Annotated in this window: 54 protein-coding genes (1 of these 54 running past the window's edge); 33 read left to right on the top strand and 21 right to left on the bottom strand. The window is 69.5% G+C overall.

All coding sequences use genetic code 11. The annotated features are described in order from the left end of the window. Positions 1-64: 64 nt before the first annotated feature. Together argF and BLO63_RS07610 are read right to left on the bottom strand one after the other, a co-directional pair. Positions 65-1,003 (bottom strand): ornithine carbamoyltransferase, encoded by a 939-nt coding sequence (gene argF, locus BLO63_RS07615; protein ID WP_091438449.1) that lies wholly within the window; start codon positions 1,001-1,003, stop codon positions 65-67. Continuing rightward, positions 1,000-2,208: an aspartate aminotransferase family protein gene (locus BLO63_RS07610; RefSeq protein WP_091438443.1), complete on the bottom strand. Its 1,209-nt coding sequence runs from the start codon at positions 2,206-2,208 to the stop codon at positions 1,000-1,002. The genes argF and BLO63_RS07610 overlap by 4 nt, the downstream gene beginning before the upstream one ends. A gap of 640 nt (positions 2,209-2,848) precedes the next feature. On the opposite strand from BLO63_RS07610, the gene BLO63_RS07605 reads away from it, so the two are divergent. Both BLO63_RS07605 and BLO63_RS07600 read left to right on the top strand, forming a co-directional pair. Then, complete coding sequence (locus BLO63_RS07605; RefSeq protein WP_091438440.1) at positions 2,849-3,352, top strand: GcrA family cell cycle regulator; 504 nt, start codon at positions 2,849-2,851, stop codon at positions 3,350-3,352. A gap of 100 nt (positions 3,353-3,452) precedes the next feature. Next, complete coding sequence (locus tag BLO63_RS07600) at positions 3,453-4,217, top strand: M48 family metallopeptidase (RefSeq protein WP_091438437.1); 765 nt, start codon at positions 3,453-3,455, stop codon at positions 4,215-4,217. Positions 4,218-4,277: 60 nt separating this feature from the next. On the opposite strand, the gene BLO63_RS07595 is transcribed toward BLO63_RS07600, so the two are convergent. The 6 genes from BLO63_RS07595 to BLO63_RS07570 form a co-directional block, all read right to left on the bottom strand. Next, entirely contained in the window at positions 4,278-6,536 is a 2,259-nt protein-coding gene (locus BLO63_RS07595) for a transglycosylase domain-containing protein (protein WP_244517719.1), read from the bottom strand. Between the two features lie 98 nt (positions 6,537-6,634). Next, on the bottom strand, positions 6,635-9,427 hold the full coding sequence (locus BLO63_RS07590) for a [protein-PII] uridylyltransferase (RefSeq protein ID WP_091438431.1): 2,793 nt from the start codon (positions 9,425-9,427) through the stop codon (positions 6,635-6,637). A gap of 259 nt (positions 9,428-9,686) precedes the next feature. Beyond that, positions 9,687-10,298: a PRC-barrel domain-containing protein gene (locus BLO63_RS07585; RefSeq protein WP_091438427.1), complete on the bottom strand. Its 612-nt coding sequence runs from the start codon at positions 10,296-10,298 to the stop codon at positions 9,687-9,689. 135 nt (positions 10,299-10,433) lie between these two features. Further along, positions 10,434-10,910, bottom strand: coding sequence for a hypothetical protein (locus tag BLO63_RS07580; RefSeq protein WP_091438425.1), 477 nt, complete (start codon positions 10,908-10,910; stop codon positions 10,434-10,436). Between the two features lie 248 nt (positions 10,911-11,158). Continuing rightward, on the bottom strand, positions 11,159-12,484 hold the full coding sequence (locus BLO63_RS07575; RefSeq protein ID WP_091438422.1) for a sensor histidine kinase: 1,326 nt from the start codon (positions 12,482-12,484) through the stop codon (positions 11,159-11,161). A 10-nt stretch (positions 12,485-12,494) separates the two neighbouring features. Continuing rightward, the gene (locus tag BLO63_RS07570) at positions 12,495-13,298 is read right to left on the bottom strand and encodes a response regulator (RefSeq protein ID WP_091438420.1); all 804 of its coding nucleotides are present in this window, start codon (positions 13,296-13,298) and stop codon (positions 12,495-12,497) included. A gap of 201 nt (positions 13,299-13,499) precedes the next feature. Here BLO63_RS07570 and BLO63_RS07565 point away from each other — a divergent pair, with 201 nt between their 5' ends. Further along, complete coding sequence (locus BLO63_RS07565; RefSeq protein ID WP_091438416.1) at positions 13,500-13,733, top strand: NepR family anti-sigma factor; 234 nt, start codon at positions 13,500-13,502, stop codon at positions 13,731-13,733. Further along, on the top strand, positions 13,730-14,281 hold the full coding sequence (locus tag BLO63_RS07560; RefSeq protein WP_244517717.1) for a sigma-70 family RNA polymerase sigma factor: 552 nt from the start codon (positions 13,730-13,732) through the stop codon (positions 14,279-14,281). The genes BLO63_RS07565 and BLO63_RS07560 overlap by 4 nt, the downstream gene beginning before the upstream one ends. Before the next feature lie 142 nt (positions 14,282-14,423). On the opposite strand, the gene BLO63_RS07555 is transcribed toward BLO63_RS07560, so the two are convergent. The 3 genes from BLO63_RS07555 to BLO63_RS07545 form a co-directional block, all read right to left on the bottom strand. Then, on the bottom strand, positions 14,424-14,597 hold the full coding sequence (locus BLO63_RS07555) for a DUF1328 domain-containing protein (RefSeq protein ID WP_018389091.1): 174 nt from the start codon (positions 14,595-14,597) through the stop codon (positions 14,424-14,426). Between the two features lie 86 nt (positions 14,598-14,683). After that, positions 14,684-15,586 (bottom strand): LysR family transcriptional regulator, encoded by a 903-nt coding sequence (locus tag BLO63_RS07550; protein ID WP_091438413.1) that lies wholly within the window; start codon positions 15,584-15,586, stop codon positions 14,684-14,686. 94 nt (positions 15,587-15,680) lie between these two features. Next, positions 15,681-16,889, bottom strand: a complete 1,209-nt coding sequence (locus tag BLO63_RS07545) for a DNA recombination protein RmuC (protein ID WP_091438410.1) — start codon at positions 16,887-16,889, stop codon at positions 15,681-15,683. A gap of 110 nt (positions 16,890-16,999) precedes the next feature. Here BLO63_RS07545 and def point away from each other — a divergent pair, with 110 nt between their 5' ends. From def to BLO63_RS07530, 3 genes are read left to right on the top strand one after another with little or no spacing between them, the layout of a single operon-like run. Next, a complete protein-coding gene (def, locus tag BLO63_RS07540) occupies positions 17,000-17,554 on the top strand; it encodes a peptide deformylase (RefSeq protein ID WP_091438823.1) in 555 nt (184 codons plus the stop codon). A 48-nt stretch (positions 17,555-17,602) separates the two neighbouring features. After that, entirely contained in the window at positions 17,603-18,520 is a 918-nt protein-coding gene (gene fmt, locus BLO63_RS07535; protein ID WP_091438407.1) for a methionyl-tRNA formyltransferase, read from the top strand. After that, positions 18,517-18,966 carry a GNAT family N-acetyltransferase gene (locus tag BLO63_RS07530; protein ID WP_091438404.1) on the top strand — a complete coding sequence of 150 codons (450 nt, stop codon included), beginning with the start codon at positions 18,517-18,519 and terminating at the stop codon, positions 18,964-18,966. Before fmt ends, BLO63_RS07530 begins: the two co-directional genes overlap by 4 nt. A 123-nt stretch (positions 18,967-19,089) precedes the next feature. Here BLO63_RS07530 and BLO63_RS07525 read toward each other — a convergent pair whose 3' ends face one another. Next, on the bottom strand, positions 19,090-19,725 hold the full coding sequence (locus BLO63_RS07525) for a peroxiredoxin (protein ID WP_091438401.1): 636 nt from the start codon (positions 19,723-19,725) through the stop codon (positions 19,090-19,092). 230 nt (positions 19,726-19,955) lie between these two features. Between BLO63_RS07525 and BLO63_RS07520 the strand changes: the two genes are divergently transcribed. Further along, entirely contained in the window at positions 19,956-20,213 is a 258-nt protein-coding gene (locus BLO63_RS07520; protein ID WP_018389098.1) for a YMGG-like glycine zipper-containing protein, read from the top strand. Between the two features lie 61 nt (positions 20,214-20,274). Here the strand turns inward: BLO63_RS07520 and BLO63_RS07515 are convergent, their stop codons facing one another. Further along, positions 20,275-20,901, bottom strand: a complete 627-nt coding sequence (locus tag BLO63_RS07515; protein ID WP_091438397.1) for a S24 family peptidase — start codon at positions 20,899-20,901, stop codon at positions 20,275-20,277. Between the two features lie 162 nt (positions 20,902-21,063). On the opposite strand from BLO63_RS07515, the gene BLO63_RS07510 reads away from it, so the two are divergent. From BLO63_RS07510 to BLO63_RS07500, 3 genes are read left to right on the top strand one after another with little or no spacing between them, the layout of a single operon-like run. After that, positions 21,064-22,512 (top strand): pyridoxal phosphate-dependent decarboxylase family protein, encoded by a 1,449-nt coding sequence (locus BLO63_RS07510; RefSeq protein ID WP_091438821.1) that lies wholly within the window; start codon positions 21,064-21,066, stop codon positions 22,510-22,512. Positions 22,513-22,547: 35 nt separating this feature from the next. After that, a complete protein-coding gene (locus BLO63_RS07505; protein ID WP_091438392.1) occupies positions 22,548-22,910 on the top strand; it encodes a DUF952 domain-containing protein in 363 nt (120 codons plus the stop codon). 4 nt (positions 22,911-22,914) lie between these two features. Further along, positions 22,915-24,000, top strand: coding sequence for a quinone-dependent dihydroorotate dehydrogenase (locus BLO63_RS07500; protein WP_091438388.1), 1,086 nt, complete (start codon positions 22,915-22,917; stop codon positions 23,998-24,000). Here the strand turns inward: BLO63_RS07500 and BLO63_RS07495 are convergent. The 4 genes from BLO63_RS07495 to BLO63_RS07480 are packed head-to-tail and all read right to left on the bottom strand — an operon-like array spanning position 23,997 to position 28,472. Continuing rightward, positions 23,997-25,322 (bottom strand): MATE family efflux transporter, encoded by a 1,326-nt coding sequence (locus BLO63_RS07495; RefSeq protein ID WP_091438383.1) that lies wholly within the window; start codon positions 25,320-25,322, stop codon positions 23,997-23,999. The two genes, BLO63_RS07500 and BLO63_RS07495, sit on opposite strands and share 4 nt — an antisense overlap. A gap of 4 nt (positions 25,323-25,326) precedes the next feature. Continuing rightward, on the bottom strand, positions 25,327-25,596 hold the full coding sequence (locus BLO63_RS07490; protein ID WP_091438379.1) for a DUF6460 domain-containing protein: 270 nt from the start codon (positions 25,594-25,596) through the stop codon (positions 25,327-25,329). 3 nt (positions 25,597-25,599) lie between these two features. Further along, positions 25,600-27,411 (bottom strand): cisplatin damage response ATP-dependent DNA ligase, encoded by a 1,812-nt coding sequence (locus BLO63_RS07485; protein ID WP_091438376.1) that lies wholly within the window; start codon positions 27,409-27,411, stop codon positions 25,600-25,602. Continuing rightward, positions 27,408-28,472 carry a ligase-associated DNA damage response exonuclease gene (locus BLO63_RS07480; RefSeq protein WP_091438373.1) on the bottom strand — a complete coding sequence of 355 codons (1,065 nt, stop codon included), beginning with the start codon at positions 28,470-28,472 and terminating at the stop codon, positions 27,408-27,410. The genes BLO63_RS07485 and BLO63_RS07480 overlap by 4 nt, the downstream gene beginning before the upstream one ends. A 51-nt stretch (positions 28,473-28,523) precedes the next feature. On the opposite strand from BLO63_RS07480, the gene BLO63_RS07475 reads away from it, so the two are divergent. The 5 genes from BLO63_RS07475 (at position 28,524) to pdeM (ending at position 33,955) form a co-directional block, all read left to right on the top strand. Beyond that, complete coding sequence (locus BLO63_RS07475; RefSeq protein WP_091438372.1) at positions 28,524-29,450, top strand: class I SAM-dependent methyltransferase; 927 nt, start codon at positions 28,524-28,526, stop codon at positions 29,448-29,450. Between the two features lie 115 nt (positions 29,451-29,565). Next, a complete protein-coding gene (locus BLO63_RS07470; protein ID WP_091438369.1) occupies positions 29,566-30,204 on the top strand; it encodes a DUF4339 domain-containing protein in 639 nt (212 codons plus the stop codon). Continuing rightward, on the top strand, positions 30,201-30,668 hold the full coding sequence (locus tag BLO63_RS07465) for a hypothetical protein (RefSeq protein WP_091438366.1): 468 nt from the start codon (positions 30,201-30,203) through the stop codon (positions 30,666-30,668). The genes BLO63_RS07470 and BLO63_RS07465 overlap by 4 nt, the downstream gene beginning before the upstream one ends. A 73-nt stretch (positions 30,669-30,741) precedes the next feature. Further along, a complete protein-coding gene (locus tag BLO63_RS07460; RefSeq protein ID WP_091438364.1) occupies positions 30,742-33,267 on the top strand; it encodes a ligase-associated DNA damage response DEXH box helicase in 2,526 nt (841 codons plus the stop codon). Continuing rightward, complete coding sequence (gene pdeM / locus BLO63_RS07455) at positions 33,233-33,955, top strand: ligase-associated DNA damage response endonuclease PdeM (protein ID WP_091438361.1); 723 nt, start codon at positions 33,233-33,235, stop codon at positions 33,953-33,955. Before BLO63_RS07460 ends, pdeM begins: the two co-directional genes overlap by 35 nt. Before the next feature lie 85 nt (positions 33,956-34,040). Here the strand turns inward: pdeM and BLO63_RS07450 are convergent, their stop codons facing one another. Next, positions 34,041-36,386 carry a hypothetical protein gene (locus BLO63_RS07450; protein WP_244517716.1) on the bottom strand — a complete coding sequence of 782 codons (2,346 nt, stop codon included), beginning with the start codon at positions 36,384-36,386 and terminating at the stop codon, positions 34,041-34,043. Between the two features lie 431 nt (positions 36,387-36,817). Between BLO63_RS07450 and BLO63_RS07445 the strand changes: the two genes are divergently transcribed. From BLO63_RS07445 to BLO63_RS07435, 3 genes are all read left to right on the top strand, one after another. Next, on the top strand, positions 36,818-37,249 hold the full coding sequence (locus tag BLO63_RS07445) for a MerR family transcriptional regulator (RefSeq protein WP_091438356.1): 432 nt from the start codon (positions 36,818-36,820) through the stop codon (positions 37,247-37,249). Between the two features lie 153 nt (positions 37,250-37,402). Then, positions 37,403-38,017, top strand: a complete 615-nt coding sequence (locus BLO63_RS07440; protein WP_091438352.1) for a 2-hydroxychromene-2-carboxylate isomerase — start codon at positions 37,403-37,405, stop codon at positions 38,015-38,017. 25 nt (positions 38,018-38,042) lie between these two features. Further along, positions 38,043-38,606 (top strand): hypothetical protein, encoded by a 564-nt coding sequence (locus tag BLO63_RS07435; RefSeq protein WP_091438349.1) that lies wholly within the window; start codon positions 38,043-38,045, stop codon positions 38,604-38,606. A gap of 105 nt (positions 38,607-38,711) precedes the next feature. Here BLO63_RS07435 and BLO63_RS07430 read toward each other — a convergent pair whose 3' ends face one another. Further along, positions 38,712-39,707: an alpha/beta hydrolase gene (locus BLO63_RS07430; protein ID WP_091438346.1), complete on the bottom strand. Its 996-nt coding sequence runs from the start codon at positions 39,705-39,707 to the stop codon at positions 38,712-38,714. 119 nt (positions 39,708-39,826) lie between these two features. On the opposite strand from BLO63_RS07430, the gene BLO63_RS07425 reads away from it, so the two are divergent. The 3 genes from BLO63_RS07425 (at position 39,827) to BLO63_RS07415 (ending at position 41,514) form a co-directional block, all read left to right on the top strand. After that, positions 39,827-40,291, top strand: coding sequence for a secondary thiamine-phosphate synthase enzyme YjbQ (locus BLO63_RS07425; RefSeq protein ID WP_091438342.1), 465 nt, complete (start codon positions 39,827-39,829; stop codon positions 40,289-40,291). A 145-nt stretch (positions 40,292-40,436) separates the two neighbouring features. Beyond that, entirely contained in the window at positions 40,437-41,108 is a 672-nt protein-coding gene (locus tag BLO63_RS07420; RefSeq protein ID WP_018389118.1) for a response regulator transcription factor, read from the top strand. 190 nt (positions 41,109-41,298) lie between these two features. Continuing rightward, positions 41,299-41,514, top strand: coding sequence for a hypothetical protein (locus BLO63_RS07415; protein WP_091438340.1), 216 nt, complete (start codon positions 41,299-41,301; stop codon positions 41,512-41,514). A gap of 234 nt (positions 41,515-41,748) precedes the next feature. Here BLO63_RS07415 and BLO63_RS07410 read toward each other — a convergent pair whose 3' ends face one another. Then, entirely contained in the window at positions 41,749-45,288 is a 3,540-nt protein-coding gene (locus BLO63_RS07410) for a PAS domain-containing hybrid sensor histidine kinase/response regulator (protein ID WP_091438337.1), read from the bottom strand. A 152-nt stretch (positions 45,289-45,440) separates the two neighbouring features. Here BLO63_RS07410 and mscL point away from each other — a divergent pair, with 152 nt between their 5' ends. The 10 genes from mscL (at position 45,441) to BLO63_RS07360 (ending at position 53,810) form a co-directional block, all read left to right on the top strand. Further along, entirely contained in the window at positions 45,441-45,881 is a 441-nt protein-coding gene (mscL, locus tag BLO63_RS07405) for a large conductance mechanosensitive channel protein MscL (protein WP_091438334.1), read from the top strand. Positions 45,882-45,964: 83 nt separating this feature from the next. Continuing rightward, entirely contained in the window at positions 45,965-46,540 is a 576-nt protein-coding gene (gene rfbC, locus BLO63_RS07400) for a dTDP-4-dehydrorhamnose 3,5-epimerase (RefSeq protein ID WP_091438332.1), read from the top strand. A gap of 4 nt (positions 46,541-46,544) precedes the next feature. Then, positions 46,545-47,609 carry a dTDP-glucose 4,6-dehydratase gene (gene rfbB, locus BLO63_RS07395; protein ID WP_091438328.1) on the top strand — a complete coding sequence of 355 codons (1,065 nt, stop codon included), beginning with the start codon at positions 46,545-46,547 and terminating at the stop codon, positions 47,607-47,609. Continuing rightward, positions 47,606-48,493, top strand: a complete 888-nt coding sequence (gene rfbD, locus BLO63_RS07390; RefSeq protein ID WP_091438325.1) for a dTDP-4-dehydrorhamnose reductase — start codon at positions 47,606-47,608, stop codon at positions 48,491-48,493. The genes rfbB and rfbD overlap by 4 nt, the downstream gene beginning before the upstream one ends. Positions 48,494-48,515: 22 nt before the next feature. Next, entirely contained in the window at positions 48,516-49,388 is an 873-nt protein-coding gene (gene rfbA, locus BLO63_RS07385) for a glucose-1-phosphate thymidylyltransferase RfbA (protein WP_091438321.1), read from the top strand. Between the two features lie 106 nt (positions 49,389-49,494). Then, entirely contained in the window at positions 49,495-50,709 is a 1,215-nt protein-coding gene (locus BLO63_RS07380; protein WP_091438318.1) for a pyridoxal phosphate-dependent aminotransferase, read from the top strand. A gap of 78 nt (positions 50,710-50,787) precedes the next feature. Then, a complete protein-coding gene (locus BLO63_RS07375; protein ID WP_091438315.1) occupies positions 50,788-51,939 on the top strand; it encodes a sensor histidine kinase in 1,152 nt (383 codons plus the stop codon). 12 nt (positions 51,940-51,951) lie between these two features. Next, positions 51,952-52,569, top strand: coding sequence for a response regulator transcription factor (locus BLO63_RS07370; RefSeq protein ID WP_091438312.1), 618 nt, complete (start codon positions 51,952-51,954; stop codon positions 52,567-52,569). Positions 52,570-52,680: 111 nt separating this feature from the next. After that, entirely contained in the window at positions 52,681-53,028 is a 348-nt protein-coding gene (locus BLO63_RS07365) for a response regulator (protein WP_244517714.1), read from the top strand. Between the two features lie 140 nt (positions 53,029-53,168). After that, on the top strand, positions 53,169-53,810 hold the full coding sequence (locus BLO63_RS07360) for a Crp/Fnr family transcriptional regulator (protein ID WP_091438307.1): 642 nt from the start codon (positions 53,169-53,171) through the stop codon (positions 53,808-53,810). A gap of 200 nt (positions 53,811-54,010) precedes the next feature. On the opposite strand, the gene hemN is transcribed toward BLO63_RS07360, so the two are convergent. After that, on the bottom strand, positions 54,011-55,333 hold the full coding sequence (gene hemN / locus BLO63_RS07355) for an oxygen-independent coproporphyrinogen III oxidase (protein ID WP_091438305.1): 1,323 nt from the start codon (positions 55,331-55,333) through the stop codon (positions 54,011-54,013). A gap of 119 nt (positions 55,334-55,452) precedes the next feature. Between hemN and BLO63_RS07350 the strand changes: the two genes are divergently transcribed. Next, positions 55,453-55,470: the 5' end (the start) of an AbrB family transcriptional regulator gene (locus BLO63_RS07350; protein ID WP_091438303.1), read on the top strand. It continues 1,092 nt past the right edge of the window; the window shows 18 of its 1,110 coding nt (coding positions 1-18); it begins with the start codon at positions 55,453-55,455; its stop codon lies off the right edge, out of view.

The following is a 55,470-nucleotide window of genomic DNA, read 5'->3' as shown; positions in this document are numbered from 1 at the left end:
CGGCTTCAGGATGGAAAGCGATCCCGGCTCGAAACTGCGCTTCGGCCGGGATGACGGCCCGAAGCTATGCCACCGCGCCTTCCAGGCACCAGGCGAGGATGCCCTTCTGCGCGTGCAGCCGGTTCTCCGCCTCGTCGAACACCACCGATTGCGGGCCGTCCATCACCTCGTCGGTGACTTCCTCGCCGCGATGGGCCGGCAGGCAGTGCATGAACAGCGCGTCCTTGGCGGCCCGGCGCATCAGCGCGCCATTGACCTGATAGGGCTTGAGCAGATTGTGCCGGCGCTCGGCCTCGGCATCGCCCATCGACACCCAGGTGTCGGTGACGACGCAGTCCGCGCCCTCCACTGCCGCCTCGGCGGCGTGGCCGAAGCTCACCTTGGCGCCGGTCTCGCGCACCCAGTTCACCAGCGCCGGGCGCGGGGAAAGCTCCGGCGGGGTGGCGACGTTCAGCGCGAAGTCGAAGCGCTGGGCGGCGTGCACCCAGGACACGAGCACATTGTTGGCGTCGCCGGTCCACGCGACGGTGCGACCCGTGATCGGCCCGCGATGCTCCTCGAAGGTCAGCACGTCCGCCATCACCTGGCAGGGATGGGAGTCGCGCGTCAGGCCGTTGATGACGGGCACGGTGGCGTGCTCCGCCAGCTCGGCCAGCGCGGCGTGGTCGAGGATGCGGATCATGATCGCGTCGACATAGCGCGAGAGCACGCGGGCGGTGTCGGCGATGGTCTCGCCGCGCCCGAGCTGCATCTCGGCGCCGGTCAGCATGATGGTGTCGCCGCCGAGCTGGCGCATGGCGACATCGAAGGAAATGCGCGTGCGGGTGGAGGGCTGGTCGAACACCATCGCCAGAACTTTGCCGGCGAAGGGCTTTTCCAGCGCCACTTCGCGGCGGCGGCTCTTGAGGTCTTTCGACAGCTCCATCAGCGCGCGCAGCTCGCCGGCCGGCAGCTGGTCGAGATCGAGGAAATGCTTCACGGCGCCCGGGTTCATCGCGTTCATGCGGCCGCTCCCTTTGCGGTGTCGGCCTTCAGGCCCTGCTCGATCCGCGCGCAGGCGGCGTCGAGCTTCTCGAATGCGGCGTCGATCTCGGCCTCGCCGATGGTCAGCGGCGGCAGCAGGCGCACGACATTATCTGCCGCCGACGGGGCGAGCATGCCCTCGGCCCGCATGGCGGCGATGAGCTCGGTGTTCGGCACCACGGTGCGCAGGCCGAGCAGCAGGCCCTCGCCGCGCACCTCGGCGATCACTGCCGGGTGGCGGTCCTTCAGCTCGGCCAGGCGCTGGCGCAGCCTGGTGGAGGTGGCGAGCACCTGGTCCATGAAGCCATCGGCCAGCACCACGTCGAGCACCGCATTGGCGACGCTCATCGCCAGCGGGTTGCCGCCATAGGTCGAGCCATGGGTGCCGGCCGTCATGCCCTTGGCCGCCTCCTGGGTGGCGAGGCAGGCGCCGACCGGGAAACCGCCGCCAATGCCCTTGGCCACCGCCATGATATCGGGCGTGATGCCGGCCCATTCATGGGCGAAGAACTTGCCGGTGCGCCCGACGCCGCACTGCACCTCGTCGAGGATCAGCAGCAGCCCGTTCTCGTCGCACAGCGCGCGCAGTTCGCGCAGGAAGCCCCAGGAGGCGGAACGCACGCCGCCCTCGCCCTGCACCGGCTCGATGAGGATGGCGCCGGTCTCGGGGCCGATCGCCGCCTTCACCGCCTCGATGTCGCCGAACGGCACCTGGTCGAAGCCGGGCATGGCCGGGCCGAAGCCCTCCAGATATTTCGCGTTGCCGCCGGCGGCGATGGTGGCCAGCGTGCGGCCGTGGAAGGCACCCTCGAAGGTGATGATGCGGGCGCGCTCGGGCCGGCCATTGGCGGAATGGTACTTGCGCGCCATCTTGATCGCGCATTCCAGCGCTTCCGCGCCGGAATTGGTGAAGAACATGGTGTCGGCGAAGGTCGCTGCGACAAGGCGGGCGGCCAGACGCTCGCCGCCTTCGATGCGGAAGAGATTGGACAGGTGCCAGAGCTTACCGGCCTGCTCGGTCAGCGCCGCGACGAGATGGGGATGGGCATGGCCGAGCACATTCACCGCGATGCCGGCGGTGAAATCGAGATAGCGCTCGCCGTCCCTGGTGAACAGCCAGGCGCCTTCGCCCCGCTCGAAGACGAGGTCGACACGATTATAGGTCGGCAGGATGGGGGTGATCACCGCGCCCCTCCCTCTCTCAAGCTTGAGGCGCCCCCGATCGGTCTGCGCCTGCCCCAAAACGAAACGTGCCGCCCTTGCGGGGGCGGCACCCGATGGCGGCAATTCTAGCGATTGCAGGCCTGTGGTCAATATTGGGCCGGCAGGGCGGGGCGCGAATTGCCGCTGGGCCGGATGGGCGTGCGGCAGGGGCGGTCCTGCCGAGGAAGCGGGGTGCGGATGGATCGGCCCGGCGCCGATCCGCCTTTGGTCGGGAACGCTGCGCCGGCCTTGTCGCGGCACCGGCGAGGGGCCACACTCCCGGCTAACAAGCGGCGAGAGACGGCGCGGTTCCCCGGTCTCGGATGCGCCGGCCGGCGCAGTGGTACCCGGTGGCGCGGCGCCCTGTCCAGCCAAGTGCTTGATGCGACTCCGCTTCACAGGGGAGTGTTGCAACGCGGACTCTAGCTGGGGAAAACGATCGTTTCGGCCCTGAACCTACTCGCTCCGAGTCCGCGCATATTGTAGCCTCCCCCCAGTGAGATACGACATCTCGTGCGGCGGCAATTCCCTGGTGGCGTTTGCGGGCGTTGGGTTCGGCAAGTTGGACTTGCCGGAGGGGTGAGGGATTCCGCCTCCCGGTCGGCACGAAGGAGGCCATGCGATGAACTGGACGGACGAGCGCGTCGAGCTGCTCAAGAAACTCTGGTCGGAAGGGCTCTCGGCGAGCCAGATCGCGGCAGAGCTTGGCGGCGTCACCCGGAACGCGGTCATCGGCAAGGTGCATCGGCTTGGCCTTTCCGGCCGCGCCAAGGCTGCCGCGTCGCCGGCGCCCCGCCCGCGCAAGCCGCGTCCCGCCACCAGCGCCCAGGTCATGCGGCCGATGGTGCAGGGCAACACCGCGCTGGCGCCGGTTGTCGAGGCCGTTGTGGAGCCCGAGCCCGAGGTCGCTTCCGACCCGGTCGCCAAGGTGATCCCGATGGGCGAGCGCTGCACCATTCTCGACCTGACCGAGTTCACCTGCCGCTGGCCGGTGGGCGATCCCGGCAAGGGCGATTTCCATTATTGCGGCAGCCGCTCCAAGACCGGGCTGCCCTATTGCGCCTATCACGCCCGCATCGCCTACCAGCCGGTGCAGGACCGCAACCGGCGGCGCCTGGCGCGCTGAGGCGCGCCCGCATCGCCTGATGGGCGGGTGAAGGACGGGCTGGCGCCTGCGTGCCAGACGGTGCCATAATTGGGACCAACTTTCCCGGCCCGGTCGCCGCATGCTGTTCCGTGCCCTGCAATCCTCCCGACGCAAGATACCGGCCGCGCCTGAGCCCGGCCATTTCACGCTGCGGCTGACGGCCGAGGAGGTCGTAGTGCAGCTGCGCCGCAACCCGCGCGCCCGGCGCTACACGCTGCGGGTCCGCGCGGCGACGCGCGACGTGGTGCTGACCGTTCCGGCGCGTGGCACGCTGCCCGAGGCGCTGGACTTCGCCCGTCGCCATGCCGGCTGGGTGGAGGTGCGCCTCGCCCGCCTGCCCGAGCGCGTGGCCTTCGCCCCCGGCGCGCTCCTGCCGCTGCGCGGCACTCCGCACCGCATCATTCATCGACCCGGCGCGCGCGGCACGGTGTGGACCGGCAGCGAGGACGGGGAGGCGGCGCTCTTTGTCGCCGGCGACGGCGCGCATGTGGCCCGGCGGGTGGGCGATTTCCTCAAGCGGGAGGCGCGGCGCGATCTGGTGGAGGCGGCGCAGCGCCATGCAAGCGCGCTCGGCGTCAGCCTCGCCCGCGTCACCCTGCGCGACACGGCGAGCCGCTGGGGTTCCTGCTCCGGCGCCGGGGCGCTGTCCTTCTCCTGGCGGCTGATCCTCGCCCCGCCCTCGGTGCTGGATTATCTCGCCGCCCATGAGGTGGCGCACCGGCGCGAGATGAACCACGGGCCCCGCTTCTGGGCGACGGTGGACGCGCTGTTCCCCGAACGTCACGCCGCCGAGGCCTGGCTCAAGACGCACGGCGCCGGGCTGCACCGCTACGGCGCGGAATAGTCCGGCCGACGATCCCGGCTCTCGCTGCGCGCGGCCGGGATGACGGGAAAGGGGCCAGCCTCAGCCGTTGCCGAACAGCTTGTCGAGCAGCCAGTTGTCGAGGCTCGGGCGCGGGGCGGCGGGAGCGCGCTGCGGGCCGCCGGTGACGACCGGCTCCTCCGGCACCACACCCGGCGGCAGCTGGCCGCCGGCGACGGGGGCGGCACTGTCGGTGCCGGGCAGGGCGACGACGGGCTGGCCCGCATGCGCCGCCTTCATCACCTGGCTCCAGATGTCCACCGGCAGGCCGGAGCCGCCGGCCTTCCTGGTCGGCGAGGAATCGTCATTGCCGAGCCAGACGCTGGTGACGAAGCGGCCGGTATAGCCGACGAACCAGGCGTCGCGGTAATCCTGGCTGGTGCCGGTCTTGCCGGCCGCCGGCCAGCCCGGCAGATCGGCGCGGCGGGCGGTGCCGGTGACGAGCACCTCCTGCATCATCCGGTTCATCATCGCCACATGCGGCGGCGCCATCACCATGCCGCGCCCGGCCTCGGCATAGGCGTAGAGGATGGTGCCGCTCTTGTCGCGCACCCGCTCGATGATGTGCGGGGTGACGCCGACGCCGCCATTGGCGAAGGGCGCATAGGCGCTCGCCATCTCCAGCACCGAGACTTCCGAGGTGCCGAGGGCGATGGAGGCGTTGGCCTCCAGCTTGGAATTGATGCCGAGGCGATGGGCGGTCTTCGCCACCTCGTCCGGCCCCACTTCCATCGCCAGCCGCACGGAGACGGTGTTGAGCGAGAGCGCCAGCGCGGTCTTGAGGTCCACCGCGCCGCGATATTCCCGGGAGAAGTTCTCCGGCTTCCAGCCCTTGAGCTGGATCGGCGCGTCGGCGCGCACGGTCTCGGGCGTCAGGCCGCGCTCCATGGCGGTGAGATAGACAAAGGGCTTGAACGACGAGCCGGGCTGCCGGCGCGCGGTGACGGCGCGGTTGTACTGGCTCTCCTCATAGGAGCGCCCGCCGACCAGCGCCCGCACCCCGCCGCCGGTGTCCATCACCACAAGCGCGCCCTGCTCGACGCCGAGCTTCTTGCCGGACTTGGCCAGCGCGTCCTTCAGCGCCTTGTCGGCGGCGCTCTGCAGGGCGGGGTCGAGCGTGGTCTGCACCACCAGGTCCTGCGTCACCGGGCCGACCAGCGTCTTCACCTGCTCCAGCACCCAGTCGGCGACATAGCCATAGGAATCCGGCCCCTGCGCCTTGGCGACGGTGGCGGGGCGGGCCAGCGCCGTCTGGCGCATTTCCGGGGTGATGAAGCCGGCTTCCTGCATCGCGCCCAGCACCACTTCGGCCCGGGCCTGCGCGCCCTCAAGGTTGCGGGTGGGGGCGAGCGCCGAGGGCGATTTCACCAGCCCGGCCAGCATGGCGGCCTGCGAGAGCGTGACCTGCCGCGCCGACACGCCGAAATAACGCTGCGCCGCCGCCTCCACCCCATAGGCGCCGGCGCCGAAATAGACGCGGTTCATATAGAGTTCGAGGATCTCGTTCTTGGAGTATTTGGCCTCCAGCCAGATGGAGAGGATCAGCTCCTGCACCTTGCGCGAGAGGGTGCGCTCCTGGGTGAGGAACAGGTTCTTGGCCAGCTGCTGGGTCAGGGTCGAGCCGCCCTCGCGCAGCCGCCCCTGCGTCAGGTTGACGACGACGGCGCGGGCGAGACCCAGCGGGTCGAGGCCGAAATGCGAATAGAAGCGGCGGTCCTCGATGGCGACGAACGCCTGCGGCAGATAGGGCGGCAGCGCCCGCAGCGGCACATTGGTGCCGCCCATCTCGCCGCGCGTGGCGATCGCCTGCCCGTCCGCGCCCTGGATGATGACGGTGGGCGGGCGGTCGGGAATGGCCAAATTCTGGATCGGCGGCAGCTGGCTCGCCTCATAGAAGACGAGACCGACAACGCCGATGGCCGCCCATAGGCCGAGCACCACGCCCCAATAGACCAGCCGGCCGATGAGGCCGCGCCTGGGCGGGCGGCGGCGCCCGCCGCCACGGCCGGTGCCGCGAGGGCGCTCATCGTCCTGTCGGCGGCTGCGGCCCTTCCTCGCCACGCGTGGCTCGTCCTCCCAATCGGCTTCCTCGGCCTCTTCCCATTCGTCATGGCGGCGGCGGTTGACGCGCGGCGGCGGCAGCGCTTTCGGAGGCGCCTTGCGGTTGCGGGCGCGCTCACGCTCCAGCGGCGCGGTGGGAATCGTCGGGCGGTCGTCGGCATTCAGGCGCAGGTCGCCGTCGAAGCCGGGCGTGCCCAGCACCGGCTCGCGCCTCTCCCTGTTGCCGCGTCGTCCGAACATGACCCTCCGCCCCTGCGGGCACCTGATGTTGAGCCGGTAAACGAACTCTAAATCAGGGCTTTTAAGCGGGGGTTAAGGGGCCATTTCGGGAAGGGGCCTCACGCCGCATTGGCCTCGTCGTCGGCGTCGAGCACCTGGAGCAAAGCGCGGCGGATGGCGGAGTGGCGGGCGGCGCCCATGATCTTCGCCCCCATCAGGTCGGTGACGTAGAACACGTCCACCGCCCGCTCGCCGAAGGTGGCGATATGGGCGGAGGCGATGTTGAGGTTGAGCCGCGAGAGGGTCTGGGTCAGCCCGTAGAGCAGGCCAGGCCGGTCGAGGCCGGATACCTCGATCACGGTGTGGCGGTTCGACCAGGAATTGTTGAGCGTGACCTCGGGCTCCACGGTGAAGGCGCGCGGGCGCTTCGGGATGCGGCGGGCCACCACCTCGGGCAGCTTGATCTCGCCGGCCAGCGCCTTCTCGATCGCGCCGGCGATGCGGTCGGCGCGGCGCACCTCATCCTCGTCCTGCTCGAAGGCGCGGGTGAGCGAGATGGTGTCGAGCGCCCGCCCGTCCGTGGTGGTGCTGATCTGCGCGTCGACGATGTGCGCCCCGGCGCTGGCGCAGGCGCCGGCGATCACCGCCAGCAGCTTGGGATGGTCGGGGGCGAACACGGTCAGCTCGGTGATGCCGCGCTCAGGGTCGGTCTTGGCCCGGGTGGCCAGCGCCTTGCCCTGTTCCTCGGTGTCGCGGATGAAGCGCGCATGCTCCATCTGGTGCACGCGGTCGGTCTGCAGCCAGTAGGTCGGGTAGTGGCGGCCCATATAGGCGTCGAGCGCGGCGGCGTCCCAGCCGGTGAGGGCGGTGCGCAGCTCGGCCTGGGCGCGGGCGACGCGCTGGTTGCGGTTGCTCTCGGAGAAGCCGCCGGTGATGACCGGCTCGGTCTCGTGATAGAGCGTGCGCAGCAGCTGCGACTTCCAGTTGTTCCACACCCCCGGCCCGACGGCGCGGATGTCGGCGGTGGTGAGGATGAGCAGCAGCTTCATCCGCTCCAGATTCTGCACCACGGCGGCGAAGTTCTCGATCGTCTTGCGGTCGGAGAGATCGCGCGACTGGGCGATGGTCGACATGGTGAGGTGCTGCTCGATCAGCCAGGCCACGGTGTCGGTGTCGACCGGGCTGAGGCCGAAGCGCGGGCACAGGCGGCGGGCGACGCGGGCGCCGGCGATGGAATGGTCCTCCGGCCGGCCCTTGGCGATGTCGTGCAGCAGCACCGCGATATAGAGCAGCTGGCGGTTCTTGATCGTCGGCATCAGCTCGTTGGCGAGGCCGTAATCGGGCCGGTCGCCGCGCTCGATGCGCGAGAGCGCGCCGATGGAGCGGATGAGATGCTCGTCCACCGTGTAGGAATGGTACATGTTGAACTGCATCATCGCGACGATGCGGCCGAATTCCGGGATGAAGCGGCCGAGCACGCCGGTCTCGTTCATCCGCCGCAGCACGATCTCCGGCGTCTCCTTCGAGCACAGGATCTCGACGAACAGCCGGTTGGCCTCCGGGCTCTCGCGCAGATTGTGGTCGATGAGCTTGAGCGAGCGGGTGGCGAGGCGCATCGCGTCCGGGTGGAAGTTCAGCCCGTGCTTGCCGGCGAGATGGAAGATGCGGATGAGGTTCAGCGGATCGCGGCCGAAGGCGCTGGCATCGGCGACGTTGATCCGGTCATTGTCGACGATGAAATCGGCGCTTTCCTTCAGCGTGCGCCGGCCCGAGCGGCGCAGCCGGGCGATCATCCGGTCAAGCCGCGGCACCGGCTTGTCGTGGCGTTCCTCCAGCGCGGCCGAGACGATGGCGGTGAGATCGCCGACATCCTTGGCCACCAGGAAATAGTGCTTCATGAAGCGCTCGACATCCTTCAGCCCGGGATGGGCGAGATAGCCGAGGCGCTCGGCCATTTCGCGCTGCAGGTCGAAGGACAGGCGCTCTTCCGCCTTGCCGGCGAGAAAGTGCAGGTGGCAGCGCACCGACCAGAGGAAATTCTCGCAGCGGCGGAAGATCTTGGCTTCTTCAGGCGTGAACACGCCCTTGGCCACCAATTCGCGCGTCTCATGCACGCGGTAGACATATTTGGCGATCCAGAACAGCGTGTGCAGGTCGCGCAGGCCGCCCTTGCCGTCCTTCACATTGGGCTCGACCACATAGCGCGACTGGCCGGCGCGCTTGAGCCGCTCCTCGCGCTCGTTCAGCTTGGCGGCGACGAATTCGACCGCCGTGCCCTGCACCACGTCCCTGTCGAAGCGCTCGACCAGCTCGTCGAACAGCTTGCGCTCGCCGATCAGCAGCCGGGCCTCCAGCAGCGAGGTGCGGATGGTCATATCGCCGCGCGCCTGGCGGATGCACTCATCGACCGAGCGGGTGGCGTGGCCGACCTTCAGCCCCATGTCCCACAGCACGTAGAGGATCGCCTCGGCGACGCTCTCGCCCCAGGCGGTCTGCTTATAGGGCAGCAGGAACAGGATATCGGTGTCCGAGCCCGGCGCCATCAAGCCGCGGCCATAGCCGCCGACGGCGACGATCGCCATGCGCTCGGAGGTGGAGGGGTTGTCGGAGGGGTAGAGCGTCTTCACCGCCAGCTCGTGCACCAGCGTGATGATCTCGTCCTGCAGCCGCGACAGCCGCTCGGCGCAGCGCCGGCCGGAGCCTTCCACCATCAGCCAGCGCTCGGCGACCTGGTGGCCGTGCTGGTAGGCGGTCTTCAGCCGCCGCGCCAATTGCGTGCGCAGCTCGATCTCGCGGCCGGGTTGTCCCTTGTCGAGCACCTCGCGCGCAAGCGTGCCGAGTTCGACGCGCATGGCGTCGATGTCGAACAGGTCCTTGAAGGGATGGTCGAGGCGGCGGCGGGGTTCGGTCATGGCAGGGTCCGGCTGGTCGGATACCCGCTTTACCCGATCCGGCGCGCGCCGTCATCGTGCGCTGCCAGAAGCGAAAACGAGACATGCCCGGCGCGAGGGCCGGGCAGAGCTTTTAACGAGACATGGCCGGCGCGAGGGCCGGGCAGAGCCTTTAACGAGACATGCCCGGCGCGAGGGCCGGGCATGTCCATCCTGACGGCACGGCGGACGCCGGCGGTCGCTACATGAGGGCCGCGCGGGGCGGCCGAACCGTTAGGTGTCAGTTGGTGGTCGCGCCGGTGGTCCCGGTGGCCGTGCCGGTGGTGCCGGTGTTGGCGTCGGAACGCACCTGCTCCAGGCTCTTGAACTCCGGCGCCGCGTTCAGCTCTTCCTTGGTGAGCGTGACCACGATCTTGTCGCCATCATCGGTCGGGGTGGCGGTCAGCGAGTCGAAGGACACCGCCACCGGCTTGGCGCCAAGACCGAGGAAGCCGCCGACATCGATCACCACGGCAACGATGCGGCCGTCGCGCTCGACGAGCACGTCGCTGATCGAGCCGAGATCTTCGTCATTCGACGTCACGACCTCGCTGCCGTTCAGGTCCGAGCCGAGCCACTGGCCGGAGCTCTGGGCGCTGACGAATTTCGGCTTGGCGGGGTTGCCCATCGCCGAGCTGGCCGGGGCCATGCTGTCGGTCGAGCCGGCGGTGCCGGGGGTCGGGGTGGTCGCGGGCATCTCGGCAGCCGGGGCCTGCGGGTTGCCCGCATCCGGCTGCACCGGGCTGGCGGCCGGCGGCGTGGTGGTCTGCGGGGCCGGGCTCTGGGCGAAGGCGACCGCCGGGGCGAGCGCCAGGGCAGCGGCGGCGGTGAGTGTCGCAAGCTTGCTGGTCATCGTCTTCTCCGTCGTGTTTTCGAGATTTCGTAAATCAGATCGACTGTTCGATCATCCGTAGAATAAACGAACCAGGTTGGCAGAAGTTCCGTCTACTCTTTGATTTGCGTTAAAAGGTATAGAGTTAAGTCGACCTCAGCCGCGGCCGATCATCGAGGCGTCGGCGACGCAGACCGTCAGCTCTTCGGTCGATAGACTGTGCTTTGTTACGCCAAGTGCCGAAAGACAGCCCTTCGGCGTGCGGGTGGCGCGGCTCGGCGCCACGGGGCCAGGTTCCGGCAGATTATTGACGATGGCCGGCGCCGGCGTGGGCATCGCTGCGGGCGCGCGGGCCGGAACGATCACCGCCGGGGCCGGCGAGGCGGCGGCCGGGCGCGGTGCCAGATCGAGGCGGGAGCTCTTGGCGGTGCGGTTGACGAGATGCGCCTGCACCGCGCCCTGGCCGGGCTGCATCATGGGGCCGAAAGCCTCGATCGCCACGACCTGGGGCGCCACCCGCGTCATCGAGCCGGTGGCGAGGGCGCCGGCGGCGAGCGGCACCATGAGGGCGACGCCGGTCACGGCGCCGAGAAGATAGGCGGAACCTTTGAAGATGCTGTCGATGCCCGTCATCACGGCGTCCCCTTCCGGCTGAGGTCCGCAGGCAGCCGCCATCGGCACGACGACGTGAACCACGCCGCCGCCGGAGCTTGTCCGCAGACGCTTTCTTCGGTGAAAATCGGACGGCGACACTGTTCGCCGTCGTCTTAAGGTTAATGCGCGGGAAGGGTTTGCGTTCCCGCCGGCGATCACGTTTCGGTGCGCGGGCGGGGCGACTGTGGATCCCTGGGGCACGGGCCCCGTGCGGTCAGCGAGGGATTTCAGCGGTCCGGGATCAGATGGCTCTCGGGCACGCTGACCGAGCAGACGAGGCCGGACGGAGCAAAGTCGAGATCCACCGTCCCATCAAGAGCGCGGGCGAGGTTGCGCTCGATCACCAGCGAGCCGAAGCCGCGGGCGGCGGGCTTTGTCACGTGAGGGCCGCCGCGTTCGCGCCAGGAGAGTTCGAAGCCGCCGCCGGCTTCCGGCGTGCGCCGCACCCAGGTGATGTCGACATGGCCTGTGGGCACCGACAGCGCGCCATATTTGGCGGCATTGGTGGAAAGCTCGTGGATGGCGAGACCGATATTCTGCGCCGCTTCCGGCTTGAGAAACAGGTTCGGGCCCTTGATGGTGAACTGGCTGTTCTCGCGGTCGAGATGATGGCCGAGCTGCGAGCGCACCATGTCGGCGAGCGAGGCGCCGTACCAGCTCTCCTGCACCAGCAGATCGTGCGACTTGGACAATGCCTGCAGCCGGGCGCTGAAGATTTCCACGAAACCGTCGATCGAGCCGGCATGCCGGGCGGTCTGCCGGGCCATGGCCTGGATCACCGCCAGCAGGTTCTTCGAGCGGTGGGTCAGTTCGCGCATGAGAAGGCGCAGATGCTGCTCGTTCTCCTTGCGGTCGGTGACGTCGACGGCGGCCCCCGTCAGTCCCACCGTGGTGCCGGCGAGGTCGCGCAGCGGATCGATATGGATGTCGTACCAGCACTTGCGGCCGGCCTCCTCGATCTCGATCTCGCCCTTGCGCGAGGATGAGGTGCCAAGCGCCTCGCCCTTCAGCAGGGTCAGAGTCCGGGCCTGCCCCTCGCCGAGCAGATCGGCATCGGTGGAGCCGAGCACCTGCTCGACGGGAAAGCCGAAGAGCGGCTTGCTGACCGAGGTGTAGCGCAGGTCGCGATCCTGGGTGAAGATGGCGACATTCGAGCCGCGCAGCGCCATCTCGTAGCGCTGCAGGGCGGTGGCCAGCTCAAGGGTGAGCCGGCGCTGCTCGCTGACCGCGTGGCGGGGCGTCGGCATGTCGATCAGCGCGGCGAAGTTCGACCACAGCGCCACCGCCCCGACGAGGTTCAGCGACGCAATGCCGATGCGCACGCCCATCGGCAGCAACGGGAAGGTGTTGCCAAAATCGAAGATGACGAGCAGCGACAGCAGGCCGAACATCAGCACCAAGGTTGCCAGAAGCAGGCCGAGGAGCCGGGTGCGGAGGGCGAGATTACGGCGCAGGTGCAGAAGGCGCACGAGCCCCACGAAAATCGCCAGCGACGACAGGACCGTGATCCAGCGTGCCGCGTTGTCGACGAGAGCAATATCGAGCAGGGGCATTTATCTGCGCTCAGGCGGTGGCGCGCTGCTCCCGGGGGCGGGCGCGTCGCTCGAAGAACAGCGCCTGGCTGATGACGGCGGCGACGGTCGACGGCTGGAAGGGCTTGGCGATCAGGAAGGCCGGCTCGGGGCGCACGCCGGTAAGGAAGCGCTCGGGATACGCTGTTATGAAGATGACCGGGACCTCGGTCTTCTCGATCAGTTCGTTCACCGCATCGAGGCCGGACGAGCCGTCGGCCAGCTGGATGTCGGCGAGGATGAGACCGGGCGCCTTGCGGCGGGCCAGATCCACCGCCTCGGTATGGGTGCGGGCGATGCCGGTGACGCGGTGGCCGAGGCCTTCCACGAGGCCCTCAAGATCGAGCGCGATGAAGGGCTCGTCCTCGATGATGAGCACGTCGGTGGCGATTTCCGCCGCCAGTTCGCGCCCGGCATCCTCCACCAGGTTGCGAAGGGTGGGCACGTCGATCTCAAGGATGCCGGCGGCCTCTTCCTCGGAAAACCCTTCGAGGGACACCAGAAGGAAAGCCTGCCGCACCACCGGGGTGATGTGACCGAGGCGCCGCTCGCCCTGCAGCGGGGCGGGAACGGCGTCGACCTGCGCGTTCAGCGCCACCGAATCCCACAGGCGCGTCAGCAGGCTGTAGAGAGCCACGCGGGGATCCACGGTGCGGTCGAGCGTGCTGGGGTCGGCGATAAGGGTCTCCAGCATGGCCGTGACATAGGCGTCGCCAGCCGATTGGCTGCCACTGAGTGCGCGCGCATAGCGGCGCAGAAAGGGCAGGTGCTGCGCGACAAGTTGAGAAGTGCTCACTCGCGTCTCCCCGAAGCTGCAAAATGTGAAGCGGCTGTTAACGCATCATGGACCGATCGGTTCCGGAGTACGCGAAAAATTTATGCGACGCACCGAAATTGCCGGAACCGTTTCGTATCTGGACCGTTGTGACTGCGTATGTAGCGACGGAGCCAACTCCTCTCGACCATTTCCGGGGGCTCAATGTCGGGAAAGAAATTGATGAGTGACGATCATTCCGAGAGCGCGTCCGCGATGGCGGATGGGCCCTCTTCTCCGCTCGGCGACGGTAATGGAACCGTCCTCGGCAGCGATATCCAGGCCAAGATCGGTCAGCACCTGCGCGCCATGTATGATGACGTGGTGCGCCAGGGCGTGCCGGATCGGTTCATGGATCTGCTTTCCAAGCTCGACAAGGCGGACACCACGTCCGGCGAGGGCGGAGGGCGGAAGTGAGCAAGTTCGATCCGACATTGCGCGATGAGATTATCGCGGCCATTCCCAATTTGCGCGCCTTTGCCATCTCGCTGTCGGGCAGCGTCGACCGCGCCGACGACCTTGTGCAGGAGACGCTTCTGCGCGCCTTCGCCAATATTTCCAGCTTCCGGCCGGGCACCAACCTGCCGGCGTGGCTGTTCACCATCCTGCGCAACCTGTTCCGCTCGGAATACCGCAAGCGCCGGCGCGAAGTGCCGGATTCGGACGGGGCCTTCGCCGCGACGCTGACCAGCAATCCCGACCAGAACACCCATCTGGACTTCGAGGACTTCCGCGCGGCGCTCGACCAGCTGCCGTCCGACCAGCGGGAAGCCCTGGTACTGGTGGGGGCCTCGGGCTTTTCCTATGAGGAAGCCGCCGATATCTGCCAATGCGCGGTCGGCACCATCAAGAGCCGGGTGAACCGGGCACGCAAGCGCCTCGGCGAGATGCTGGCTCTGGACGATGCCAGCGATTTCGGCCCCGACAAGACCACGCGGGCGGTGCTTGCCGCCGAGCGTACTTGAGCGGCCACACCGCCGGCCGACTGACCGACCGACCCCTATCCTAAAATTGACATGCCTGTTCCACTCGCGCGCCCCACGCGAGAACGCCCCCGGTTTCGGCCGGGGGCGTTTTGCGTTCGGCATCATTCGGCAAGGCGCCAGCCTAGGGTGCCCGGCCGCGCCGCATGAAGCCGAACACCGCCGACACCAGGAACAGGATGATGGCGACGAAAAAGATGATCTTGGCGATTTCGATGGCGGTTCCGGCGATGCCGCCGAAGCCGAGAACGGCGGCGATCAGAGCCACCACGAGAAAGGTCAGCGCCCAACCCAGCATGTAAGCCTCCACATCACGATACGGCCGTGGCCGCATGGCGGGACAACCGATGAGACGGCTCAGGGTTCCCCACGCGAGGCAGGCGGTCAGATCCGCTCGGTCAGGCCCGGCGCGACGGCGCGGGCTTCCGCCAGTAGGGCGGTGACGATCGGCGTCATCGGCTCGCGGTCGAGCACGACGAGGCCCATCTGGTGCAGCACCTCCGGCCCCTCGATCGGGATGGAGCGGATGCTGGCGGGAAAGGCGAACACATCCGCCAGCGTGTTGGCGACCACGCTCGCCCATTTGCCGGTGCGCACATGCGAGAGCAGGGCGATGGTGGAATTGGCTTCCAGCATGGGGACGATCGTGGCGTGGCCCGCCTCGGCCAGTTGCTTGTCGACGATGCGGCGGTTCTGCATGTCGGGGGTGAGCAGGCAAAGCGGCACCTGCGCGACATCCTCCCACGTCACCGTGGCGCGGTCGCCCAGCGGGGCGCCGACGGAGGTCAGGAAGCGGTACCCCTCCTTGTAGAGCGGCACGGTCTTCAGCCGACCGAGCGGGTCGTTGTCGAGATAGGTGACGCCGGCATCGGCCTCCAGATTCTCGATCAGCCGCAGCACCTCGTTGGAGGAAGCGGAAATGAGGGTGAAGCGCACATCGGCATGCTTGGCATGGAACGGCGTGGTGAGTTCCGACAGCATCGGCATCGCGGTGGGAATGGCGGCGATGCGCAGATGGCCGGAAAGCCCCTTGCGCATGCCGGCGATTTCCTGCCGCATCGCACGCACATCGCCGATGACCCGCCGCGCCCATTGCAGCGCCCGCTCGCCTTCCGGGGTGAAGCCGATGAAGCGCGAGCCGCGCTCGACCAGGCGCACGCCCAGCTGCTCCTCAAGCTGCTTGAGGCCGGCCGAGAGGGTGGGCTGGGTGACGCCGCAGGATTCGGCGGCGCGGCCGAAATGGCGCTCCTTGGCGAGGGCGAGCAGAAGTTCGAAACGGTCGATCACGCGGGAGGCTTTCTCAGACGTAACGATAGAAACGTTCTATCAAACTATCAGAAAAGCCGGTCCTTGCGAATTGGACGGATTAAAGACGGGCGCGCTATTCCGCCGCGCCGCGCAGGGAAGCTGTGGAAAGCGGCGGGGTCGGCAGCAGCTCCGCCAGTCCACTATCACCCGAGGGCCCGTCGGCCTCGAATTCCAGCTGCTCGATCCGCTCGCCGCGCTTGGCGATCTTGTCGGCGGAGGTCAGCGCCTGCGCCACATCCTCGTTCATCTGGCCGAAATGCCGCTGCAGATTGCCGACCCGCTCGCGCAGCCGGATCACGTCGGCGACCAGCTTGCCGCATTCGGCCCGGATGAGGTCGGCCTGCTCGCGCATGCGCGCATCCTTGCAGATGGACTGCACCACCTGCACCGCCAGCATCAGCAGCGAGGGCGAGACGAGGATGACGCGGGCGCGGAAGGCCTGCTGGATGATGTCGTCGAAATGCTCGTGCAATTCGCCATAGACCGATTCCGACGGCACGAACATCAGCGCCACGTCCTGCGTCTCGCCGCTGATGAGGTAGCGTTCGGCGATGTCCTTCACATGCCGGCCGACATCCCCCTTCAGCCGCGCCTCGGCCGGCTTGCGGGCCTCCGGCGTCCGCGCCTCGCGAAAGGCGGTGATCGCTTCCAGCGGGAATTTGGAATCGACCAGCAGCGGGCGCTTGTCGCCGGGCAGGAAGATCGCGCAGTCGGCGCGCTTGCCATTGCCCAGCGTGTGCTGGAAGGCGAAGCTGTCGCGCGGCAGCGCGTCGGCGACGATCGCCTGCAGCCGGCCCTCGCCGAAGGCGCCGCGCGCCTGCTTGTTGGACAAGGTCTCGCGCAGGCTCATCACCTGCCCCGAGAGTTCGCCCAGACTCGCGCGGGCCTGGTCGACGATGGCGAGCCGGTCATTGAGCCGGGCGAGGTTCTCATGCGTCGCCTCACTGGCCCGCGCCAGGCTCTCGCCCATGCGGTGCGAGGAGGCATCGAGCCGCTCCGCCACGGCGCGGGCGAGTTCGCCCTGCCGGTGCGCCAGGACTTCGGCCATGGACTGCACCCGCCCCACCGTCTCCGCCTGGGTGCGGGCGAGTTCCACCAGCCGCATTTCCAGCTCGTCGGCCCGGCGCGCCTGCTCGTCCGCCTCGGCCGCGTTCTGCCGGGCGCTGCGGGAGACCGCGCGCAGCACCGCCACCAGCAGCAGGAAGGCGAGCGCGCCCGCGCCGGCCACCAGCTGGGCCAGCGTCACGGGCTGCGCGCCGAGGACGAACAGAACCTGATCCATGCTCCGCTTCTAGCAGATTCTGCAGCAGGCGCGAACGTAGAGTGAACATCCCGCCCGAACCGTGCATTCGTTCCGTTGACCGAAGCCCGGCCAGCGATTATCTGGACGGCATGTCGATACGTCCTCTCGTGATCCTCCCCGATACCCGCCTGCGCCAGATCTCCGATCCCATCGTGCGGGTGGATGCGCGCGTGCGCGCGATCGTCGAGGACATGTTCGAGACCATGTATGACGCGCCCGGCATCGGGCTGGCGGCGATCCAGGTCGGCATTCCCGAGCGCATCGTCACCGTCGATGTCGGCTCGCGCGAGGCGCAGGACGAGGATGGCGACGAGGATGCCGAGCGCGAGAAGCACCCGCTGGCGCTGATCAACCCGGAAATCATCGCCGCGTCGCAGGAACTGTCGGTCTATTCCGAGGGCTGCCTGTCGATCCCGGAATATTACGCCGATGTCGAGCGGCCGGCCCGCGTGAAGGTCCGCTACATGGACCTGAACGGCGAGACGCAGGAAATCGACGCCGATGGCCTGCTCGCCACCTGCGTGCAGCACGAGATCGACCATCTCAACGGCGTGCTGTTCATCGACCATATCTCCAAGCTCAAGCGCGACCGGGTGATCACCAAGTTCACCAAGCTGGCGAAGAAGGAGCGGATCGGGGACTGATCCCCGCCGCTCGCGACGCCTCGTCTCCATATCCCAGCGGGGAGCCACATGCGCATCGTCTTCATGGGCACGCCCGATTTCGCGGTCTCCACCCTGGTCGAGATCGTCGGCGCCGGCCACGAGGTGGTGGCGGCCTATACGCGCGCGCCGGCGCCGGCCGGACGGCGCGGGCTCGATCTGGTGCCCTCGCCGGTGCACCGCGCGGCGGAACGGTTCGGCATTCCCGTGCTGACGCCGTCGACCCTGCGCACCGAGGACGCGACAGCAACCTTCGCCGCGCATGAGGCCGACGCCGCCGTGGTGGTGGCCTATGGCCGCATCCTGCCGCAGGCGATCCTCGATCTTCCCCCGCTTGGCTGCCTGAACCTGCACGCTTCGCTGCTGCCGCGCTGGCGCGGCGCGGCGCCGATCCAGCGCGCCATCATGGCCGGCGACCGCGAAACCGGCGTCGCGGTCATGAAGATGGAAGCGGGGCTCGACACCGGGCCGGTGGGGCTGGTGGAGCGCGTCACCATCGGCCCGGACATGACGGCGGGTGAGTTGCACGACCGGCTGATGATCGTCGGCGGCGATTTGATGGCGCGGGCGCTGGCGGCGCTGGAGCGTGGGGCGCTGGGCTTCACGCCGCAGCCGGAAGACGGTGTGACCTATGCCGCCAAGATCGACAAGAACGAGACCCGCATCGACTGGACCCGGCCGGCGCAGGCGGTGCACGACCATATTCGCGGCCTCTCCCCCTTTCCCGGCGCGTGGTTCGACCTCGCCGGCACCCGGGTGAAGGTGCTGCGCTCGACGCTTGCGCGGGGGGGCGGCGCGCCCGGCACGCTGCTGGACGAGGCGCTCACCATCGCCTGTGGTGACGGCGCCGTGCGGCTGGTCGAGGTGCAGAAGGCCGGCAGCCGGGCGATGGCGGCGGATGAGTTCTTACGCGGCAGCGATCTCGCCGCAGGCAGGGTGCTGACATGACGGATATTCGCGCGCTCACCCCGGACGACCACGCCCGCTGGCTGCCGCTCTGGCAGGCCTATCTCGTCTTCTACGAGGCGACGCTGCCGGCGGAGGTGACGGCGACGACGTGGCAGCGCCTGCTCGACCCGGCCGAGCCGGTGCATGGCGCGCTGGCCTTCGATGCGGGCGGGCAGGCCGTGGGGCTGGCGCACTGGCTGTTCCACCGCTCCACCTGGTCGGTGGGCGCGGTGTGCTACCTCAACGATTTGTATGTCGATGCGAGCCAGCGCGGGCAGGGCCTCGGCCGCCAGCTGATCGACCATGTCGCGGCCGAGGCCACGGCCAAGGGCAGCCCGAAGGTCTACTGGCTGACCCATGAGACCAATCTGACGGCGCAGCGGCTCTATAATGGCGTGGCCGAGCGCACCGGCTTCATCCAGTACCGCAAGCCGCTGACGCCCTGAGGGGGCGCACGGCACCGCCCTCCCGGACGGCCGCAGGGCCGGTCCGGGATCGCGTGACATTGGCGGACGATCCCGGCGCTGCGGCCGGGATGACGTGTTCGAGTGAGCCGGTCGGCCGCGCCGTCACTTGCCCGGCTGCGGCACCACGCGCAGATAGGGCTTCAGCGTCTTCCAGCCGCCGGGGAACTTCTCCTTCGCCGCCGCGTCGCTGACCGAGGGGACGATGATGACGTCCTCGCCGTCCTTCCAGTTCGCCGGCGTCGCCACCGCGTGCTGGGCGGTGAGCTGAAGCGAGTCGATCACCCGCAAGATCTCGTCGAAATTGCGCCCGGCGCTGGCGGGGTAGGTGAGCGAGAGCTTCAGCTTCTTGTCCGGCCCGACGACGAACACCGAGCGCACCGTCATCGTGTCGGAGGCGTTGGGGTGGATCATGTCGTAGAGGCCGGAGACGGTGCGCTCGGGATCGGCGATCAGCGGGAAATTCGGGGCATAGCCCTGCGTCTCGGCGATGTCCTCCGCCCATTTCTCATGCGCGTCGAGCGGATCGACCGAGAGGCCGATCACCTTGACGTTGCGGCGGTCGAATTCCGGCTTCAGCCGCGCCACCTGGCCGAGCTCGGTGGTGCAGACCGGGGTGAAGTTCTTCGGGTGCGAGAACAGCACGCCCCAGGAATCGCCTAGCCACTCGTGAAAGCGGATCGGGCCTTCGGTGGTCTCGGCGGTGAAATCGGGAACGACGTCCCCAAGGCGGATGGTCATGGCGAACTCCCGTAAGAAATCGATTATTTTTGTAGAATACTCCGCGCAGCGAAGCGTGCAAGGCCAGCATGCTACTCATACCCCATGACAGTGGAACTGGCGGGCGAAGAGCACGTTACCTGATGGGCGCTCCGCCGCAGCCGATGCGGTGGCGCGGGGTGCCGTCAACATCAGGGATTGGCCGTCGCGATCTGCTGGGCAGGTCCGGCATGCTCAAAAGGAGAGGGATCATGCTCAAGATCGTTGTGCTTTCGCTGGCCACGCTCAGCATCGCCGCCTGCACCACCACGGAACGCCGCGCGGCCGGCGGCGCGCTGATCGGCGGCGGCACGGGTGCGGTGATCGGCGGCATCGCCGGCGGCGGCACCGGCGCGGCCATTGGCGCGGGCGTGGGTGCCGGCACCGGCGCGATCATCGGCGCGGCGACCTCGCCGGGCGACTGCTACGCCTATGACCGCTATGGCCGCCGCGTGGCGGTGCGCTGCTGACCGCAGCGCCGCGAAACGGTTTCGACAGACGGCCCCCCAGCGGGGCCGTTTTTGTGCGTGGTTACTGGCTCGCCCAGAGCACGCGGGCGATCCAGGCGATCTCGGCCTCCTGCAGCAGCCGGTCGGGATGTTCGGGGTTGAGCGAGCGCAGTTCCACCGTGCGGTTGGTCTGGCGCTTCAGTTCCTTGGCCAGCACCTCGCCCTCGCGAGTCTTCACGACAACCCGGTCGCCGCGCCGGATCGGCGCCGCCGGCGAGACCACGACGACATCGCCATCGCGGTACAGCGGCAGCATGGAATCGCCTGAAATCTCCAATGCATAGGCATGCTCGTCGCCGACATTGGGAAAGGCGATCTCGTCCCAGGCGCCGCCGACCGGGAAGCCGGCATCGTCGAAAAAGCCGCCTTCGCCCGCCTGCGCGAAGCCGATCAGCGGGATGGCGCGGCGCCCGCTGCCCGCCCCGTCCATCAGCGCCATGAACTCGTCGAGGCTGGTGCCGGTGGCGGCCAGCACCTTGGCGATGCTCTCGGTGGAGGGCCAGCGCGGCCGCCCGTCCGGCGCCTCGCGCTTGGAACGGTTGAAGGTGGTGGCGTCCAGCCCGGCGCGCCGGGCGAGGGCCGAGGCGCTGAGGCCCAGCCGCTCCGCCAGCGTGTCGAGGGCGCGCCAGATATGGGCGTGGGTCAGCATGATCGGCTGCTCGGAATTTTATCTGTATGTTAGGAATTATACCCTATTCGCGCCGCTGTCCAGCCGTTTTGCCGCGCGTTGCCTGCCGCCGGTGCCCGGCGCTGGACAGGGCGCGCGCGCTGCCTAGGATGGCCGCCCTTCGGGGCAGGGGCCGGCATGCGCATGGACGAGACGCCACAGGACGAGACCGGGGCCCTGCTGCTGGCGGCGGCGCGCCGGGCCATCGCCTACCGCGCGGACCCCACGGCGCACCCGCCGGCGACGGATTATGCCGCCTGCCTCGCCGCCTTTGACGGCCCGCTGTCCGAGGCCGGCGAGCCGGGCGCGGACGTGCTCGACGCGCTGGTGGCGCGGGCCGAGCCGGGGCTGCGGGCTTCCGTCGGGCCGCGCTTCTTCGGCTGGGTGATCGGCAATTCCCACCCGGTCGGCGTCGCCGCCGACTGGCTGACCGCCGCCTGGGGCCAGAACACCGCCAACCACTTCGCCGCGCCCGCCGCCGCCGCCGCCGAGACGGTGGCGGCGCGCTGGCTGCTGGAGCTGCTGCGCCTGCCGGCGGAGTGCTCGGTCGGCTTCGTCACCGGCGCCACCATGGCGAGCTTCGTCGCCCTCGCCGCCGCGCGCGGCGAGGTGCTGCGCCGGGCAGGGTGGGATGTGGAGGCGCAGGGCCTGTTCGGCGCCCCGCCGGTGCGGGTGCTGATCGGCGAGGAGGCGCATGCCAGCGTATTCTCCGCCCTGCATTATCTCGGCTTCGGCAAGGCGAGCCTGATCCGCGTGCCGGCCGATGCTGAGGGCGTGATGCGGCCCGACGCCTTCGAGGATCTGCTGGCGCGCGAGGTGCCCGAGGGCGCGCCGCTGATCGTGGTGACGCAGGCCGGGCACATCCATAGCGGCGCCACCGATGCGCATGAGCGGCTCGTGCCGCTCGCCCAGGCGCGGGCGGGGTGGGTGCATGTGGACGGCGCCTTCGGCCTGTGGGCGCGGGCCTGCCCCGCCCGGGCGCACCTCGCCGCCGGCGTCGAGGCGGCGGATTCCTGGGCCACGGACGGCCATAAATGGCTGCAGACGCCGTTCGATTGCGGCTATGCCATCGTGCGCGACGCGGGCGCCCATCGCCGGGCGATGACGATCGCGGCGAGCTATCTGCCGCCGGTGAGCGAGCATGAGCGCGACCCCTCGCACTATGTACCGGAGCTGTCGCGCCGGGCGCGCGGCTTCGCCAGCTGGGCGCTGCTGCGCCATTTCGGCCGCAACGGCATCGCCGCCATGGTGGAGCGCCATTGCGCGCAGGCGCGGCTTCTGGCGGGCCTGCTCGCCACCGAGCCGGGCATCACGGTGCTGAACGAGGTGGTGCTGAACCAGGTGGCGGTGCGCTTCGGCGGCGCGGTGGCGGGGGCGCCGGAGGGGGCGCAAGGCGACGCGCTGACCCGCGCCACCATCGCCGCGGTGCAGGAGGAGGGCACCTGCTTTGCCGCCGGGGCTTCCTGGCGGGGGCGCTGGATCCTGCGGCTATCGGTGATCGGCGCCTCCACCACCGATGACGATATCCGCCTCTCGGCGCAGGCGATCATCGACGCCTGGCGCCGCGTTGCCAGTGCGGCCGGGGCCCTGTAGGACGGACCCCGACGGCAATGCGGGGGGATTTGGACATGGCGGCAGCGCAGGCAAGCCTCATCTACAAGATCGCGCCGCGCACGCTGTGGCAGGCGGCCGAGAGCGCCGGGCGGTTCGAGGGCGCGCCGGTGGATCTGGCGGACGGCTTCATCCATTTCTCCACCGCCGGGCAGGTGGCGGAGACCGCCGCCAAGCACTTTGCCGGGCAGGAGGATCTGCTGCTGGTCGCGATCCGGGTGGAACTTCTGCCGCCGGACACGCTGCGCTGGGAGCCCTCGCGCGGCGGCGACCTGTTTCCCCATCTCTACGGCCCGTTGTCCCTTGACGCGGTCGCCTTTGCGCGCGAGCTGCCGCTCGGGCCGCATGGGCGCCATCTGTTTCCGGCGCTGGAAGGTTGATCCCATGAGCCGCCTGCTCGACCTCGCCCTTCCCTTCGCCCGGATGCTGGACCCCGAGACCGCGCATAGCCTGTCGATCCGCGCGCTTTCCTGCCTGCCGCCCCGGCCCGTGCCGGTGGACGATTCCCGCCTCAAGGTTTCGGCCTTCGGCCTCGCCTTTGCCAACCCGGTGGGGCTGGCGGCGGGCTTCGACAAGGAGGCGGAGGTGCCGGACGCCATGCTCGGCGCCGGCTTCGGCTTCGTCGAGGTGGGAACGATCACCCCGCGCCCGCAGCCGGGCAATCCGCGCCCGCGCAATTTCCGCCTGGTCGAGGACCGCGCGGTGATCAACCGCTACGGCTTCAACAGCGGCGGCCATGGCCCGGCGCTGGCTCGCCTCGCCGCCCGCACCAAGCGCGGGGCGCCCGGCATCGTCGGGGTGAATGTCGGGGCGAACAAGGACAGCACCGACCGCGCCGCCGACTATGTCTCAGGCATCCGCGCCTTTGCCGGGGTGGCGAGCTATTTCACCGCCAATGTGTCCTCGCCCAACACGCCGGGCCTGCGCGATCTGCAGGAGGAGCACGCGCTCGACGAATTGCTGGCGCGGGTGATCGCGGCGCGCGACGAGGCGGCGCCCGGCGTGCCGCTGCTGCTGAAGATCGCGCCCGATCTCGCCTTGCCGCATCTCGACGGCGTGGTCAGCGTGGCGCGCCGGCGGCGGATCGACGGGCTGATCGTCTCTAACACGACGATCTCGCGTCCCCCGAGCCTGCGTTCCCCCTTCAAGGGCGAGACCGGCGGGCTTTCGGGCCGGCCGCTCTTTGCCCTCTCCACCCGCATGCTGGCGGAGACCTATGTGCGGGTGGACGGCGCCTTCCCGCTGATCGGCGTCGGCGGCATCGACAGCGCCGCCACGGCGCTGGCCAAGATCGAGGCCGGGGCCAGCCTCATCCAGCTCTATTCCGGGCTGGTCTATGAGGGGCTGGGTCTGGTGGAGAAGATCAAGGACGGCCTGCGGGCGAAGCTCACGCGCGAGAACACGACGCTCGCCGCGCTGGCCGGGCGGCGCGCGCGCGAACTGGTGGCGGCGCCGTTCCCCGTGCTCTAGCCGAAGGTGCCCCGCTCCAGCGCCGGCAGCCGCAGCGCCAGGAACACTCCGCGCCCGGCGATGAAGGCGAGATAGGCCAGCCACAGGCCGCTATTGCCGAGCGGCAGGGTCAGCCACCAGGCGAGGAAGAACAGCGCCACCGCCGGGATCATCATGTTGCGCATGTCGCGGGCCCAGGTGGCGCCGGCATAGATGCCGTCATAGGCGAAGGCGGCGACGCCGAGCAGCGGGGTCAGCGCCGCCAGCGGCAGGAAGGCGCGGCCGACCTCGCGCACCTGCTCATTGGCCGACAGCAGGTCGATCAGCGGCCCGCCGCCGACCAGCAGCAGCGCGGTGGCCGGCGCGGCGAAGCCGAAGCCCCAGAACAGCACCAGCCGCACCGCGCGGCGAAAGCCCGCCCGGTCCTTCGCCCCGACGCTCTGGCCGCAGATCTGCTCGGCGGCGGTGGAGAAGCCGTCGAGGAAGAAGGCCGAGACCATGACGATGTTGTAGAGCACCGCGTTGGCCGCCAGCGTCACGTCGTCATGCCGCGCCCCCTGCGCGGTGAAGAACAGGATCACGCTCATGATCAGCGCGGTGCGGATCATGATGTCGCGGTTGACCGCCACCGTCTCGACCAGCCGGACGCGGTCGATCACCGTGCGCCACGGAACCCGCCAGTCGCGCCCCACCAGCCGGGCGGCGGCGATGAGGCCGAACGCCGTCCCGGTGATCTCCGCCAGCACATTGGCCCATGCGGCGCCGGCAATGCCGAAATCCCACCACAGCACCAGAGCGACGGTCGCTACCGCATTCACGGCAGCGATGAGGATCTGCAGCCCGAGGCCGATATCGGTGCGGGCGATGCCGACCAGCCAGCCGAGCACGGCGAAATTGCCGATGGCGAAGGGCGCCGACAGGATGCGGATCGAGAAATAGACCGTCGCCGCGCTCCGCACCCCCTCGCTCGCCCCCATGCCGAGAAAGGCGAGGTCGGCGAGCGGCCCGTGCAGCACGATCAGGGCGAGGCCGATGGCGGCTGCGATCAGCAGTGCCCGGATCAGCACCGCGCGCAGTTCCACCCTCTCGCCGCGCCCCAGCGCCTGCGCGGTGAGGCCGGCCGTGCCCATGCGGATCGAGCCGAAGATCCAGAAGGCGAAATCGAACAGCAGCGCCCCCAGCGCCACCGCGCCGAGCAGCACCGCATCGCCCAGCCGGCCGATAGCGCCTGTCGCGACCAGCCCGAGCACCGGCGTCGTCATCTGCGCCAGCGTCGCCGGCAGCGCGATGGCGAGAAACCGCCGGGACGTGACCTCGACCCGGCCGGCGACCGTGACGTTCACGGGATCAGCGGCCGCGGCTGGCGATGCGCAGGATCAGCCAGAGCGGGATCACGATGACGGCGCCGAGGACGAAATAGCGCCACAGCCGTTCGATCGCCTCGAAGCTGAAATTGAACAGATGCCGCAGCAAGCTCTCCAGGCTGGAGAGGATGTTGAACGGATCGAGCCCGAGCGCGGCGAGAATGACGCCGACCACCACCGAGAGCGCGACGAGCCGCAGGAGGACCCAGAAGGGCGAACCGCCCATCCAGCGGGCAAGCTGATTATCGGCCATGACTCACATTTCCCCGGCAGGCGAACGCTGCTTCCCTAGCACGGCCGTGGGGCGGCGGGGAGCATGGCTTTCGTCGCCGATCATCTTCTCCAGCGTCTCCAGCCGGTCGGCCTCAAGCGGCGGCTTGTCCCAGCGCAGCCGGGCGATGCGGGGAAAGCGCATGGCGAGGCCGGAGCGGTGGCGGGTGGAGCGGGCCAGCCCCTCGAACGCCACTTCCACCACCAGCCCCTCGGTCGGCGTGTGCACCACCTCGCGCACCGGGCCGAAGCGGTTCACCGTGTGGCGGCGCACGAAGCGGTCGATCTCGATCAGCTCGGCATCGGTGAAGCCGAAATAGGCCTTGCCGACCGGCACCAACTCGCCCGCTTCCGTCCACACGCCGAAGGTGTAGTCGGAATAATAGGAGGAGCGCTTGCCGTGGCCGCGCTGGGCGTACATCAGCACCGCGTCGACGCTGTGCGGGTCGCGCTTCCATTTCCACCACGGCCCCTTGGGGCGGCCGGGCAGATAGGCACTGTCGGCGCGCTTGAGCATCACCCCTTCCACCGCCTCGGCATCCGCCCCGGCGCCATGGGCGGCAGGGTCGGCGCGGGCGGCGGCGAGATCGTCCCAGCTGGGGAAGGGCACGAGCGGGGAGAGATCGAGCCGTCCCTCGGTGGGATGGGCTGAGATCAGCGCCTCCAGCCGCGCGCGGCGGGCCTCGAAGGGCTGTTCGCGCAGATCCTCGCCCGCCGCCACCAGCACATCATAGGCGCGGATATGGGCGGGGAATTCCAGCATCAGCTTCGCCGAGACTGTCTTCCGGTTCAGCCGCTGCTGCAGCACGTTGAACGACTGCACACGCCCCTCGCGCAGGATCAGCAATTCGCCGTCCACCACCCCGTCAAAGGCCAGCGCCTCGGCAAGGTCGGGGAACGCGCCTGAGATATCCTCGCCGGTGCGGCTGTAGAGCCGTGTGACATGCCGCCCGTCCGGCCCGGCGGCGCGGGCCGCCTGCACGCGGATGCCGTCCCATTTCCATTCGGCGCGGAAGGCGGCGGGGTCGAGCTTGTCGACATCCGCCTCCTCCAAGGGATGGGAGAGCATCACCGGCCGGAACGGGGCGGGGTCCTCTGTCTCGGGCTTCGGCCCGCGCCCCTCGGCCCAGGCGAACAGCTCTTCATAGGGCGGCGCCAGCCCCGGCCAGACCAGCTCGATCGCATCGGGCGCGTGCTCGCCCAGCGCCGCCACGGCGGTCTTGGCAAGGCGGGCGGAAACGCCGATGCGCAGCCCGCCGGTGATGAGCTTCAGCAGCGCCCAGCGCCCGGTCTCGTCCAGCCGGTCGAGCAGCGCGGCGAGCGTGGCCGGCATCTCGGCCCGGCCCATATGGGTGAAGGCGTGGACGATGGCGGAAAGCGGGAGGTCGCGGGCCCTCTGCGCGGCGGCGCCGTCTCCCTCACCCCACCCCTCTCCCCGTGGGGGAGAGGGAGCCGGTTGCTCCACGTCCAAAGCCCTCTCCCCGTGGGGGAGAGGGTTGGGTGAGGGGGGCAGGGAAGCCAATGGCGGCGCCGGCCACATCAGCGCCACCGTCTCCGAGAGATCGCCGACATAGTCATAGGAGAGGGCGAACAGCACCGGGTCGGTGCGCTCGCCGATGAGCTGGCGGATCAGCCCCGGCTTGGCGTTGCGGAAGGAGAGCGCGCCGGTGAGCGCGGCCAGCGCCCAGCCGCGCTCGGGGTCGGGCGTGTGGCGGAAATAATCGGCGATGAGCCGGATCTTGCCATTGCGGCGCGGCTCATAGGCGAGGCGGTCGAGCAAGGCGGCGAAGCGGTTCACGGCGCCACCTCCGGTGCCGCTGGCGCGTCCGGGGCGGGGGCATCGGGCGCGGCGGCCTCGCCCTCCTCCTCGCCATAGCCGACCATGTGCAGCGGCCGGGCGCGCAGCCCTTCCTGCGTCGCCCAGTGCACCAGCGCGTCCTCCTGCCCGTGCGTCACCCACAGCTCCTCGCAGCCGGTGGCGCGGATGGCGACCTGCAACTCGTCCCAGTCGGCATGGTCGGAAAGGATGAGCGGCAGCTCGACGCCGTTCTGCCGGGCGCGGGCGCGGATGCGCATCCAGCCGGAGGCGAAGGCGGTGACGGGATCGGGAAAGCGCCGCGACCAGACATCGGCCAGCGCGCCCGGCGGGCACAGCACCACCGCGCCAGCGCGCTCGGCCGGGCTGGCGTCCCGGGCGGGGCGGGTCTCGCCGAGATCGATGCCCTGGGTGCGGTAATAGTCGGTCAGCTTCTCCATCGCCCCGTGCAGCAAGATCGGCCGATCGTGCCCGGCGGCGCGCAGCAGCGCCATCACCCGTTGCGCCTTGCCCAGCGCATAGGCGCCGACCAGATGCGCCCGCTCGGGAAACAGCGCCAGCGACTCCATCAGCTTGGCGATCTCTATGGCGGGGGCGGGATGGCGGAACACCGGCAGGCCGAAGGTCGCCTCCGAGATGAAGACATGGCAGGGCACGGGGGCGAAGGGCAAAGCGGTGGGGTCGGCGCCCGGCTTGTAGTCGCCGGAGGCGACGATGGTGCAGCCGCGCCATTCCAGCGCGATCTGCGCGCTGCCGAGAATATGGCCGGCGGGATGAAACGTGACGCCGCCGCCGTTCACCTCGATGCGCGCGCCATAGTCGGCCGCCTGCACCGTGCCGGCGAAGGCCTCGCCATAGCGGATGGCCATGATGTCGAGCGTCTGCTGTGTCGCCAGCACGCTGCCATGGCCGGCGCGGGCATGGTCGGAATGGCCATGGGTGATCAGCGCCCGCGCCACCGGCCGCGTCGGGTCGATGAAGAAGTCGCCGGCCGGCGAATAAAGCCCCTGTGGGGTGGTGTGGAGAAGCTCTTCCGGGCGCATGGTGGACCCTATATAGGGCGCCCTCCAGCTTTTTCGCGAGACACCCCGCCCATGGCCTCCGGCCGGCTCATCCTTTCTTCCGGCGACCCGACGGTCGATCGCCGGATCGAGTGGGCGCGCGCGCTGATGGAGGAAGGCGGGGTGGCCGACGCGGCCGAGCTGCTGACCGAGGCGGTGGCCCGCGCCGGCCAGTACGCGCCGGGCTGGTTCCTGCTCGGCGAAGCCCGCGAGGCGGCCGGCGATGCGCCTGGGGCCCGCGCGGCCTTCGAGGCGGCGCTGTCCCTCGACCCCGCCGACACGCTGGGCGCCACGCTGCGGCTCGCCCGGCTGGAGGGCGAGGTGGCGGGCATGAGCGAAGCCTATGTCCGCGCCCTGTTCGACCAATATGCCGACCGTTTCGACGCCGCGCTGGCCCGGCTCGACTATCGCGGGCCGGAGGTGATCGAGGCGGTGCTGGCCACGGCCTGCGAAGGGCTGGGCCGCTCTTTCGCCTTCGCCCACGGGCTGGACCTGGGCTGCGGCACCGGGCTGGTCGGCGCCCGCCTCGTCGACCGCATCGGCAGGATGGAGGGCGTCGACCTCTCGCCCAATATGGTCGCCCATGCGAGGCGCCGGACGATCTATGACGCGCTGGTGGCCGGCGAGATGGTCGCCTTCCTGCGCGAGCGCCCGGCGCGCGAGGTCGATCTGATCTTCGCCGGCGATGCCTTCTGCTATCTCGACGACCTCGCCCCCATTCTCGCCGAGGCCCGCCGCGTGCTGGAGCCGGGCGGGCTGCTCGCCTTCACCACCGAGACCCATGACGGCGCCGGCGTGAAGCTGCGCGACACGCTGCGCTTCGCCCATGCGGCGGACTATGTGCGCGACGCCCTCGCCGACGCCGGGCTGAGCCTGCTCGCCTTCACCGATGACTGGGCCCGCAAGGAGCATAACCATCCCGTGCCCGGCCTCGTCGTGGTGGCGCAGCGACTGGGCTGAGCGCGGCGCGCTGGCTGCGCACGCCTACCTCAAGATGTCCCTCGCCTTTTTTGTCCCTCCGGTTGACGTGCGCGCCGCCCCGCAGAATGATGGTACCAAAAGGTGGGGTGGATGAATGGACAATGAGAACAGGACGGCCGGCACGCAACATGTGACGCCGGCAGCGCCCGGACTGGCCTCGGCCGTGCCGAAGCCGCCGCCGCATCCGCTCGACGGCGAATGGTATGTCCATCTCGACGGCCAGGTGTTCGGCCCCTTCACCGGCCACCAGCTGCGGGACTTCACCGGGGAGGGCCGGGTCAGCGCCGAGACGCAGGTGGTGAGGCTGGGAGCGGAGACCTGGACCCGGGCGGCCGATGACGCTGCGCTGGTGTCGCTCTTCCCCCGCGCCGCCCTTCCCGCGCTGCCGCCCGCCGGGCCGGTGCGGGCGGAGGCCGGTGCCACCGTGGTTCAGGTGACGAACAACATCACCAGCGATCCCCGCCCCCAGCAGGTGGTGATCCTGGACCCGGGCATCGCCCAGCCGAAATCCGCCGGCACGGCGCTGGTCCTCTCCATTCTCATCGTCGGGCTGGGCCAGCTGTACAATGGGCAGATCGGCAAGGGCCTTCTCATGTTCTTCGGCTGCATTCTCCTGTGGTTCGTCTTGCTGGGCTGGATCATCAACATCTGGTCGTGGATCGACGCCTACAAGACCGCGAAGGCGATGAACGAGCGCTATCTCCGCAATCTCGCCGCGGGGATCATTCGTTGAACGTCGAGCGCCTGCGCACGAGCCTGCATTGCCCGGCCTGCGGGTTCCGCATCGCCGCCCACACGACGGTGTGCGAGAATTGCGGGGCGGTGATCCCGGTGGCCGAGCTCGCCGGCAGCGGTGTGATCAGCAGTGCCTTGTCGGCGCTGCTCGGGCGGCCGCTCGGCAGCCTGAGCCTGCTGGAGATCGCCCGGATTCTGGCGTGGGTGCCGCTGCTCGTCGGCCCGCCCATCGCCGCGCTCGCCATCATCGGGCTGAAGGTCTCGCAGCAGCCGCAGCGCCTGCATGACCGGGCGTGGCAGGGGCCGGCGCTGGTCGCGGCGCTCAATATCGCGCTCAGCCTGATCGTCTGGCACTATGCCGCCCAGGAAATCGGTGCGGCCGCCACGGCGCTGTGGGCGGAAATCAACCGTCTCGTGCCAACGGCGCTTCCGGCGGGGCCGGGGAAGGGCGTCGAGATCTAGCCGTCGCTGCCGAGCCTTCGGCGCCGAACGCCTCCCCCCTCGCAATTGCGCGGCGAGTGACTAGCTTGTCGCCGTGCCTGACATCGATGCCGCGCCCGACGATCTTCTGCCCGAGCCGTTCCGACGCTGGTTTGCCGGCAGGGGCTGGGCGCCGCGCGCGCATCAGCTGGAATTGCTGGCGCAGGCGCGCGCCGGCCGCTCCACCCTGCTCATCGCCCCCACCGGCGCGGGCAAGACGCTGGCAGGCTTCCTGCCGAGCCTGGTCGAACTCGCCGGCCGGCCTGTCCCGCGCAACAGCGCCCGCCCGCCCGGCCTGCACACGCTCTACATCTCGCCGCTGAAGGCGCTGGCGGTCGATGTCGCCCGCAATCTGGAGCGGCCGGCGCAGGAAATGGGCTTGGCCGTCCGCATCGAGACCCGCACCGGCGACACGCCGGCCTCGCGCCGCCAGCGCCAGCGCCGCGACCCGCCTGACATATTGCTGACCACGCCGGAGCAGATCGCGCTGCTGCTGGCCTCCGACGATGCCGAGCCGCTGTTCGCCGATCTCAAGCGCATCGTGCTGGACGAACTGCACGCGCTGGCCGGCTCCAAGCGCGGCGATCTGCTCAGCCTCGGCCTCGCCCGGCTGCGCGCGATCGCCCCGATGGCGCAGACGGTCGGCCTGTCCGCCACCGTGGCCGACCCGGACACGCTGCGCCGCTGGCTGGTGCCGCAGCGCGGGAACGGCGAAATGGGCGAACTGGTGATCGCCGATCCCGGCGCCGCGCCCGACCTCTCCATGCTCGACAGCGCCGCCCATGTGCCCTGGGCCGGGCATACGGCGCGCCATTCGCTCAAGGAGATTTACGGCCTGATCGAGCGGCACACGACGACGCTGGTCTTCGTCAACACCCGCATGCAGGCGGAGCTGCTGTTCCAGGAACTCTGGCACATCAACGACGCCAACTTTCCCATCGCCCTGCATCACGGCTCGCTCGACGTCTCGCAGCGCCGGCGCGTGGAGGCGGCGATGGGCGAGGGGCGGCTCAAGGCGGTGGTCTGCACCTCCTCGCTCGATCTCGGCATCGACTGGGGCGCGGTGGACCTTGTGGTCAATGTCGGCGCGCCCAAGGGCTCCTCGCGCCTCATGCAGCGCATCGGCCGGGCCAATCACCGGCTGGACGAGCCTTCGCGCGCGGTGCTCGTGCCGGCCAACCGCTTCGAGGTGCTGGAATGCCGGGCCGCGCTGGAAGCGGTGCGGGCGGGAGCGCAGGACAGCGCGGTGGTGCGCTCCGGCGCGCTCGACGTGCTGGCGCAGCATGTGCTCGGCATGGCCTGCGCCACGCCGTTCGACGCGGACGAGCTGTTCGCGGAAGTCACCTCAGCCGAGCCCTATGCCGATCTCCTCCGCGCCGATTTCGATGATGTGGTGGGGTTCAATGCCAATGGCGGCTATGCGCTGCGCGCCTATGAGCGCTTCGCCCGCATCCGCCGGATGAAGGACGGGCGCTGGCGCGTCGCCAACCCGCAGGTGGCGCAGCAATACCGGCTGAATGTCGGCACCATCGTCGAATCCACCATGCTGAAAGTGCGGCTCGCCAGCGCCAAGTCGCGCTTTGGCGGGCGGGTGCTGGGCGAGGTGGAGGAATATTTCGTCGAGACGATGAGCCCCGGCGATACCTTCGTCTTCGCCGGCGAGGTGCTGGAATATCTCACCATTGTCGAGAACGAGGTCCGCGTCGCCCGCACCAGCGCGAAAGAGCCGCGCGTGCCCTCCTATGCCGGCGGCAAGTTTCCGCTCTCCACCTTTCTCGCCGCGCGAGTGCGGGCGCTGCTGTCCGAGCCGGCGCGGTGGGCGAGCCTGCCGGGCCAGGTGCGCGACTGGTTGGAGCTGCAAAAGCTGCGTTCGCGCCTGCCGGGGCGGGAGGATCTGCTGGTCGAGACCTTTCCGCGCGGCGGCCGCTATCATCTCGTCGCCTACCCTTTCGAGGGGAGGCTCGCCCACCAGACGCTGGGCATGCTGCTGACCCGCAGGCTGGACCGCGCCGGGCTGCACCCGCTCGGCTTCATGGCCAATGACTACGCGCTGGTCATCTATGGCGTTTCCGATATGTCGCTGGCGATCGCGCAGGGCCGGCTCTCGCTGGATGCGCTGTTCGATGCCGACATGCTCGGCGACGATCTGGAGGAATGGCTGGCGGAATCGGCGCTGATGAAGCGCACTTTCCGGCAATGCGCTGTTATCGCCGGGCTGATCGAGCGGCGCTTTCCCGGCAAGGAGAAGAATTCCCGCCAGGTGACGATGTCGACCGACCTCGTCTATGACGTGCTGCGCCGGCACGAGCCGGGCCATGTGCTGCTGCGGGCGGCGCGGGCGGATGCGGCGACGGGTCTGTTGGACATTCGCCGGCTCTCCGACATGCTCACGCGAATTCGGGGCCGAATCGACCATCTCGCTCTGTCCCGCGTCTCGCCGCTGGCAGTGCCAGTCATGCTGGAGATCGGCCGGGAGATGGTCGCGGGCGGCGCGTCCGACGCGCTGCTGGCCGAGGCCGAGGACGAACTGATCAGGGAGGCGATGCGTGCCGGCGACGATGACAGCGAGCCCGGCCGATGAGCGCACGGGCGAGAGTGAGATCGAGCTCGCCGGCGCGCGGCTCGTGCTCGACCCCGCCGGCGCGCTGTGGTGGCCGGCCGAACGGGCGCTGATCGTCGCCGATCTGCATCTGGAAAAGGGCTCCGCCTTCGCCGCGCGCGGGGTGCCGCTGCCGCCCTATGACAGCCGCGCCACCCTTGCCCTTCTGGAGCGCCTCGTCGCGCGCTGGGCGCCGCGCACGCTCATCGCGCTGGGCGACAGCTTTCATGATCGCGGCGGCGCCGGCCGGCTCGGCGACGAGGAGCGGGCGAGCCTCGCCGCGCTGGCGCGCGGGCGCGAGATGGTGTGGATCGCCGGCAATCACGATCCCGAACCGATGCCAGGCCTCGCCGGCTTGCATGCCGGGGAGCTGAAGCTCGGCCCGCTCACCCTGCGGCACGAGCCCGCCGCGCTGGCGGAAGACGGCGAGGTCGCCGGGCATTTCCACCCCGTCGCTCGGCTGGTGCTGCGCGGGCGCAGCCTGCGCCGACGCTGCTTCGCCACCGATGGCGCCCGCCTCGTCCTGCCGGCGCTCGGCGCCTATGCTGGCGGGCTGAACATTCGCGACGCGGCGCTGGCGGGGCTGTTCGGCGGCGCGTTCGACGCGCATCTGGTGGGGGCGGCGCGCACCTACCGCATCGCCCACCACGCCTGCCTGCCGGACCGCTGAGCGGCGCGGACTCGATCCGTGCTTTAGGTTTTTGCTTGACGCATTTTCTTCACGCGAACCGGAATCCACTTCGCTTGAAAACGCCCTAGCGCGAGAAAAACAGGCTGGACGGGGCGGCCGGGGCGCGCGGGGCGGGGCCGCCGACCGAGCCGGTGATGTCCTCGGGCCCCGGCACCGTGGCGGGGCCGGCGGCCCGCAGCGGCTCCTGCCGCAGCTGGGCTACGAGATGCCAGCAGCCATAGGCCAGCGCCGAGCCGCACAGGGCGATCACCAGCGTGGCGCGGATGCGCGCAAGCCAGCGGCCGGGCGAAGGTACCGCACGCGTGCCGATATGGCTGCGCAGTTCCACTGGCGCGCCGGGGGCGGGCCGGGGGGCGGTCGGCCGGTCGGCCGGGTTCGCGGCGCGGCGGGCCTGGGCAATCAGGGTCGCCCGGCTGGTGGCGGTGTCGTTCGTGGCCACGGGCGGCGCCAACGGCCCCTCCACCTCAGCCTCCGCCGGAGGCGTCGGGCTTGCGGCGGACGGGCGGCGGGTGGCGGCGGAGGTGCGGCTGAGCGCTTCCAGCGCGGCCCGCATCAGCTGCGGCTCGAAGGCTTTCGGGATCGAGGCCGGCGTCGGCGTGAACACGACCTCGTTCGCCGCTTCGCGTGCCGTTGCCGGGGCAGGTTTTGCCGCAGCGGGCTTGGCCGCATCCGGCTGCGGCGCGGCGGCGAGGCTCGCCAGCTCGGCCGCCACAGCCGCCTCGGCGGCGGCGGAGACAGACCCGCGCTCGGCTGGCCTCTCGGCCGCGCGGCGGCCCTCCAGCGCGGCGATCTCGCGCCGGATCAGGGCGGTGACGCTGTCGGGGTCGCTGCCGGAACCGGACGGCGGGCGAGGGCGGGAGGCCGCGAGCAAGCTCGACCGCGTCTCCTCGATCTGGATGAACAGGTCATTGACCGCCCGCTCGATCCCGGCGAGCTGGCCGGCCAGCTGGCTCGATATCGCCGTTTCGCCGCGCCCGGTTTCGCCGAGCCGGCGCGAGAGTTCCTCGATCTGCCGGCCGAGCGCCTCGAAACGGGCGCCATCATCCGCCCGCTCCTGCGGCCGTTCGATCCGCTCGATGCGGTCGGACAGGCCCTTGATCAGCGTCTCCATCCCGGCGGGCAGTTCGCGCCGCGCACTGGCGAGATCGGTCTGGATCGCGTCGAGCCGGCCCAGCAGGTCGTCGAGCGGCAGAGGGGCCGGCGTGCCGATCCGGTCGGACAGCGTCTCGATGCGCCGCTCCAGCGAACCGAACGCGGTGCGGACGGCTTCGTCCTCCTGCGCCGCCATCTCGGCGACGCGGCTGGCCAGCAGCGACACCTGCTCGGCCAGCAGCCGCACCGAATCCGACGACAGCGCCCGCGCCAGAAGCTCGCGGATCTCGCTGATCTGCGCCTGCAGGCGGGCGACGGTGGCGCCGTCCACCACCTTGGCGTTGACGATGTCGATCTTGCGCTCCAGCGCGCCGATGCGCCCGAGCAGCAGCTCCGGCGGTTCGGGCAGCCGCAGCCCGCCGATCATCTCGCGCAGGGTCGCCAGCGTCGCCCGCAGCCCTTCGTCGCGGGTATCGGAGCGCTCGACCCGCTCGACCAGCTGCTGCACCACGCGCTGGAGCTCGTCGACCGCGTGGCGCGGCGCCAATGTGGCCACCGCCTGCCGCAGGCTGGACAGTTCCTGCTGCAGCGCGGCGAGCCCGTCATGCGGCAGCGGCGCGGGGGAGGGGGCCGGCGCTTCCGGCACGAAGGGTTCCGGCACGAAGGCGTCCGGTACGAAGGTTTCGGGCGAGAACGGGTCGGGCAGGACCGATTCGAGACGCGGGGCGACGGGCACGGCGGCCTTCGCCGGCGCGGGCTCGCGCCGCGCATAGGCGCTTTCGGCGCGCCGGCGCTGGCCGCTGTCGCGGTCGAGTTCGCTCTGGCGGGCGGCGATCTCGGCCACCGCTGCCTCAATGGCGGCGGGGCTGGGGGCGGCGTCCGGCGTCGGCGTGCGCCGACGGGTGAGCTGCAGGGCTTCCAGCCGCTGGTCGATCTCGCGCATCGCGGCGGCGAGCCGCTCATCGGCATAGGTGGAGCCGGTGGAGGAGGCCGCGCGCGGCCTTTCCGGCGCGGCGACGCGGACCGGCGCCTCCGGTGCGGGCGGGGCGGCCGGGGGAGGGGCGACAGGAGGCTCGGCCGGCGCGGACAGGTCGATCCGGCCGATCTGGCCGGCGAGTTCCTCGATGCGGCGCCGCAGCTCGGCCAAATTGTTCAGCCCGTCAATGCCGGCCGGCGAGGTGCCGGCTGCGGTGGTGCCCATGAGTTGCCCGCGCAGCCATTGGTCGAGCGGCAGCCCGGCCCGGCGCGCCGCCTCGCCCATGGCGCGCCACGCTTCGGGAGCGATCTGTCCGGTCGTCGAAGGGGCCTCTTGCCTCACCTTGGGTCTCCGTCGTCCGGCACGAATGGCGGCAGGAATCACCGCGGCGACCGCAGGAGGCTGCCTGCCGCAACTCTTACGAATCTTGGTAAAGGGCGCGTTAACGCCCGCCGGCCCGAACGGGTCCGCCGGGGGCCGCCGGCGGCCACTTGCGGGGGCCGATGCGGCGGTCCGGCAGCTGGGCCGAGGGCCGCTGCGCACCGAAGGCGAACCGTCAAAGCGCGGAGGCGAGCGGCCGGCCGGCGGCTAGCGCCGGTGGCGGGTCCGGGCGGGTGTTTTGAATAATGCAAATAAAATCAACAAGATGGCTTCCCATTTAACAGTAAGTTTCCCTAACGTCGGGTGCGACTTTCTCCCCTAACGGCAACCTGTCTGCGAGAGTGGGGCAACATCGCTGTCGCGTTACCCGTCGTTAGCCTGGAGCTGCCCAGATGGATTTCACCTCCTACGAGGCCGAACGCACCCCCGACGTCGCCCTTGCCACCTCTGGCGAGAGCGGTTTCTTCACCATTGGCGATCTCGCCCGCGAATTCGGCGTGACGCTGCGCGCCCTGCGCTTCTATGAGGACAAGGGCCTGCTTGCCCCGCGCCGCGAAGGCCTGACCCGCCTTTACAGCGCCGCCGAGCGCACCCGCCTCGCCATCATCCTCAAGGGCAAGAAGCTCGGCTTCACCCTGGCGGAGATCAAGGCCATGGTCGCCCTGCGCGAAGGCAGCGCGGTGCCGGCCGGCGGCCTCGCCCTCACCGCCGAGAAGTGCACCGAGCAGCTCGCTCTGCTGGAGCAGCAGAAGGTCGAGATCGAGGACGCCATTGGCGAGCTGCGCCAGATGGTTGCCGCCTTCTCCGCCCGCAGCGCGGCCTGATTTCGTCCTTCACCTGCTGATGAGACCTGAGCGGCGCCCGCAGGGGCGCCGTTCGCTTTTGCGTGGGCACGCGCGAACGGTGCCCCACATCGGACGAAAATGGTCTAGCGTGGGCGGCAAGGTCCGGATCAACACGTTCAGCCGAGTGCCCCCATGTCCCGTTCGATCGACTATTATTTCTCCGTCGTCAGTCCCTGGGCCTTTATCGGCCATGCCCCTTTCCTCGCTCTGGCGGGCCGCCATGGCGTGCGGGTGAATTTCCTCCCGGTGCAGCTGGGCGACCTGTTCGCCGAAACCGGCGGGCTGCCGCTGGCCAAGCGCCACCCGGCCCGCCAGCGCTACCGGCTGCTGGAGCTCAAGCGCTGGCGCGAGGCGCGTGGCATCGAGCTCAACATCAAGCCGGCCCATTGGCCGTTCGATCCCAAGCCGGCCGACCGGCTGATCATCGCCGCGCAGATCGACGGGTACGATGTCGGGCCGTTGGCGGAGCGGATGATGTCCGGGGTCTGGCAGCGCGAGGAAAACCTTGCCGATCCGGCGACGCTGGCCGCGGTGCTGGCGGAGCTCGGCCTGCCGGCAGCGCTGCTGGAGGCGGCGGCGCAGGACCGCACCGCGACGATCTACCAGGCCAATCACGACGCCGCTATCGAGGCTGATGTGTTCGGCTCGCCCGCCTATGTACTCGATGGCGAGGTGTTCTGGGGCCAGGACCGGATCGAACTGCTCGACGGTGCGTTGACCAGCGGGCGGGCGCCTTTCACACCATAGGGGCGGAGCCGGAGGAGAGTTGGCGATGGGTGAGTTCAGCATCACGGGAAGGGGCGCGCTGGCGGGCCTCGTCCTGCTCGCCGGAACCGGGCTGGCGCCGGCGCAGCCGGCCGCCGATCCCGCCGCCGCCGATCCGGTCCGCTTCACCGTGCAGAAGGTCGAGGGCGGGCTGATGCGGCTGGACACCCAGACCGGCGCCATGTCGTTCTGCGCCCAGCGCGCGGCCGGTTGGGCCTGCGAGGCGGTGCCGGACGACCGGGCGGCGCTGGAGGCGGAGATCGACCGGCTGCAGGCGCGCCTGGCGGTGCTGGAGAAAAACCGCGCCACGGGTGGTGCCGGTGTGCCCGACATCATGGTGCCGCCGCAGAATACGCCCCCCGCCGCGCCGCCCGATGCGCCCCCGCCCGCGGCATCGACGCCCGATGCCGACGGGGAGCTTCCGGCACAGGCCCGCCAGCGTCTCGACCAGGCGATGGATCTTGCCGAGCACGCGTTCCGCCGCTTCGTCGAAATGGTCGAGCGCCTGCGCAAGGACCTGCCCCCGGATGGGCCGTCGGCCCCCGTGCCGCCCAAGGGCGAGCCGTTCTAGAGCCTTTTCGAGCGAAGTAGGTTCCGGCTCGCGTGAAGAAAATGCGTCACATCAAAAGGCTCAAGCACGTCAGGTGAACCGGCTGTCACCTGACGTGCTTGCGCTTCAGCAGGTGCCGATGAAGGCGTGGATGCGGGCCTGCGCCTGGTCGGCCAGCGAGCCGGGAAAACCGACAAAGACATGGCAGCCGCCGGGATAGACGGCGAGTTCCGCCCTATTGCCGGCGGCAAGCCAGCGCGGCGCCATGAACAGCGTGTCGTCGAGCAGCGCGTCGCGGGTGCCGATGGTGAACAGCGCCGGCGGCAGGCCCTTGAGGTCGGCATGGAGCGGGGAGACGTCGGCGGAGGCGAGCTCGCCGCCCTCGCGCAGATAGTGGCCGACGAAGACGTTAATGTCCCGCGTGTTCAGCACCAGGGGCTCGTCGCCCCAGTGGCGCGCGCTCGGCGTCAGCGCGAGGTCATAGGCGCCGGCATTGAGATTGGCGGCGCGGAAGGGGGTGAGTCCGTGCCGGTCGCGCAGGCGCAGCAGCGTAGCGACGGAAAGATTGGCGCCGGCCGATTCCCCGCCAATGGCGAAGCGGTCGGTGCCGAAGCGCGCCGGCCCTTCGCGCAGCAGCCAGAGCGCGGCGGCCTCGCAATCATCGGGACCGGCGGGATAGGGAATCTCCGGCGCCAGCCGGTAGTCGACCGAGACGACGGCAAAGCCCGTGCGCTCGACGAAGCGATGGTTCAGCCCGTCATTCTCGCGGGCCGAACCGAGGCACCAGCCGCCGCCATGCAAATGGAGATAGACCCCCTTGGGCGGCGCCTGAGGGGTGAGGATGCGCAGCGGCACCGGCCCATGCGGCCCCTCGATCTCGATCACCTGGGCATAGGGGCTCTCGGGCGAGAGCGGGAACGGGCCCTTGCCCTCCAGCCGCAGCTTGCGCAGCATCGCCATTGGAAACACCCAGCGGTCCGGCACGGCGCCGAGCGCCTTGACGATGCCAGTATTCACCGCCCGCGTGTCCGGGGCGATGGCGGCGGGGTCGAACAGAGCGGGATCGACCACCAGCGGGGCGGCGGCGCGCGTCGGCGCGGGCGCGGAACTCACGGAATTCATGGGAAAGCGACACTCCGGAACGGGGGTGGCGAAGGACCTGTCATCAGGGGCTGATCGCGTCTATCCAAACCCAGCTGGCGCGCTACGTCCAGCGCGCAAGGGTGACAGGAGGCATGCCGATGGCGCGGATCCGGCACGGCGAGGTGCGCGAAAGCGTGGTGACGCGGCGGTTCACCACCGTTCTCGCGGTGGACACCAAGGGCCGCGGTTTTATCGAGATCACCGAGGCGGTGGCGGCGTTTCTCGCCGGCATCGGCGCCGGCGAGGGCGAGGTCTCGGTGTTCTGCCGGCACACCTCCGCCTCGCTCACCCTGCAGGAAAACGCCGATCCTGATGTGAAGACCGACCTGCTCACCGCGCTGGAGCGGCTGGCGCCCGAGCATGCGGGATGGGTGCATGATCTCGAAGGGCCGGACGACATGCCCGCCCATATCAAGGCGGTGCTGACCGGCGTCCATCTCGCCGTGCCTGTGATCGGCGGGCGAATGGCGCTCGGCACCTGGCAGGGCCTCTATCTCGTCGAGCACCGGGTGCGGCCGCACCGGCGCGAATTGGTTGTGGCGTTTGTCGGCGAGGCCCACTAAAGGTCGAGCATTGACCTGCGATCGGGGGCTCTGCGGGGCTGCCGGGCTCGCGGCTTGCGGTGGCGGTCCGTCCGCCCCATGATCGCGGCGCGGACCTGCGCCGAGAGCGGGTCTGTGCAGGTGGAAGGGGCCGCTGCGCGTGGATATGACGACGAGTTTCCGGCTGGTGATCGCCGATGATCACCCGCTGTTCCGGGGCGCGCTGCGCGAGGCGGTATCGCGCCAGTTTCCGGCGGCGGAGCTGTTTGAGGCCGGCGGCTTCGAGGATCTCCAGGCACTGCTGGAGCGCGAGAGCGATCTCGATCTCATCCTGCTCGACCTCACCATGCCCGGCGTGCGCGGCTTTTCCGGGCTGATGTACTTACGCGCGCAATATCCCGGCATTCCGGTGGTCGTGGTTTCCGCCAATGAGGAATCCGGCGTCATCCGCAACTGCATGGAATTCGGCGCCTCGGGCTTCATCCCGAAGACCAGCGCGGTGGAAACCATGCGCGCCGCTATCGCCGCCGTGCTGGAGGGCCGCACCTGGACCCCGCCGGATGTCGACCTCGCCGGCGGTGCCGACAAGGAAACGCAGGCCCTCGTCTCCCGCCTCGCCACCCTGACCCCGCAGCAGGTGCGGGTGCTGATGATGCTGTCCGAGGGGCTGCTCAACAAGCAGATCGCCTATGAGCTCGGCGTCTCCGAGGCGACGGTGAAGGCGCATGTCTCCGCCATCCTGCAAAAGCTCGGGGTGGAGAGCCGCACCCAGGCGGTGATTGCCGCTTCCAAGATCGAGGGCGGCACCTGGGCGCAGGGAAGCGCTGCGGCGGGGTGAGCCAAGAGCCGTCATCCGGCCTCAGTGACCGCAGCCCGATCATACTGCACCCGTCATCCCCGAGCGAGTGTTCACCGGGACAGACAGTCGCTGGCGGTCCGCGATCTGAAGGTCGACTTGCCGGCCGGTAGCCCAATGTGAGCTTCGACCCAATCCGGACATCGCGATGTCGTTCGGTTAAGGTGGCGGGATGCAGGTCCCTATCGCGCGAACGGGCAAAATTCTGGCTGGAGATGAGACGGGCTGGTTCGTCAAAGTGATTGATGACAATGCCGATAGCGGAGGCTTTCTGATCCTCACATCAGCGACGCCGACCTTTGCGTCGAGTTTCGACAACTGGGTGGACAGCCATGACGCTTTGGTCCGCTATTTTTTGGAGGCCGGCTGGAAGATCGAGTGGCTTTGATGCGAATGTCGCTTCTCCCCCCGAACAGACGATCGCCATGCCCGCTTCCGGGTGCCGGCGACGATTTTTGCCCGCGTCGGTGTATCCCTGTCTTTTCAGGGCGTGACCCGGGGATCCTATGACAGCCGTCATCCCGGCCGAAGCGAAGCGCAGAGCCGGGATCGTCTCGCGGTGGGACGCGATCCCGGATCGGCCTTTGGCCGTCCGGGATGACGAGGCACTAAAGGCGCCCCCTCACTCCGCCGCCGCCCGGGCGGCGCGGCACTGGGCGAGCAAAGCGCGCAGCGCCGCCGGGCGCACCGGCTTGTTCAGCACTTCCATCTCCTTCGCCTTGGCGCCGTCGCGCACGCGCTTGGAGCGGTCGGCGGTGATCAGCACCGCCGGCAGGCTCTGGCCGAGCTTCCAGCGCAGCTGCTTGGCCGCCTCGATGCCGTCGCCGGTGTCGAGATGGTAGTCGACCAGCAGCATGTCGGGCGGGGTGCGCCGCTCGCGCAGCATGGCGAGCGCCTCCTCGATCCCCGGCGCCTTGAGCACCTCGCAGCCCCAGCCGCTGAGCAGCGTTTCCATGCCGTCGAGAATGGCGGGGTCGTTGTCGATGCACAGCACGGTCAGCCCCTGCAGGCTCGCCAGCGGCACGCTCGCGCGCGGTGACGGCGCCTCGCGGGCGGGAATGGCGGGAGCGGCCGGCAATTCGACTGAAAAGACCGAGCCCTTGCCGGGCGTCGAGGCGAGGGTGATGGCGTGACCGAGCACGCGGGCGATGCGCTCGACGATGGAGAGGCCGAGCCCCAGCCCGCGCGCCGCCCGGGCGCCCTCGTCGAGGCGCAGGAATTCCTTGAAGATCAGCTTCTGCTTGTTGACAGGCACCCCGACCCCGGTGTCGAGCACCTGGATGCGCAGCTTGCCGCGCCGACGCCGCACCCCCACCAGCACCCGGCCGCGCGGGGTGTATTTCAGCGCGTTGGAGACGAGGTTCTGCAGCAGCCGGCGCAGCAGGCGACGGTCGGAACGCACGGCGGCGGAACTGGGCACGAAGGTCAGCCGCAGCCCCTTCTCCATCGCCATCGGCGCGAATTCGACGTCGAGCTGGCGGAAGATTTCGTCGAGGCGCAGCGCGGCGAATTCCGGCTTGTGGGCGCCGGCGTCGAGGCGGGAAATGTCGAGCAGCGCGCCGAGAATCTCTTCCACCGCCTCCAGCGAGGCATCGACATTGCGGGCGAGGCGGGCATCGTCGCCGCCCTCGGCGCGTTCCACCAGGCTGGTGGCGTAAAGTCGGGCCGCATTCAAAGGCTGCAAAATGTCGTGGCTGGCGGCGGCGAGGAAGCGGGTTTTCGAGATATTGGCCTCATCCGCCTCGGACTTCGCCTGCGCCAGCTGGGCGTTGAGGTTCTCCAGCGCCTTGGTGCGCTCGCGCACGCGCCGCTCCAGCGTCTCGTTGGCGCGCTCCAGCGCCTCGGCGGCCTCGACCGTCGGGGTGATGTCGGTGAAGGTCACCACCACCCCGCCATCCGGCATGGTGCTGACGCGCACCTCCATCACCACGCCGCGCGGGGCGAGGCGTTCCTGGAAGGCGACATTGCGGCGGGCGTAGCGCGAGAGCTTTTCGCGCACGATCTCCTCCACCGGCCCGGCGCCGAACTGGCCGGCGGTGGCGTTGAAGCGGATGATCTGGTCGATGCCGATACCGATGCGCAGGATTTCCGGCGGCAGGTCCAGCATCTCGCCGAACTGCCGGTTCCAGGTAACGAGCCTGAGGTCGCGGTCGAACACCGCGATGCCCTGGCGCACATGGTCGAGCGCGGTCTGCAGGATCTCGCGATTGTACTGGATGGCGGCGGAGGCATCGTCCAGCAGCTTCAGCGCCGCCTTGGTGGAGACGGTGCGCTTCCTCAGCATCAGCGACAGCACGAGCCGCGAGGAGGCCGCGCCGATCGCCGAGGCCAGCAGGTGCTCGGCATAGCGGATGAGCTGGAAATCCGCCTCGCGCCCCGGCTCCAGCGAGACGCCGCGCATCGCCGCCACGCTCTCGAAGGAGGCGCGGGTGCGTTCCTCGCCGAGATAGCGCGCCACCGTGGCGATGAGTTCGCCCACCGTCACCGGCGAGCGCCACAGCCGGAAGCTCGGCGCGGAGGGGACGTGCTCGCTCTGCACGAACACGCTCGCCTGCAGCCGCTCGATCGGGGTGGGCCGGCGGATCATCGAGGCGGCGAAGAACACCAGCACGTTGACGGTGAGGCTCCACAGCACCCCATGCACCAGCGGGCTCGCCTGCACGCCGAGCAGGGCCTGCGGGCGCAGGAAGGCGAGGCCCATCGGCCCGTCGCTCACCAGCGCCGGGGTGAACAGGCCGGCATCGACCAGATTGGGCAGCAGCAGCGTATAGGCCCAGAGCGCAATGCCGGCGGCGATGCCGGCCAGCGCGCCGAGCCCGGTGCCGCGCCGCCAGACGAGGCCGATCAGCAGCGCCGGCCCGAACTGGGCGACGGCGGCGAAGGAGAGCAGGCCGATCTGCGCCAGCTGCGCCTCGCCGGTGACGCGGTAATAGAGATAGGCCAGCAGCAGGATGGCGAAGATAGCGATGCGCCGCACCGTGAGCAGCCGGTGGCCCATGTCGACATGATCAGGCGGGGCGCCGGCGCGGCCGGAATCCTCGCCCTCGCGCAGCCGCCGGCCGCGCACCATCAGCGGCATGAAGATGTCGTTCGAGACCATGACGGCAAGCGCCACCGTCTCGACGATCACCATGGCGGTGGCGGCGGAGAGGCCGCCGACAAAGGCCACCAGCGACATGATCTGCGCCCCCGCCGAGAGCGGCAGGGTGACGACATACATGTCGCCATCGATGAAGCCGGGCGGAAAGGCGACGAGGCCGGCGACCGCGATGGGAATGACGAACAGGTTGATAAGCACGAGATAGAGTGGGAACAGCCAGCGCGCGGTGCGGATCTCGTTCTCGGAAGTGTTCTCCACCACGGCGACGTGGAACTGGCGCGGCAGCAGCAGGATGGCGAGCGCCGAGAGCAGCGTCATCGCCGCCCAGCTGCCGAGCGTGAAGCCGTCGGTCAGCACCGGCAGCACGCCCTTCGCGGCGGCTTTCTCAAACAGGTCCCACGGGCCGGCGAACATGCCGAAGACGACGAACAGCCCCACCGCCAGGAAGCTGACCAGCTTGACGATGGATTCGGTCGCCACCGCCAGCATCAGCCCTTCCTGGTGCTCGGTGGCGTCGATGTGGCGGGTGCCGAACAGCACGGCGAACACCGCCATCGCCACCGCCACGGTCAGCGCCAGGTCGCCCACCAGCGGGTAGTGCAGCCCCAGCCCCTCGAAATCGCCGAGCATGGCGAGAAGGGCGGCGGAGACGGCCTTGAGCTGCAGGGCGATGTAGGGCAGCGAGCCGACAATGGCGACGCAGGCCACCAGCGCCGCCACGCCCTGGCTCTTGCCGTAGCGGGCGGCGACGAAATCGGCGATCGAGGTGATGTTCTGCGCCTTGGCGAGGCGCACCACCCGCAGCAGGAACGGCGTGCCCAGCGCGAAGACCAGGATCGGCCCGATATAGATGGTCAGGAAGTTGATGCCCTGGGTGGTGGCAAGCCCGACCGAGCCGAAAAAGGTCCAGGAGGTGCAGTAGACCGCCAGCGAGAGCGAATAGATATAGGGCCGCCCCTCGCGCCCGCGCCGCGGCAGGCGCCGGTCACCGAAGCTCGCCACGGCGAAGAGAAAGCCGAGATAGACGAGCGCGACGGCGATGATGGACCATGCCTGAAGCATGCACTCTCCCGGCGGCGTGGAGCCGCGCCCTTTATGCGCCGCGCCCGCCCGCTCCGGCAAGATGCGCGCGCGCCGGCACGGTCGGCAGGGTTGCCCGCGCCGGTCCGCCGTATCACAGTGGCGCGGTCGGGTGGCAGCGTATCGGAGGTCGCATGAGCACGGTTCTGAAGGAATTCCGCGAATTCGCGGTGAAGGGCAATGTGGTCGATCTCGCCATCGGCGTGATCATCGGCGCCGCCTTCGGGCAGATCGTGTCCTCGATCGTCACCGACCTGTTCATGCCGGTTGTCGGCGCGGTGTTCGGTGGCCTCGACTTCTCGAACTACTTCGTCGGCCTGTCGTCCAGCGTCACCGCCACCTCGCTGGCCGCCGCGCGCGAGCAGGGCGCGGTCTTCGCCTATGGCCATTTCCTGACCGTCGTCATCAACTTCCTCGTTATCGCCTGGATCCTGTTCCTGGTGGTGAAGGGCATCAACCGCCTGCGCCGCAACGCGGCGAAGGAGCCGCCGATTCCGACGCCGACGACCAAGGAGGAGGTGCTGCTGACGGAAATCCGCGACATTCTCGCCCGCAAGGCCGAGCCGGCCCCCTAGACCAATCGACGACCCCCTGAGGGCTGTGACGGGACCGCAAGACCGGGTAGAAGCGCCGGAGTTCCCGTCGAGTGCAGAGCGATATGACGACCTTCACCCGCCTTGCCATTGCCGATGTCGTCCTCGTCCAGCCGGTCCGCCACGGCGACGATCGGGGCTATTTCTGCGAGACCTACAAGAAGCCGCAATTCGACGCCTTCGGCATCGACATCGCCTTCGTGCAGGACAATGAATCGCTCTCGCGCGACGTGGGCGTGGTGCGCGGCCTGCACTTCCAGACCCCGCCAATGGCGCAGGCCAAGCTGGTGCGGGCGGTGCGCGGCGCCATTTTCGACGTGGCGGTGGATATCCGGAAAGGCTCGCCCAGCTATGGCCGCTGGGTGGCGGCGACGCTGACGGCGGAAAAGGGCGAGCAATTGCTGGTGCCGCACGGCTTTGCCCATGGCTTCTGCACGCTGGAGCCCGACACCATCGTCGCCTACAAGGTCGATGCGCCCTATGCGCCGGCCAATGATGCCGGCATTCGCTGGGACGACCCGGACCTCGCCATCGACTGGCCGCTGGCGGCCGGGGCGGCGATCCTCTCGGGCAAGGACCGGACGGCACCGCTGCTGCGCGATTATGCCAGCCCCTTCACCTTCCAGCCGGCGGAAGGGTGAGCGCATGAACATTCCCGCCCAGCGCGTTCTCGTCACCGGCGGCGCCGGCTTCATCGGCTCGGCGGTGGTGCGCCGGCTGGTCCGGCAGGGAAGGCAGGTGCTGACCTATGACAAGCTGACCTATGCCGGCACGCTCACCTCGCTGGCCGAGGTGCACAACCAGCCCGGTCACAGCTTCCTTGAGGCCGATATCTGCGACGGCACGGCGTTCCGCGCCGCGCTGGCGGAGTTCCGGCCCGATCTGGTGATGCATCTGGCGGCCGAGTCGCATGTCGACCGCTCGATCGACGGACCCGGCGACTTCATCCGCACCAATATCGTCGGCACCTATACCCTGTTGGAGGAGACGCTGGCCTATTGGCGGGGGCTCGACGCGCCGGCGCGCGGGCGCTTCCGCTTCCACCACATCTCCACCGACGAGGTGTTCGGCACGCTGGGGGCCGAGGGCCTGTTCCGCGAGGACACGCCCTACCAGCCGAACTCGCCCTATTCGGCCTCGAAGGCCTCCTCCGACCATCTGGTGCGCGCCTGGTTCCACACCTATGGCCTGCCGGTGGTGATGTCGAACTGCTCGAACAATTACGGCCCCTATCATTTCCCGGAAAAGCTGATCCCGCTGACCATTCTCAACGCGCTGGAGGGCGCGCCGCTGCCGGTCTATGGCAAGGGCGAGAATGTGCGCGACTGGCTCTATGTCGACGACCACGCGAGCGCTCTCGACCTCATCGCCACCCGCGGAAAGCTCGGCGAGAGCTACAATGTCGGCGGCAACAATGAGCGCCGGAACATCGACGTGGTCCGCACCATCTGCGCCATCATCGACCGGGTGAAGCCCGACGCGAATATCGGCCCGCGCGAAAACCTCATACGTTTTGTCACCGACCGCCCCGGCCATGATGCGCGCTACGCCATCGACGCCAGCAAGCTGACGCGCGAACTCGGCTGGGTGCCGGCGGAAACCTTCGAGAGCGGCATCGAGAAGACCGTCCGCTGGTATCTCGACAATCCGGGCTGGTGGGAGCCGCTGAAGGCCCGTTACGCCCGCCAGCGCATCGGGCTCGCGACATGACCCGGATTCTTCTCCTGGGCGCCGGCGGGCAGGTCGGCCGCGAGATCGCCGGCCGGGCGGGCGAGGCCGGCCATGATCTGGTGGCGCTCGACCATGCCGGGCTCGACATCACGGACGCCGCCGCACTGAGCCGCGCGCTGGCGACGGCGCGGCCGGAGGTGGTGATCAACGCCGCCGCCTATACGGCGGTGGACCGGGCTGAGAGCGAGCCGGAGCGGGCGCATCTCATCAACGCGGTCGCCCCTGGGCTGATCGCGCAAGCCTGCGCCGAGCAGGGCGCGGCGCTGATCCATCTCTCCACCGACTATGTGTTCGACGGCACCAAGCACGGCGCCTATGTCGAGAGCGACCCCGTCGCCCCGCTCGGGGTCTATGGCGCTTCGAAGGAAGCGGGCGAGCGGGCGGTGCGGGCGGGGCTGGCGCGCCATCTCATCATCCGCACCTCCTGGGTCTACGGCATCCATGGCGCGAATTTTCTGAAAACCATGCTGCGCCTCGCCTCCGAGCGCGACCGGCTGACCATCGTCGCCGACCAGCGCGGCTGCCCCACCGCGACGCGCGACATCGCCGAAGGCCTGCTGGCCGCCGCGCCGCTTCTGGCTGCCGGAACGTTGGCGCCGGGCACCTATCACCTCGCCGGCAGCGGGGCGACGAGCTGGTTCGACTTCGCCGCCGCCATTGTGGAGCGGGCCGGCCTGCATACCGGCCGCCATCCCGAGACCGTGCCGATCGCCACGGTGGACTATCCCACCCCGGCGCGCCGCCCGGCCAATTCGGAACTCTCCAGCGAGGCCTTCGCGCAGGCGAGCGGCTTCCGCGCCGCGCCCTGGCAGGACCGGGTGGCCGAGGTGGTCGACCAATTGCTGGCGTCGCCGGCGACGTGAATCCAAGAGGACAGCACCGCACATGAAGGGCATCATCCTCGCCGGCGGTTCCGGCACGCGGCTTCATCCGATCACGCTGGTCGTGTCGAAGCAGCTGCTGCCGGTCTACGACAAGCCGATGATCTACTATCCCCTGACCACGCTGATGATGGCGGGCATCCGGGACATTCTGGTCATCACCACGCCGCATGACAGCGCGCTGTTCCAGAAGCTGCTGGGGGACGGGGCGCAGTTCGGCCTCAGCTTGAGCTATGCGGTGCAGGAAAGCCCGCGCGGGCTGGCGGATGCCTTCATCGTCGGGCGCGAGTTCATCGGCGACGATCCGGTGGCGCTGGTGCTGGGCGACAATCTGTTCTTCGGCCATGGCCTGCCGGAACTGCTGGGCAAGGCAGCCGGGCGGGCGAGCGGCGCCACCGTGTTTGGCTATCCGGTCAAGGACCCCGAGCGCTATGGCGTGGTGGAGATGGGGCCGGGCGGCAAGGTCATCTCCATCGAGGAAAAGCCGGCGGTGCCGCGCTCCAATCTCGCGGTGACGGGGCTGTATTTCTACGACAACCGGGTGGTGGAGATCGCCGCCGGGCTGAAACCCTCGCCGCGCGGCGAGATTGAGATCACCGACGTCAACCGCGCCTATATGGAGCGCGGCGAGCTCGACGTGCTGATGATGGGCCGGGGCTTCGCCTGGCTCGACACCGGCACGCCGGAATCGCTGATCGAGGCGGCGCAGTTCGTGCAGATCCTGGAAAGCCGGCAGGGGCTGCGCATCGCCTCGCCGGAGGAAATCGCCTTCCGCGCCGGCTTCATCGACGCCGCTCAACTGCGCGCGCTCGGCGAGGCGCAGAAGAAGTCGGCCTATGGCGCCTATCTCCTGCGCATCGCCGAGGAGGAAGGCTGATCGCGCGCGATCCATCGCTTTATTTCATTGCCGGCTCATCTCTTTTGATGAATCCGCGCCGGCCGCCGGATGTAGACTGACCACCCGCCCTCTCTCAGGTTTCCCCATGTCCGCCGACGCCGCGCCCTTCTTCGCCAAGCCCTCGCTGCTCGACCATATCCGCCCGCAGGCGCTCTCGTTGCCGGAGAGCGGCATTGTCGAGGTGATGAATTATGGCCGCCGGAAAGAGGGGCTGATCCCGCTCTGGGCCGGCGAGGGCGACCTGCCGACCCCGGCCTTCATCAGCGAGGCGGCGACCCGTTCGCTGGCGGCGGGCGAGACCTTCTACACCTGGCAGCGCGGCATCCCGGAGCTGCGCGCCGCGCTCGCCCGCTACATGCACCGGCTCTATGGCGTGGTGGACGACCCGGAGCGCTATTACGTCACCGGCTCGGGGATGCAGGCGATCCAGGTGGCGCTGGCGCTCACTTTGTCGGCGGGCGATGAAATCCTCATCCCCTCGCCGTCCTGGCCGAATGCGGCGGCGGCGGCCGAGGTGGTGGGCGCGCGGCCGGTGTTCGTGCCGTTCTCCTTCGACGAGGTGCGCGGCTTCTGGCTCGATCTCGACCGGCTGGAGAGCGCGGTGACGCCGCGCACGCGGGTCATCTTCATCAACTCGCCGGCCAACCCGACCGGCTTCGTCGCCTCCCCGGACACGCTGCGCGGCGTGCTCGACATTGCCCGCCGGCATGGTCTGTGGATCGTCGCCGACGAGATCTATGGCCGCTTCTTCTACGAGGCGGAGGAGGGCGGCCCGGCCCTCGCCCCTTCCTTCCACGACGTGATGGAGGAGGACGACCGCATCCTTTTCGTGCAGACCTTCTCGAAGAACTGGGCGATGACCGGCTGGCGGCTCGGCTGGATCGAGGCGCACCCCTCGCTCGGCCCGGTGCTGGAGAACCTGATCCAGTACTCGACCTCCGGCGTCGCCGCCTTCATGCAGCGGGCGGGCGTCGCGGCGCTGGAGCGCGGCGAGAGCTTCGTCACCCACCAGATCGAGCGGGCGCGGCGCGGGCGCGACATCGTGGCCAAGGGGCTGGCCTCCTCCAACCGCGTGCGCTTCGCCTCGCCGCCGGGCGCTTTCTACATGTTCTTCGGCGTCGAGGGCGAGGCGGACATGCGGGACCTCGCCCTCAAGCTGGTCGACGAGGCGGGGATCGGCCTTGCTCCCGGCACCGCCTTCGGCCCCGGCGGGGAAAGCTATATCCGCATGTGCTTCGCCCGCGGCGAGGCGCAGATGGTGGAGGCGACCGACCGGCTGGTGCGCTGGCTGCAGAAATGAACCGGCGGCGGGGCCTCATCGACCGAAATCGCGCCTGCAGCGGTTGCGGCCGGCGTGCTGGCGGAGCACACTGAAATCATGAAGGATTTTGCGCCACCCGCCGATGCGCTGCCTCCGCCGACGGTCTCGGAGGCGCGGCTGCTCTCGGTGCTGGACACCGCCGCCGACGGCATCATCGTCATCGACGAGCACGCGCGCATCCTGATCTTCAACAAGGCCTGCGAGCGCATGTTCGGGGTCGCCGCCAGCGAGGCGGTGGGCCAGAACGTCAAGCTGGTCATGCCGACCGAATATGCGCGCCAGCACGACACCTATGTCGGCAGCTATATCCGCACCGGGGTGAAGAAGATCATCGGCATCGGCCGCGAGGTGCAGGGCCGGCATGCCGATGGCACCGTCTTCCCGCTGGAGCTGTCGGTCGGCGAGGCGGCCACCCCGGAAGGGCGGCAGTTCATCGGCATTCTGCGCGATCTGCGCCCGCGCAAGGAGAGCGAGCAGCGGCTCGCCGATCTGCAGAGCGAGCTCGTGCACCTCGCCCGCGTCTCCGCCATTGACGAGATGGGGGCCGCCATCGCCCATGAGCTGAACCAGCCGCTGACCGCGCTGATGCTCTATCTGCAGGCGATCCGCCGCGCCCATAGCCGGGGCATCGACATCGTCACGGTGGTGGGCGACATTCTCGACAAGGCGGCCAATGAGGCCGAGCGCGCCGGCCATATCATCCAGCGCATGCGCCAGTTCGTGGAAAAGCGCGACCCCGAGCGCCATGTACGCCCGCTCGATCCGCTGATCGACGAGGCGATCGACCTGACCCTGCTCGGCCAGCGTCACCGCATCCGCATCGACCGTAAGACGGGCGAGAACCTGCCGCCGGTGTCGGTCGACCCGGTGCAGATTCAGCAGATCGTGGTCAATCTGGTGCGCAACGCCATCGAGGCGGCGTCCGGCATGCCCGACCCGGCGATCGAGATCCGCACCCGCGCCAGCGACGGCAGCGTGCGGCTGGAGGTGCAGGACAATGGCCCCGGCATCGCGCCGGAGGCGTTGCCCAAGCTGTTCGAAGCCTTCGCTAGTTCAAAACGTCGCGGCATGGGGCTCGGCCTTGCGATTTCGCGGACGATCGCCCAGAACCACGGGGGAGACCTGCTGGTCGATCCCGGCGGCAACGGCAGGGGCGCGTGCTTCTCGCTGGTCCTGCCGGCGGCGTCGATGCCGGGCGAGGTCGGGTGAGGGGGACCGTTGATGGCGCATCTGGGTGAGGTCTTCATCGTCGACGACGATGCCGCAGTGCGCGATGCGCTCTCGCTCGTGCTCAGCCTGGAGGGCTACCATGTGCGGGGCTTCTCCGACGGCGCCGCCTTCCTCTCGGTGGCGCGCAGCCATGTCCCCTCCTGCATCGTGCTCGACGTTCACATGCCCGGCCGCTCCGGGCTCGACATTTTGAAAGAGCTGGAGGCCGACCGCTACCCGGCGCCGATCTTCATCATTTCCGGCCAGGGCGACATTCCCATGGCGGTGGACGCCATCCGCCACGGCGCGCTCGACTTCATCGAGAAGCCGTTCGACGCCGACACGGTGCTGGAGCGGGTGCGCGACGCCATCGCCGCCCATGGACGGCGCGCCTCGGCCGAGCCGGGCGACCTGCTGACGGCGCATTTCCCCGGCCATGACCTGCTCACCCCGCGCGAGCGCGAGGTGCTGGTGCAGATCGCCTCCGGTGCCTCCAACAAGGAAGCCGGCCGCACGCTCGGCATCTCGCCGCGCACCATCGAGGTGCACCGCGCCCGCATCATGGAAAAGCTCGGCGCCAAGAACGCCGCCGACCTGGTGCGCATCGTGCTCAAGGACATGCGCGACTGAGCGGACGGCCTTGCGCCACGCCCGTGCAGGACGCGGCCCTCTACGCATCCCTACGAATTGCTGATGCCCCCGCTCTTTTCCACTGTCTGTGAAAAGAGCGGGAGATAGCCCTTGCGAGTTCACGTGGTCGAGGATGATGCCGGGGTCAGCGATTCGCTCGCCCTCATCCTGCGCAATATCGGACACACGGTGATCTCTCATCGCGATGCGGAGAGCCTGTTCAAAGGCTCTGTGCCCGAGGCGCCGGACGCGGTCATCGTCGATCTCAGCCTGCCCGGCATACCGGGCGCGCAGCTGGTGCGCTGGCTGCTCAACCTCGCCGCGCCGCCGCGCGTGGTGGTCATCACCGGCCAGTCGCAGGGCTTCATCGACCATCAGCTGCGCGGACTGGTGCCTGATGGGGTGATGCGCAAGCCGCTCGATGTCGACGCCATCGCCCGGGTTCTGCCGCCCCATTGAGGCGCCGCGCCGGCGGGAATCGGCGCCCCGGCGGGCGGTTTTCGCCGGCGCTTCCGGAAAGTCCCTTACGCAGCCCACCGAACTGTGCCGGCCCGCTTTGCCCGCTAGCTTTGCGCAAGATCAAGGGTGGAGCGATAAAGATGCGACAGATCATCGACGAACGCACCGGCGGCACCGTTCGCCCGCCCTATGGCGCCGAGCCCCATTGCCCGACGATGCGGATCGCCGCCCATGTCACCGTGCTGCATGAGGGCGATCCCGCCCGCCGCATCATGGAAGTGGTCGACGGCGCTGTCATGCTCAGCAAGCTGCTTCCCGACGGCCGCCGCCAAGTGGTGGAACTGCTCGGCCCCGGCGACGTGTTCGGCCTCGCCCATGCCGATATCTATGCCTGCTCGGCCGAGACGCTGACGCCGGCCACCATCAACACCCATGACCGCAGCGCGCTGGAGCGCGACCCTGTGCTGGCCGCCCGGCTGCTGCGGCGCTTCGAGGCGCAGCTCTGCGTCATGCATTCCCACGCGCTGGTGTTGGGGCGCATGTCGGCGCTGGAGCGGGTGGCCTTCTTCCTGCTGCGGCTGATGCCGGAGAGCATGGTCGGCGGCACGCTGCATCTGTCGATGACCCGGCAGGAGATCGCCGATTTCCTCGGCCTGACGCTGGAGACGGTGAGCCGGGCCTTTTCCGAACTCAAGCGGCGCGGCCTCGTCGTGCTGCAGCGGGCCGACGAGGTGCGCATCCAGGATCGCGGCAGCATGCGCCGCCTCGCCGGGGCGCTCTGACCGTCCCGCGCCTCCGCCGGCTCTCCTTGCCCGAGGCCGACGCTTCCTCCCTTCCAGCACCTGGGCGCCCCGCATCGCGGAGCGCCCTTTTCTTTTGGGGTGGTGATCGGGCGCCCCGTTTCGCAGCGCGCCCTTTTCTTTTGGGAAGGTGATCGGGCGCCCCATGTCGCGGGGCGCCTTTTCTTTGGCGAGCCGGCGGATCAGACGGCGGCCGAGTGGCGGGCGGCGTTCTGGCTCTGCAGCCGGTGGTCCAGCGCGGCGGCGGCGAGCCGCACGAAGGGGCGCCCGCCGGCGGTCATGGCGACATGCCGGCCTTCCAGCGTAATCAGCCCGTCGGCGGCGAGGTCGGCGAGGCGCGGGGCGGCATCGGCCAGCGTCGAGGGGTCGAGATCGACTTCGAGGTCGCACATCAGCCGCTCGATCAGGGCACCGCGCTGGCGGTCCTGCGCGGTGAAGGCGACGCCGCGCACCGTGGCGAAGCCGCCATCGTCGATGGCGCGCATATAGGAGCCCGCATCCGGCGCGTTCTGGGTGAAGCCCTGGGGAAAGCGGCTGATCGCCGAGGCGCCCATGCCGATCAGCACATCGGCCTGGTCGGCGGTGTAGCCCTGGAAGTTCCGCCTGAGCTGGCCGGAGGCGGCCGCGCGGGCGAGCGGATCGTCGGCGCGGGCGAAATGGTCGAGGCCGATGGCGACATAGCCATTGGCCAGCAGCACCTCGCGTGCCGCTTCCGACTGGTCGAGCCGCTCGGCGGCGCCGGGCAGGGCGGCCTCGTCGATCATCTTCTGGTTGGCGCGCATCCACGGCACATGAGCATAGCCGAACAGAGCGAGCCGTTCCGGCGCCAGCAGCGTGGCGAGCTGGGTGGTGCGGCGAATGTCGCGCTCGCTCTGGTGCGGCAGGCCATACATCAGGTCGAGATTGATCGAGGAAATGCCGGCCTCGCGCAGCAGGCGCATGGCGCGCTCCACCGTGGCGAAGGGCTGGATGCGGCCGATCGCCCGCTGCACATGGGCGCTGAAATCCTGCACGCCGAGGCTGACACGGTCGACGCCCATCGCGGCCAGCGCGTCGGCAAGCGGCTCGTCGGTCTCGCGCGGGTCGAGCTCGAAGGCATATTCGGCGAGATGGTCGAGCTGGAAGCCCTCGGCCAGTCGCTCCCCGAGCCGCCTCAGCGTCGCCGGCCCCAGCAGGCTCGGGGTGCCGCCACCCCAGGCGATGTGCGTTACGCTGCGCCCACCAATGCGGGCGGCGACGAGGTCGATCTCGCGCTCCAGCCGCTCGGCATAGGCGGCCACCGGCTCGGCCCGGCGCGTCGCCTTGGTGGTACAGCCGCAATAAAAGCACAGCGCCGGGCAGAACGGCACATGCAGATAGAGCGAGACGCTGGCCTGCGCCGGCAGGACGGCGAGCCAGTCCGCATGCGCGCCGGCCCGGATCGCGCCGGTAAAATGCGGCGCGGTGGGGTAGGAGGTGTAGCGGGGCACGGCCCGCTCTGCATGGATGAGCGTTGTGTTATGCATGCAGAGGATTTGACCCGCCCCGGCATTCGTCGCATTGATCCCGCGCAAATGTCGCCGCGTTGCGGGCGTTCGCGCAGGCCCTCGGGCGTGCCGGGGCTCCCGCCCCAGGTTCCTGCCCGATGCCGCTGCCTGCCTTT

This window comes from Ancylobacter rudongensis, assembly GCF_900100155.1.
Taxonomy (GTDB): Bacteria; Pseudomonadota; Alphaproteobacteria; order Rhizobiales; family Xanthobacteraceae; genus Ancylobacter; species Ancylobacter rudongensis.
The sequence above is the reverse complement of the archived record's forward strand: the minus strand, read 5'-3'. Positions and strand labels throughout refer to the sequence as shown.

What these genes read in the sequence shown, in the direction of transcription:
- BLO63_RS07415 (WP_091438340.1), top strand. Translation starts at nt 41,299, where the DNA reads ATGCAGGTCCCTATCGCGCGAACGGGCAAAATTCTGGCTGGAGATGAG.
- BLO63_RS07520 (WP_018389098.1), top strand. Translation starts at nt 19,956, where the DNA reads ATGCTCAAGATCGTTGTGCTTTCGCTGGCCACGCTCAGCATCGCCGCC.
- BLO63_RS07425 (WP_091438342.1), top strand. Translation starts at nt 39,827, where the DNA reads ATGGCGCGGATCCGGCACGGCGAGGTGCGCGAAAGCGTGGTGACGCGG.
- rfbC (WP_091438332.1), top strand. Translation starts at nt 45,965, where the DNA reads ATGACGACCTTCACCCGCCTTGCCATTGCCGATGTCGTCCTCGTCCAG.
- hemN (WP_091438305.1), bottom strand. Translation starts at nt 55,333, where the DNA reads ATGCATAACACAACGCTCATCCATGCAGAGCGGGCCGTGCCCCGCTAC.
- BLO63_RS07440 (WP_091438352.1), top strand. Translation starts at nt 37,403, where the DNA reads ATGTCCCGTTCGATCGACTATTATTTCTCCGTCGTCAGTCCCTGGGCC.
- mscL (WP_091438334.1), top strand. Translation starts at nt 45,441, where the DNA reads ATGAGCACGGTTCTGAAGGAATTCCGCGAATTCGCGGTGAAGGGCAAT.
- BLO63_RS07420 (WP_018389118.1), top strand. Translation starts at nt 40,437, where the DNA reads ATGACGACGAGTTTCCGGCTGGTGATCGCCGATGATCACCCGCTGTTC.
- BLO63_RS07505 (WP_091438392.1), top strand. Translation starts at nt 22,548, where the DNA reads ATGGCGGCAGCGCAGGCAAGCCTCATCTACAAGATCGCGCCGCGCACG.
- def (WP_091438823.1), top strand. Translation starts at nt 17,000, where the DNA reads ATGTCGATACGTCCTCTCGTGATCCTCCCCGATACCCGCCTGCGCCAG.
- BLO63_RS07530 (WP_091438404.1), top strand. Translation starts at nt 18,517, where the DNA reads ATGACGGATATTCGCGCGCTCACCCCGGACGACCACGCCCGCTGGCTG.
- BLO63_RS07585 (WP_091438427.1), bottom strand. Translation starts at nt 10,298, where the DNA reads ATGACCAGCAAGCTTGCGACACTCACCGCCGCCGCTGCCCTGGCGCTC.
- BLO63_RS07595 (WP_244517719.1), bottom strand. Translation starts at nt 6,536, where the DNA reads ATGTTCGGACGACGCGGCAACAGGGAGAGGCGCGAGCCGGTGCTGGGC.
- BLO63_RS07435 (WP_091438349.1), top strand. Translation starts at nt 38,043, where the DNA reads ATGGGTGAGTTCAGCATCACGGGAAGGGGCGCGCTGGCGGGCCTCGTC.
- BLO63_RS07525 (WP_091438401.1), bottom strand. Translation starts at nt 19,725, where the DNA reads ATGACCATCCGCCTTGGGGACGTCGTTCCCGATTTCACCGCCGAGACC.
- BLO63_RS07475 (WP_091438372.1), top strand. Translation starts at nt 28,524, where the DNA reads ATGGCCTCCGGCCGGCTCATCCTTTCTTCCGGCGACCCGACGGTCGAT.
- rfbD (WP_091438325.1), top strand. Translation starts at nt 47,606, where the DNA reads ATGACCCGGATTCTTCTCCTGGGCGCCGGCGGGCAGGTCGGCCGCGAG.
- BLO63_RS07590 (WP_091438431.1), bottom strand. Translation starts at nt 9,427, where the DNA reads ATGACCGAACCCCGCCGCCGCCTCGACCATCCCTTCAAGGACCTGTTC.
- BLO63_RS07565 (WP_091438416.1), top strand. Translation starts at nt 13,500, where the DNA reads ATGAGTGACGATCATTCCGAGAGCGCGTCCGCGATGGCGGATGGGCCC.
- BLO63_RS07360 (WP_091438307.1), top strand. Translation starts at nt 53,169, where the DNA reads ATGCGACAGATCATCGACGAACGCACCGGCGGCACCGTTCGCCCGCCC.
- BLO63_RS07555 (WP_018389091.1), bottom strand. Translation starts at nt 14,597, where the DNA reads ATGCTGGGTTGGGCGCTGACCTTTCTCGTGGTGGCTCTGATCGCCGCC.
- BLO63_RS07375 (WP_091438315.1), top strand. Translation starts at nt 50,788, where the DNA reads ATGAAGGATTTTGCGCCACCCGCCGATGCGCTGCCTCCGCCGACGGTC.
- BLO63_RS07410 (WP_091438337.1), bottom strand. Translation starts at nt 45,288, where the DNA reads ATGCTTCAGGCATGGTCCATCATCGCCGTCGCGCTCGTCTATCTCGGC.
- BLO63_RS07600 (WP_091438437.1), top strand. Translation starts at nt 3,453, where the DNA reads ATGCTGTTCCGTGCCCTGCAATCCTCCCGACGCAAGATACCGGCCGCG.
- BLO63_RS07605 (WP_091438440.1), top strand. Translation starts at nt 2,849, where the DNA reads ATGAACTGGACGGACGAGCGCGTCGAGCTGCTCAAGAAACTCTGGTCG.
- BLO63_RS07580 (WP_091438425.1), bottom strand. Translation starts at nt 10,910, where the DNA reads ATGACGGGCATCGACAGCATCTTCAAAGGTTCCGCCTATCTTCTCGGC.
- BLO63_RS07500 (WP_091438388.1), top strand. Translation starts at nt 22,915, where the DNA reads ATGAGCCGCCTGCTCGACCTCGCCCTTCCCTTCGCCCGGATGCTGGAC.
- BLO63_RS07490 (WP_091438379.1), bottom strand. Translation starts at nt 25,596, where the DNA reads ATGGCCGATAATCAGCTTGCCCGCTGGATGGGCGGTTCGCCCTTCTGG.
- fmt (WP_091438407.1), top strand. Translation starts at nt 17,603, where the DNA reads ATGCGCATCGTCTTCATGGGCACGCCCGATTTCGCGGTCTCCACCCTG.
- BLO63_RS07445 (WP_091438356.1), top strand. Translation starts at nt 36,818, where the DNA reads ATGGATTTCACCTCCTACGAGGCCGAACGCACCCCCGACGTCGCCCTT.
- BLO63_RS07510 (WP_091438821.1), top strand. Translation starts at nt 21,064, where the DNA reads ATGGACGAGACGCCACAGGACGAGACCGGGGCCCTGCTGCTGGCGGCG.
- BLO63_RS07575 (WP_091438422.1), bottom strand. Translation starts at nt 12,484, where the DNA reads ATGCCCCTGCTCGATATTGCTCTCGTCGACAACGCGGCACGCTGGATC.
- BLO63_RS07545 (WP_091438410.1), bottom strand. Translation starts at nt 16,889, where the DNA reads ATGGATCAGGTTCTGTTCGTCCTCGGCGCGCAGCCCGTGACGCTGGCC.
- BLO63_RS07430 (WP_091438346.1), bottom strand. Translation starts at nt 39,707, where the DNA reads ATGAATTCCGTGAGTTCCGCGCCCGCGCCGACGCGCGCCGCCGCCCCG.
- BLO63_RS07515 (WP_091438397.1), bottom strand. Translation starts at nt 20,901, where the DNA reads ATGCTGACCCACGCCCATATCTGGCGCGCCCTCGACACGCTGGCGGAG.
- BLO63_RS07480 (WP_091438373.1), bottom strand. Translation starts at nt 28,472, where the DNA reads ATGCGCCCGGAAGAGCTTCTCCACACCACCCCACAGGGGCTTTATTCG.
- BLO63_RS07370 (WP_091438312.1), top strand. Translation starts at nt 51,952, where the DNA reads ATGGCGCATCTGGGTGAGGTCTTCATCGTCGACGACGATGCCGCAGTG.
- argF (WP_091438449.1), bottom strand. Translation starts at nt 1,003, where the DNA reads ATGAACGCGATGAACCCGGGCGCCGTGAAGCATTTCCTCGATCTCGAC.
- BLO63_RS07380 (WP_091438318.1), top strand. Translation starts at nt 49,495, where the DNA reads ATGTCCGCCGACGCCGCGCCCTTCTTCGCCAAGCCCTCGCTGCTCGAC.
- rfbA (WP_091438321.1), top strand. Translation starts at nt 48,516, where the DNA reads ATGAAGGGCATCATCCTCGCCGGCGGTTCCGGCACGCGGCTTCATCCG.
- rfbB (WP_091438328.1), top strand. Translation starts at nt 46,545, where the DNA reads ATGAACATTCCCGCCCAGCGCGTTCTCGTCACCGGCGGCGCCGGCTTC.
- BLO63_RS07470 (WP_091438369.1), top strand. Translation starts at nt 29,566, where the DNA reads ATGGACAATGAGAACAGGACGGCCGGCACGCAACATGTGACGCCGGCA.